Annotated in this window: 56 protein-coding genes and 1 pseudogene (2 of these 57 cut by a window edge); 30 read left to right on the top strand and 27 right to left on the bottom strand. The window is 67.9% G+C overall.

Annotated features, from left to right (window positions below; all coding sequences use genetic code 11):
- Positions 1–156 carry the 5' portion of a lysophospholipid acyltransferase family protein gene (locus MTY59_RS10350; RefSeq protein WP_221045558.1) on the bottom strand. 612 nt of this gene lie to the left of the window's left edge, so 156 of the gene's 768 nt are visible here — the first part of the coding sequence; its start codon is at positions 154–156; its stop codon lies beyond the left edge, outside the window.
- 198 nt (positions 157–354) lie between these two features.
- Between MTY59_RS10350 and MTY59_RS10345 the strand changes: the two genes are divergently transcribed.
- A complete protein-coding gene (locus MTY59_RS10345; RefSeq protein ID WP_221045557.1) occupies positions 355–1905 on the top strand; it encodes an MBL fold metallo-hydrolase in 1551 nt (516 codons plus the stop codon).
- The gene (locus tag MTY59_RS10340) at positions 1902–2234 is read left to right on the top strand and encodes a hypothetical protein (RefSeq protein ID WP_221045556.1); all 333 of its coding nucleotides are present in this window, start codon (positions 1902–1904) and stop codon (positions 2232–2234) included. The genes MTY59_RS10345 and MTY59_RS10340 overlap by 4 nt, the downstream gene beginning before the upstream one ends.
- Before the next feature lie 8 nt (positions 2235–2242).
- Here MTY59_RS10340 and MTY59_RS10335 read toward each other — a convergent pair whose 3' ends face one another.
- Both MTY59_RS10335 and MTY59_RS10330 read right to left on the bottom strand, forming a co-directional pair.
- Positions 2243–3805, bottom strand: a complete 1563-nt coding sequence (locus tag MTY59_RS10335) for a phytoene desaturase family protein (RefSeq protein ID WP_221045555.1) — start codon at positions 3803–3805, stop codon at positions 2243–2245.
- Between the two features lie 48 nt (positions 3806–3853).
- Complete coding sequence (locus MTY59_RS10330) at positions 3854–4501, bottom strand: TetR/AcrR family transcriptional regulator (protein WP_221045554.1); 648 nt, start codon at positions 4499–4501, stop codon at positions 3854–3856.
- A gap of 88 nt (positions 4502–4589) precedes the next feature.
- On the opposite strand from MTY59_RS10330, the gene MTY59_RS10325 reads away from it, so the two are divergent.
- Complete coding sequence (locus MTY59_RS10325; RefSeq protein ID WP_221045553.1) at positions 4590–5075, top strand: DUF2834 domain-containing protein; 486 nt, start codon at positions 4590–4592, stop codon at positions 5073–5075.
- Here the strand turns inward: MTY59_RS10325 and MTY59_RS10320 are convergent.
- Entirely contained in the window at positions 5072–5644 is a 573-nt protein-coding gene (locus MTY59_RS10320; protein WP_221045552.1) for a class I SAM-dependent methyltransferase, read from the bottom strand. The genes MTY59_RS10325 and MTY59_RS10320 overlap by 4 nt on opposite strands.
- Before the next feature lie 78 nt (positions 5645–5722).
- Between MTY59_RS10320 and MTY59_RS10315 the strand changes: the two genes are divergently transcribed.
- A complete protein-coding gene (locus tag MTY59_RS10315; RefSeq protein WP_221045551.1) occupies positions 5723–6472 on the top strand; it encodes an AraC family transcriptional regulator in 750 nt (249 codons plus the stop codon).
- Here MTY59_RS10315 and serS read toward each other — a convergent pair.
- Complete coding sequence (gene serS, locus MTY59_RS10310; RefSeq protein ID WP_221045550.1) at positions 6469–7728, bottom strand: serine--tRNA ligase; 1260 nt, start codon at positions 7726–7728, stop codon at positions 6469–6471. The two genes, MTY59_RS10315 and serS, sit on opposite strands and share 4 nt — an antisense overlap.
- 112 nt (positions 7729–7840) lie before the next feature.
- Between serS and MTY59_RS10305 the strand changes: the two genes are divergently transcribed.
- The 3 genes and pseudogenes from MTY59_RS10305 to MTY59_RS10295 all read left to right on the top strand — a co-directional run bounded on the left by MTY59_RS10305 (position 7841) and on the right by MTY59_RS10295 (position 9890).
- On the top strand, positions 7841–9274 hold the full coding sequence (locus tag MTY59_RS10305) for a septum formation family protein (protein WP_221045549.1): 1434 nt from the start codon (positions 7841–7843) through the stop codon (positions 9272–9274).
- Between the two features lie 4 nt (positions 9275–9278).
- Positions 9279–9698, top strand: a pseudogene (locus tag MTY59_RS10300) (metallopeptidase family protein); the annotation flags it as partial.
- On the top strand, positions 9699–9890 hold the full coding sequence (locus MTY59_RS10295; RefSeq protein ID WP_221045547.1) for a hypothetical protein: 192 nt from the start codon (positions 9699–9701) through the stop codon (positions 9888–9890).
- An 8-nt stretch (positions 9891–9898) separates the two neighbouring features.
- On the opposite strand, the gene MTY59_RS10290 is transcribed toward MTY59_RS10295, so the two are convergent.
- Both MTY59_RS10290 and pheA read right to left on the bottom strand, forming a co-directional pair.
- Positions 9899–10585 (bottom strand): histidine phosphatase family protein, encoded by a 687-nt coding sequence (locus MTY59_RS10290; protein WP_221045546.1) that lies wholly within the window; start codon positions 10583–10585, stop codon positions 9899–9901.
- Positions 10582–11523 carry a prephenate dehydratase gene (pheA, locus tag MTY59_RS10285; protein ID WP_221045545.1) on the bottom strand — a complete coding sequence of 314 codons (942 nt, stop codon included), beginning with the start codon at positions 11521–11523 and terminating at the stop codon, positions 10582–10584. The genes MTY59_RS10290 and pheA overlap by 4 nt, the downstream gene beginning before the upstream one ends.
- 89 nt (positions 11524–11612) lie before the next feature.
- On the opposite strand from pheA, the gene MTY59_RS10280 reads away from it, so the two are divergent.
- Both MTY59_RS10280 and MTY59_RS10275 read left to right on the top strand, forming a co-directional pair.
- Positions 11613–12407, top strand: a complete 795-nt coding sequence (locus MTY59_RS10280) for a DUF2470 domain-containing protein (protein WP_221045544.1) — start codon at positions 11613–11615, stop codon at positions 12405–12407.
- Positions 12408–12460: 53 nt separating this feature from the next.
- On the top strand, positions 12461–13669 hold the full coding sequence (locus tag MTY59_RS10275) for an LCP family protein (protein ID WP_250160796.1): 1209 nt from the start codon (positions 12461–12463) through the stop codon (positions 13667–13669).
- Positions 13670–13677: 8 nt separating this feature from the next.
- Here MTY59_RS10275 and MTY59_RS10270 read toward each other — a convergent pair whose 3' ends face one another.
- Positions 13678–14502, bottom strand: a complete 825-nt coding sequence (locus tag MTY59_RS10270) for a glycerophosphodiester phosphodiesterase (RefSeq protein ID WP_221045542.1) — start codon at positions 14500–14502, stop codon at positions 13678–13680.
- Positions 14503–14506: 4 nt separating this feature from the next.
- Positions 14507–15553 carry a DUF4328 domain-containing protein gene (locus MTY59_RS10265; protein WP_221045541.1) on the bottom strand — a complete coding sequence of 349 codons (1047 nt, stop codon included), beginning with the start codon at positions 15551–15553 and terminating at the stop codon, positions 14507–14509.
- A gap of 478 nt (positions 15554–16031) precedes the next feature.
- Between MTY59_RS10265 and MTY59_RS10260 the strand changes: the two genes are divergently transcribed.
- The 10 genes from MTY59_RS10260 (at position 16032) to rraA (ending at position 22509) form a co-directional block, all read left to right on the top strand.
- Positions 16032–16187 carry a hypothetical protein gene (locus MTY59_RS10260; RefSeq protein WP_165762711.1) on the top strand — a complete coding sequence of 52 codons (156 nt, stop codon included), beginning with the start codon at positions 16032–16034 and terminating at the stop codon, positions 16185–16187.
- Positions 16188–16335: 148 nt separating this feature from the next.
- Positions 16336–16959, top strand: a complete 624-nt coding sequence (locus MTY59_RS10255; RefSeq protein ID WP_221045540.1) for a superoxide dismutase — start codon at positions 16336–16338, stop codon at positions 16957–16959.
- 197 nt (positions 16960–17156) lie between these two features.
- A complete protein-coding gene (locus MTY59_RS10250; RefSeq protein ID WP_221045539.1) occupies positions 17157–17690 on the top strand; it encodes a peptidase in 534 nt (177 codons plus the stop codon).
- Between the two features lie 252 nt (positions 17691–17942).
- The gene (locus MTY59_RS10245; protein ID WP_221045538.1) at positions 17943–18644 is read left to right on the top strand and encodes a TMEM165/GDT1 family protein; all 702 of its coding nucleotides are present in this window, start codon (positions 17943–17945) and stop codon (positions 18642–18644) included.
- Positions 18645–19058: 414 nt separating this feature from the next.
- Positions 19059–19457, top strand: coding sequence for a transcriptional regulator (locus MTY59_RS10240; protein WP_221045537.1), 399 nt, complete (start codon positions 19059–19061; stop codon positions 19455–19457).
- Positions 19458–19589: 132 nt separating this feature from the next.
- Positions 19590–20246 (top strand): DUF6474 family protein, encoded by a 657-nt coding sequence (locus MTY59_RS10235; protein ID WP_221045536.1) that lies wholly within the window; start codon positions 19590–19592, stop codon positions 20244–20246.
- A 28-nt stretch (positions 20247–20274) separates the two neighbouring features.
- On the top strand, positions 20275–20937 hold the full coding sequence (locus tag MTY59_RS10230; protein ID WP_221045535.1) for a YcnI family copper-binding membrane protein: 663 nt from the start codon (positions 20275–20277) through the stop codon (positions 20935–20937).
- Positions 20934–21434 carry a copper resistance CopC family protein gene (locus MTY59_RS10225; RefSeq protein ID WP_221045534.1) on the top strand — a complete coding sequence of 167 codons (501 nt, stop codon included), beginning with the start codon at positions 20934–20936 and terminating at the stop codon, positions 21432–21434. Before MTY59_RS10230 ends, MTY59_RS10225 begins: the two co-directional genes overlap by 4 nt.
- A 112-nt stretch (positions 21435–21546) precedes the next feature.
- Positions 21547–21999, top strand: a complete 453-nt coding sequence (locus tag MTY59_RS10220; protein WP_221045533.1) for an Rv3852 family protein — start codon at positions 21547–21549, stop codon at positions 21997–21999.
- A 24-nt stretch (positions 22000–22023) separates the two neighbouring features.
- The gene (rraA, locus tag MTY59_RS10215) at positions 22024–22509 is read left to right on the top strand and encodes a ribonuclease E activity regulator RraA (protein WP_221045532.1); all 486 of its coding nucleotides are present in this window, start codon (positions 22024–22026) and stop codon (positions 22507–22509) included.
- Positions 22510–22513: 4 nt separating this feature from the next.
- Here the strand turns inward: rraA and MTY59_RS10210 are convergent, their stop codons facing one another.
- A complete protein-coding gene (locus MTY59_RS10210; RefSeq protein WP_221045531.1) occupies positions 22514–23983 on the bottom strand; it encodes a flavin-containing monooxygenase in 1470 nt (489 codons plus the stop codon).
- A gap of 71 nt (positions 23984–24054) precedes the next feature.
- Between MTY59_RS10210 and MTY59_RS10205 the strand changes: the two genes are divergently transcribed.
- The 3 genes from MTY59_RS10205 (at position 24055) to MTY59_RS10195 (ending at position 26640) form a co-directional block, all read left to right on the top strand.
- Complete coding sequence (locus MTY59_RS10205) at positions 24055–24699, top strand: TetR/AcrR family transcriptional regulator (protein ID WP_415822750.1); 645 nt, start codon at positions 24055–24057, stop codon at positions 24697–24699.
- Between the two features lie 30 nt (positions 24700–24729).
- Positions 24730–25944, top strand: a complete 1215-nt coding sequence (gene dinB, locus MTY59_RS10200; RefSeq protein WP_221045529.1) for a DNA polymerase IV — start codon at positions 24730–24732, stop codon at positions 25942–25944.
- 222 nt (positions 25945–26166) lie between these two features.
- Entirely contained in the window at positions 26167–26640 is a 474-nt protein-coding gene (locus MTY59_RS10195) for a SpoIIAA family protein (protein ID WP_250160795.1), read from the top strand.
- A 43-nt stretch (positions 26641–26683) separates the two neighbouring features.
- Here the strand turns inward: MTY59_RS10195 and MTY59_RS10190 are convergent, their stop codons facing one another.
- Positions 26684–27691 carry a PHP domain-containing protein gene (locus tag MTY59_RS10190; protein WP_221045528.1) on the bottom strand — a complete coding sequence of 336 codons (1008 nt, stop codon included), beginning with the start codon at positions 27689–27691 and terminating at the stop codon, positions 26684–26686.
- Between the two features lie 22 nt (positions 27692–27713).
- Positions 27714–28148 (bottom strand): hypothetical protein, encoded by a 435-nt coding sequence (locus MTY59_RS10185; protein ID WP_221045527.1) that lies wholly within the window; start codon positions 28146–28148, stop codon positions 27714–27716.
- Between the two features lie 50 nt (positions 28149–28198).
- Here MTY59_RS10185 and MTY59_RS10180 point away from each other — a divergent pair, with 50 nt between their 5' ends.
- Positions 28199–29050, top strand: coding sequence for an LLM class F420-dependent oxidoreductase (locus tag MTY59_RS10180; protein WP_221045526.1), 852 nt, complete (start codon positions 28199–28201; stop codon positions 29048–29050).
- Positions 29051–29444: 394 nt separating this feature from the next.
- Here the strand turns inward: MTY59_RS10180 and MTY59_RS10175 are convergent, their stop codons facing one another.
- Both MTY59_RS10175 and gltB read right to left on the bottom strand, forming a co-directional pair.
- Positions 29445–30911: a glutamate synthase subunit beta gene (locus tag MTY59_RS10175; RefSeq protein WP_221045525.1), complete on the bottom strand. Its 1467-nt coding sequence runs from the start codon at positions 30909–30911 to the stop codon at positions 29445–29447.
- Positions 30904–35487, bottom strand: a complete 4584-nt coding sequence (gltB, locus tag MTY59_RS10170) for a glutamate synthase large subunit (RefSeq protein WP_221046368.1) — start codon at positions 35485–35487, stop codon at positions 30904–30906. The genes MTY59_RS10175 and gltB overlap by 8 nt, the downstream gene beginning before the upstream one ends.
- A gap of 633 nt (positions 35488–36120) precedes the next feature.
- Between gltB and MTY59_RS10165 the strand changes: the two genes are divergently transcribed.
- On the top strand, positions 36121–37377 hold the full coding sequence (locus MTY59_RS10165; protein WP_221045524.1) for a MinD/ParA family ATP-binding protein: 1257 nt from the start codon (positions 36121–36123) through the stop codon (positions 37375–37377).
- 3 nt (positions 37378–37380) lie between these two features.
- Here MTY59_RS10165 and sigI read toward each other — a convergent pair whose 3' ends face one another.
- Positions 37381–38238 (bottom strand): RNA polymerase sigma factor SigI, encoded by an 858-nt coding sequence (gene sigI / locus MTY59_RS10160; RefSeq protein WP_221045523.1) that lies wholly within the window; start codon positions 38236–38238, stop codon positions 37381–37383.
- Positions 38239–38349: 111 nt separating this feature from the next.
- Between sigI and MTY59_RS10155 the strand changes: the two genes are divergently transcribed.
- On the top strand, positions 38350–39201 hold the full coding sequence (locus MTY59_RS10155; protein WP_221045522.1) for an NAD(P)H-binding protein: 852 nt from the start codon (positions 38350–38352) through the stop codon (positions 39199–39201).
- A 1-nt stretch (position 39202) separates the two neighbouring features.
- Entirely contained in the window at positions 39203–39643 is a 441-nt protein-coding gene (locus tag MTY59_RS10150; protein ID WP_221045521.1) for a nitroreductase family deazaflavin-dependent oxidoreductase, read from the top strand.
- A gap of 3 nt (positions 39644–39646) precedes the next feature.
- Here the strand turns inward: MTY59_RS10150 and eccA2 are convergent, their stop codons facing one another.
- The 12 genes from eccA2 to MTY59_RS10090 form a co-directional block, all read right to left on the bottom strand.
- The gene (eccA2, locus tag MTY59_RS10145; RefSeq protein ID WP_415823380.1) at positions 39647–41497 is read right to left on the bottom strand and encodes a type VII secretion system ESX-2 AAA family ATPase EccA2; all 1851 of its coding nucleotides are present in this window, start codon (positions 41495–41497) and stop codon (positions 39647–39649) included.
- A 121-nt stretch (positions 41498–41618) separates the two neighbouring features.
- Positions 41619–43229, bottom strand: coding sequence for a type VII secretion protein EccE (gene eccE / locus MTY59_RS10140; protein WP_221045519.1), 1611 nt, complete (start codon positions 43227–43229; stop codon positions 41619–41621).
- Positions 43226–44890, bottom strand: a complete 1665-nt coding sequence (gene mycP, locus MTY59_RS10135; protein ID WP_221045518.1) for a type VII secretion-associated serine protease mycosin — start codon at positions 44888–44890, stop codon at positions 43226–43228. The genes eccE and mycP overlap by 4 nt, the downstream gene beginning before the upstream one ends.
- The gene (eccD, locus tag MTY59_RS10130) at positions 44875–46404 is read right to left on the bottom strand and encodes a type VII secretion integral membrane protein EccD (RefSeq protein ID WP_221045517.1); all 1530 of its coding nucleotides are present in this window, start codon (positions 46402–46404) and stop codon (positions 44875–44877) included. Before eccD ends, mycP begins: the two co-directional genes overlap by 16 nt.
- Entirely contained in the window at positions 46401–47426 is a 1026-nt protein-coding gene (locus MTY59_RS10125; protein ID WP_221045516.1) for a MinD/ParA family ATP-binding protein, read from the bottom strand. The genes eccD and MTY59_RS10125 overlap by 4 nt, the downstream gene beginning before the upstream one ends.
- Positions 47427–47588: 162 nt before the next feature.
- Positions 47589–48419 carry an ESX secretion-associated protein EspG gene (locus MTY59_RS10120; RefSeq protein WP_221045515.1) on the bottom strand — a complete coding sequence of 277 codons (831 nt, stop codon included), beginning with the start codon at positions 48417–48419 and terminating at the stop codon, positions 47589–47591.
- A gap of 115 nt (positions 48420–48534) precedes the next feature.
- Positions 48535–48822, bottom strand: a complete 288-nt coding sequence (locus MTY59_RS10115; RefSeq protein ID WP_007771836.1) for a WXG100 family type VII secretion target — start codon at positions 48820–48822, stop codon at positions 48535–48537.
- A 51-nt stretch (positions 48823–48873) separates the two neighbouring features.
- Positions 48874–49188 (bottom strand): WXG100 family type VII secretion target, encoded by a 315-nt coding sequence (locus MTY59_RS10110; protein WP_064878596.1) that lies wholly within the window; start codon positions 49186–49188, stop codon positions 48874–48876.
- Between the two features lie 97 nt (positions 49189–49285).
- Positions 49286–50467, bottom strand: coding sequence for a PPE family protein (locus tag MTY59_RS10105; RefSeq protein WP_221045514.1), 1182 nt, complete (start codon positions 50465–50467; stop codon positions 49286–49288).
- A 31-nt stretch (positions 50468–50498) separates the two neighbouring features.
- A complete protein-coding gene (locus MTY59_RS10100; protein WP_085289344.1) occupies positions 50499–50810 on the bottom strand; it encodes a PE domain-containing protein in 312 nt (103 codons plus the stop codon).
- A gap of 249 nt (positions 50811–51059) precedes the next feature.
- Positions 51060–51458, bottom strand: a complete 399-nt coding sequence (locus MTY59_RS10095) for a VOC family protein (protein WP_221045513.1) — start codon at positions 51456–51458, stop codon at positions 51060–51062.
- Positions 51459–51517: 59 nt separating this feature from the next.
- The gene (locus MTY59_RS10090) at positions 51518–52846 is read right to left on the bottom strand and encodes a sensor histidine kinase (RefSeq protein ID WP_221045512.1); all 1329 of its coding nucleotides are present in this window, start codon (positions 52844–52846) and stop codon (positions 51518–51520) included.
- A gap of 226 nt (positions 52847–53072) precedes the next feature.
- Between MTY59_RS10090 and MTY59_RS10085 the strand changes: the two genes are divergently transcribed.
- The 4 genes from MTY59_RS10085 to MTY59_RS10070 all read left to right on the top strand — a co-directional run.
- A complete protein-coding gene (locus tag MTY59_RS10085; protein ID WP_064953593.1) occupies positions 53073–53675 on the top strand; it encodes a TetR/AcrR family transcriptional regulator in 603 nt (200 codons plus the stop codon).
- 27 nt (positions 53676–53702) lie between these two features.
- Positions 53703–54914, top strand: a complete 1212-nt coding sequence (locus tag MTY59_RS10080) for an acyl-CoA dehydrogenase family protein (protein WP_221045511.1) — start codon at positions 53703–53705, stop codon at positions 54912–54914.
- 61 nt (positions 54915–54975) lie between these two features.
- Positions 54976–55389: a DUF6636 domain-containing protein gene (locus tag MTY59_RS10075; RefSeq protein WP_221045509.1), complete on the top strand. Its 414-nt coding sequence runs from the start codon at positions 54976–54978 to the stop codon at positions 55387–55389.
- 30 nt (positions 55390–55419) lie between these two features.
- Positions 55420–56598 carry the 5' portion of a GNAT family N-acetyltransferase gene (locus MTY59_RS10070; RefSeq protein WP_221045508.1) on the top strand. Its footprint extends 39 nt past the window's final position, so 1179 of the gene's 1218 nt are visible here — the first part of the coding sequence; the start codon lies at positions 55420–55422; the stop codon falls past the right edge of the window.

Raw genomic sequence — 56598 nt, 5'->3', positions numbered from 1 at the left:
CGCGAAGGTGAAGTCCAGGTAGCCGGTGTGGTTGATCGCGATCACCGCGCCGCCGCTTTTCGGCAGGTTCTCTTCACCCGCGATGGTGATTTTCAGACCCTGGACACGCCACACCAGGCGGGCGAGCTGAATGACAGTCCCGTAAACCGGTTCCACAGCACTTCAGCCTAGTGCTCCCGTCCCTGCGCCGCCCTAACAGCCCGAAATCCCAGGTGGACGGCCCAGGCCCCGCACACCGTCACCGGACGGCGGTGCCGGGCCGATGGTGCCGGCTCGCGCTAAGCTCGGGGGCTGAAAAGCCGTCACCCCCGGCCGAGGCAGCAGCAGCGTTTAACCGGCCCCAGGAAGGTATCAGTGCAGGTCACCAGCGTCGGCCACGCCGGATTTCTGATCCAGACCCAAGCGGGCAGCATCCTTTGCGACCCGTGGGTCAATCCCGCCTACTTCGCGTCGTGGTTCCCGTTCCCGGACAACAGCACGCTGGACTGGGACGACCTGGGTGACTGCGACTACCTGTATGTCTCGCACCTGCACAAGGACCACTTCGACGCGAAGAACCTGGCCGAGCACGTCAACAAGGATGCGGTGGTGTTGCTGCCGGACTTCCCGGTGCCCGACCTGCGAGATGAGTTGCAGAAGCTGGGTTTTCACCGGTTCTTCGAGACCAGCAACTCGATCAAGCACCGGATCGGCGGTCCGAAGGGCGACCTCGACGTCATGATCATCGCCCTGCGGGCGCCGGCCGACGGCCCGATCGGTGATTCCGCGCTGCTGGTTTCCGACGGCGCGACAACGGTTTTCAACATGAATGACGCGCGGCCCGTGGACCTGGACGTGCTGGCGTCCGAGTTCGGGCATATCGACGTGCACATGCTGCAGTACTCGGGGGCCATCTGGTACCCGATGGTCTATGACATGCCGGCCCGCGCGAAGGAGTCCTTCGGTGTCCAGAAGCGGCAACGCCAGATGGACCGCGCCCGCCAGTACCTCGCCCAGGTGGGGGCGACGTGGGTGGTCCCCTCCGCGGGCCCGCCCTGCTTCCTGGACCCGGAGCTGCGCGACCTCAACGACGACCACGCGGATCCGGCCAACATCTTCCCCGACCAGATGGTCTTCCTGGACCAGATGCGCAGGCACGGCAACGACGGCGGGCTGCTGATGATCCCCGGGTCGACCGCCGACTTCACCGGCTCCACGCTGAATTCGCTGACCCATCCGCTGCCCACGGACGAGGTCGAGGCCATCTTCACCACGGGCAAGGCCGACTACATCGCCGAGTACGCCGAACGGATGGCACCGGTCGTCGCCGCGCAGCGGGCCGGCTGGGCCCCGGCCACCGGGGAGCCGCTGCTGGAACCGCTGCGCGCGCTGTTCGAGCCGATCATGTCGCAAAGCGACGAGATCTGTGACGGGATCGGTTATCCCGTCGAACTGGTGCTCGGACCGGAGACCGTGATCCTGGACTTCCCGAAACGCGCTGTGCGGGAACGGATTCCGGATGAGAAGGTTCGCTACGGGTTCGCGATAGCACCGGAGTTGGTCCGCACCGTGCTGCGCGACGGCGAGCCGGACTGGGTCAACACCATCTTCCTGTCGACCCGGTTCAGGGCCTGGCGAGTCGGTGGCTACAACGAGTACCTCTACACGTTCTTCAAGTGCCTGACCGATGAACGGATCGCCTACGCCGACGGCTGGTTCGCCGAGACTCACGACGACTCGGCCTCGGTCACACTGGACGGCTGGGAAGTTCAGCGCCGCTGCCCGCACCTCAAGGCCGACCTGTCGAAATTCGGTGTGGTCGAGGGAAACACGTTGACCTGCAACCTGCATGGCTGGCAATGGCGACTGGACGACGGGCACTGCCTGACCGCGAAGGGTCACCAGCTGCGGAGTTCGCGGGCGTGAGCGACTCCTACGACGACGGCCTGGTCCAGCTGGACCGTGCGGCGATCACGTTGCGCCGCTACCACTTTCCTTCGGGCACGGCGAAGGTGATCGCACTCGATGCGATCCGCGGGTACAAAGCCGAAGACCTGGGGCTGTTCACCCAGCGGTTCCGGATATGGGGCAGCTCGGATTTTCGCCGCTGGCTGCCGCTGGACATCAGCAGGCCCTTCAAGTCGAAGCTGATCACGCTGGACGTGCCGGGCACGCGGCCCGCCCCCGCATTCACCCCGGCGCGCCCCGACGAGTTCACCGCCCTGTTGGACGAACTGCTCCGCCGGGGCGGCTAGGACGCCTCTCAGCGGCTCCGATCGGTGAGCGCTTGGCGCGCCGCGTTGTAGCCGGGGATGAAGGTGATCCCCGGGCCGCCGTGACAGCCCGCGCTGCCCAGATACAGCCCCTCGATCGGGATCGGCTGGCCGAGGAATCCCCGCGGGCCGGGCCGGTTGGGCCCGACCTGGTTGGCGTTCAGCAGGCCGTGGCAGTAGTCCCCGCCGGGGGCGCCGAACATCACGCCCATGTGCCTGGGCGTGAAGGTGGTGTGCCGGATGATGCTGCGTTCGAAATTCGGGGCGAGCCTGGTGATCTTGTCGATCACCCGCTGACCCATTTCGACCTTGGCCTGCCCGTAATCCACGTCGCCCTCGATCGGGAAGAACAGCGCGAACGCCGACGCGGCATGCTTTCCCTGCGGCGCCAGGTCCGGGTCGTTCTGCGACGGGATCTGCAACACGACGGTCGGGTCGGCCGGGACGATTCCGCGCCGCGCGTCCTCCCATTGCTGCTGGACTTCCTCCGGCGTACAGAACAGGCCGATCGAGGCCTGCATGGCCGGCTCGTTGAGGGCCTCGTAGGGCGCGGCGAAAGCTGGCGCCTCCTGCAGCGCGAAGTGCATCTGCAGGTAGCTGCCGCGGTGGTCGATGCGCGCGTAGCGTTCCCGGATGTCGGCGGGCAGCGCGGCGGGGTCGACCAGCTCGTTGAGCGTGATGTCCGGTGCGATGCCGGAGACCACGATCGGGGCGTTCAACGTCTCGCCCGCCTCGGTGCGCACCCCGGTCACCCGTCCGTCGGCGACCATGATCTCGGTCACCTTGGTGCGCAACCGGAGTTCGCCGCCATGGCTTTGCAGCACCTCGCACAGGTGCGAGGTGAGTGCGCCGATGCCACCGCGCAGCTTCTTCATCTGCATGGTGTCGCCGTCGGGCACGCCGAGGCCGAAGGCGAGCGCAGCGGCGCTACCGGGCGTGGACGGGCCCCGGTAGAGCGTGTTGACGGCCAGCACCGTCATCGAGCCGCGGATCGCGCCGAACTTCTCGCGGTCCGGCAGGTAGCGGTCCAACACGTCGGTGACCGACCCGAACAACATGTCGTCGATCGCCGAGCGCTCGAATTCGTTTGTCGCACAGGCATACATCTCGTCGATGCTCTTGGGTGGCGTTCCGGCTTCGAACCGGCCCAGCGCGCGGGTCGGCCCCTGACTCCAGGCCATCAGCCCGGCCATGCCGTTGACGGCGTCCGCGCCGTGCACCTCGTTGAGATGGGTGAACAGCTTGATCGGGTCGCTGTACTGCACCAGCGGATCGTCGCCGACACCGCGCACGGCCACCGACATCACGTCCAGGTCGATCGTCGGAATGGTGTCCAGGCCCAGCTCGTCCACCACCACCTGAGACGTCGGGAATTGCACCGAGCCGGCGATCTCGAACTGGTACCCGTCGAAAAGCTCGACGGTGGAGGCCATGCCGCCCGCGTAGAGCTTGGGGTCCAGGCACACGGTCCGCAGCCCGGCCTTCTGCAGCAGCACGGCCGCGGTCAGCCCATTGTGGCCCGCGCCGATGACTATCGCGTCGTAATCAGTCATGTCCTGCCCTCCGGAATGGAGGCTCGCACGACGCCAAAGTTTTGTCAATTATGACGAAACTTCAGGTGCGGTCGCCGTGACCCAGGTGTCGGTGATCCCCGCCCGCAGCGACTCCAGCGCCGCGTGGCACAGCCGCGCGAGCTCGCCCAGCGACCGCTCGTCGCTCTCCATCCAGACCTCCATCGCGCCGAACACCGCGGCCGCAATGCATCTCGCGGTGACCGCCGTGCGCACCCGTCGGTCCGCCGTCGCAGCCGCGGCGCCGTCGGCCCCGCGGCTGCGCCGTTGCAGCTGCGCGCCAATGGCGTCGGCGAAATCGGCCTGGACCTCCCGGATGTGGCGGACGATGCGGCCGGGGTCCAGCTCGTCTTGCCGCAGGGCGGCGATCTTGGTGACGGCATCGACGTCATACGGGAACGAGAAGATGGCCGCCTGCACCGAGTCGATGATGGGTTCGTCGACCGGCCTGGCATCCAGGGCGGAGCGAAACCAGTGCAGCCCGGTGTAGTCGGCGAACAGCAGATCGTGTTTGGAGCTGAAGTGGCGGTAGAACGTCCGCAGCGACACCCCGGCGTCGGCGGCGATCTGCTCGGCCGACGTGTCTTCCACGCCCTGGGCCAGGAATCGCACCAGGGCGGCCTGCCGCAACGCTTCGCGAGTGCGCTCGCTACGCGCCGTCTGCGCGGGCCTGACCATGGGAAGAAGGTATCAAGCCGGTGGGGTTGCCACTGCGCTTGTTGTGTCAATATTGACAAAACTTTGTGCCGGGGGTGAGACTGCGCCCATGGTCTCGCTACTCACCCACGCGGTACTCGGCCTGGCGGTCATCGGCTGGATCGTCATGGCCAACAGAGGAGTCTTCGCCCGGCCGGCCGACGGCCCGCTCTTCTCGCCCATGGAAGTCGTGTACTACGTCGTCGGCATCGCGTCGGTCGCCCTCGGCTGGTATTTCAACGTCACCTTCGTCCAGCAGTACGCCCACGGATCCAGCAACCCGCTCTGGGGCGAACACGGCAGCTGGGTCGAGTACATCAAGCTGATGTTCACCAACCCGGCCGCCAGCTCGGCCAGCCAGGACTACACGATCGCCAATGTTGTTCTGCTACCCCTCTTTACGATCGTGGACGGCTACCGCCGCGGTCTGCGCCACCCGTGGCTGTACTTCGTGTCCAGCCTTTTCACCAGCTTCGCGTTCGCGTTCGCGTTCTACTTCGCGACCATGGAACGCCAACGCCGGCACGAACGGGACCGCGCGACGGTCAACGCCTAGCCGAGCGGCTTAATGGCACGCCACTTCTGCCTGCCGCCCCTGACGTCGGTGTGGACGTCGTCGAATCCCGCGGCTCGAAGCCGCCCCGGGAGGTCGCCCGGCGCGATCGGGTTGTAGGTGTCGGCGATGTGAATCAGCCGGAATGCCCACGACGGGACGCCGTCGCTGCCGGCGAACACCCCTCCGGGTTGCAGCACCCGGAACGCCTCGGCGAACAGGCGGTCCTGCAACTCGGAGCGCGGAACGTGGTGCAGCATCGTGAAGCACACCACGGAGGTGAAATGGTCTGCGGGCAAACCGGTTTCGCCGCCGTCGCCATGGATGATGCGCGCCCGGTCGCCATACAGGCCCTGCAGGCGATCGGCCATCGCGGCGTCCACTTCGACCGCGGTCAGCGATGCGGTGCGCTCGAGCAGGGCGCGCAGTGTCGCCCCGTATCCGGCGCCGATTTCCAAGGTGCGCGTGCCTAATTCGACGCCTCGCAGCGCCCAGGGCACCAGCTGATCGGCCGCCGCCTTCTCCCAGCCCGCTGAGCTGCACCGGCGTCGGTGCAGGAGATTCATCGCCATGGTGATCCCGCCTTTCCGTGGGTCAACCAGAACGCTATCCGGCCCCGGCACTGCGGGCTTCCGCTATCCTGCCTAGATATGTCGGAATTCAGCCATCACGGGCCGGCGACGTCGTCGCGGACGTTGCCGCCGGGGGCGCAGATCGACCGGCACCGGCATCCCCTGCACCAGATCGTCTACCCGTCGTCGGGCGCGGTCTCGGTGACCACCCCGGCGGGCACGTGGATCACGCCGGCGAATCGTGCCATCTGGATACCGGCGGGTTGCTGGCACGAACACAAGTTCCACGGCACCACGCAGTTTCATGGCGTCGCGCTGGACCCCGGCCGCTATCGCCGCGGCCCCGCGGCGCCCGCCGTGCTGGCGGTCAATCCCTTGATGCGCGAACTGATCATCGCGTGTTCGCAAACCGATGGCACCGACACCGACGAGCATCACCGGATGCTGGCCGTGCTGCACGATCAGTTACAGGAGACCGGCGTCGGCGAGCCGTTGTGGATTCCCACCCCGGTCGACGGCAGGCTGCGTCAAGCCTGCGCGTTGATCGTCGATAACCTGCGAGAGTCGTTGACGCTGCGGCAGATTGGCAACCGGGTCGGCGTCGGCGAGCGCACGCTGAGTCGCCTGTTCAGCGACGAGCTGGCGATGACGTTCCCGCAGTGGCGCACCCAGGTCCGGCTGCAACACGCCCTGGTGCTGCTCGCCGAACGGCGCGATGTCACGTCGGTGGCGGCCGAATGTGGTTGGGCCACACCGAGTGCCTTCATCGACAGCTACCGGCGAGCGTTCGGGCACACACCCGGCCGGCTGGCCGACAAGGCGTTCTAGCCGCTGGGCTCCAGCACTTCGGCGCCGACGAACGGCACCAGCGCCTCGGGCACCCGCACGCTGCCGTCGGGCAGCTGGTGGTTCTCCAGGATCGCCACCAGCCACCGCGTGGTGCCCAGCGTGCCGTTGAGCGTGGCGGCGGTCTGCGGCTTGCCGGCCGCGTCGCGATACCGGGTAGCCAGCCGGCGGGCCTGGAATGTGGTGCAGTTCGACGTCGACGTCAGCTCGCGATAGGCGCCCTGCGTGGGAACCCAAGCCTCACAATCGAATTTGCGCGCGGCCGACGAGCCGAGATCGCCCGCGGCGACGTCGATCACCCGGTACGGCACCTCGATGCGGGCCAGCATCTCGCGCTGCCAGCCCAGCAGCCGCTGGTGTTCGGCCTCGGCGTCGGCGGGTGTGCAGTAGACGAAGCCCTCGACCTTGTCGAACTGATGCACCCGGATGATGCCGCGGGTGTCCTTGCCGTAGCTGCCGGCCTCGCGGCGGAAGCACGACGACCATCCCGCGTACCGCAGCGGTCCGCCGGACAGGTCCAGGATCTCGTCGGAGTGATAGCCCGCGAGCGGCACCTCCGAGGTGCCCACCAGGTACAGGTCGTCGGCCTCGACCCGGTAGATCTCCTCGGCGTGCGCACCCAGGAATCCGGTGCCGGCCATCACCTCCGGCCGCACCAGCACCGGCGGGATCATCGGGACGAAGCCGTTCTCGACGGCCAGCCGCAACGCCAGCTGCAACAGGCCCAGCTGGAGTAGTGCGCCCTTGCCGGTCAGGAAGTAGAACCGCGACCCGGACACCTTGGCCCCGCGCTGCATGTCGATGAGCCCGAGCGATTCGCCGAGCTCCAGGTGGTCCTTCGGGTTGGCGATCGCCGCGGGCTCGCCGACCACGTCGAGGACGGCGTAGTCGTCCTCTCCACCGGCGGGCACGCCGTCGATGACGACGTTGGAGATCGCCATGTGCGCCGCGGTGAACTTTGCCTCGGCTTCAACCTGGGCGGCCTCGGCGGCCTTCACCTGCTCGGCCAGTTCCTTGGCGCGCGCCAGCTTGGCCGGGCGCTCCTCGGGGGACGCCGCCCCCACGCTCTTGCTGGCGGCCTTCTGCTCGGCCCGCAGGGAGTCGGCCGACGAAATCGCGGCCCGGCGGGCTGCGTCGGCGGTCAGCAGGGCGTCCACCAGCGACGGGTCCTCGCCACGACTGAGTTGGGAGCGGCGCACGACGTCGGGGTCTTCCCGGAGCTGCTTCAGGTCGATCACGGCCCTGAGACTACTTTCACCGCTCCCCGCCGGCTGGCGGCGCATCCACCGCTGCTGACCGCAGGACTCACATCAGTAACTTTTGTCACGCGTCTCAGGTGCTGCTGTCAGAATGGAGCGGATGTCGCAAGCGCCCGAGAAGGAACTTTCGGAAGCCCGGGAAGGTCGGGTGGTCGAGTCGTCCGCCGCCTCGACCGAAGAGTCGTCCGGTCAACAGCCGTCCGCGTTCCTGTGGCCGCGCAGCCTGCAGGCCCGGGCGACCCGGCGCGCGCTGCTGCTGACCGCGCTCGGCGGCCTGTTGATCGCCGGGCTGGTCACCGCGATCCCGGTCGGTGGTACCGGGCCGGGGCGGTTCCTCGACAGCAGCCCGGTGCGCAGCACCGGTACCAAGAGCGACGCAGCCTTCAACCGAGCCTCCCCCGGCGAGTGCCTGATGTGGCCGGACACCACCCCCGAGTCGGCGCGGATCGTCAACTGCGGCGACGACCACAAGTTCGAGGTCGCCGAATCCATTGACATGCGGACGTTCCCGGGGTCTGAGTACGGGCCCAGCGCCGCGCCCCCGACGCCCGCGCGCATCCAGCAGATCACCCAGGAGCAGTGCGAGGCGGCCGTCCGCAATTACCTCGGCGCCAAGTTCGACCCGAACAGCCGGTTCACCGTCAGCCTGCTGTGGCCCGGTGACCGGGCCTGGCGCCAATCCGGCGATCGGCGCATGCTGTGCGGCCTGCAGCTACCCGGCATGAACAACCAGCAGCAGCCGTTCAAGGGCAAGGTCGCCGACGTCGACCAGTCCAAGGTATGGCCGGCCGGCACGTGCCTGGGCATCGATTCGGCGACCAACCAGCCGACCGACGCGCCGGTCGACTGCGCGGCGCCGCACGCGATGGAGGTCACCGGCACGGTGAACCTGGCCGAGAAGTTCCCCGGCGCCCTGCCCGCCGAGCCTGACCAGGACGGCTTCATCAAGGACTCGTGCACCAAGATGACCGACGCGTACCTGGCGCCGGTCAAGCTGCGCACCACCACCCTGACGCTGATCTACCCGACGGTGCCGCTGGCCAGTTGGACGGCGGGCAGCCGCGAGGTGGCGTGCAGCATCGGCGCGACACTGGGCAACGGTGGCTGGGCCACCCTGCTGAACAGCGCCAAGGGACAGCTGCTGATCAACGGTCAACCGCCGGTGGCGCCGCCCGACATTCCGGAAGAGCGGCTCACCATGCCGCCGATTCCGCTGCAAGCCCCGGCGCAGTCGCCGTCCAGCCAGTCCGGCTCGGGTGCCGCCACGGGTTCGGCCCCGGAGATCCCGCCGAACAACCAGCACCTGCCCGGGCAGCAGCCGGCTCCGCAGCCCCAGCAGGCACCGCAGCAGCAGGCGCCGCAGCAACAGGCGCCCGCCCAGCAGGCGCCACCGCCGGCGGATAACGGCGCCCCGCCGGCCAATCCGGCACCCGAGGCGCCGGCGCCTCCGCCCCCGCCGCCGCCTCCGCCACCGGCGAATCCTGCCCCGGAGGCACCGCCCGCCGAGGCACCGCCGGGAGGCTAGGCGGGTGTCCGTGCGGATGGATCCGCAGCGCTTCGACGAACTGGTCTCCGACGCCCTCGACCTGATCCCGCCCGAGCTCGCGGCCGCCATGGACAACGTCGTCGTGCTGGTCGAGGACCGCCATCCCGAGGACGCCGAATTGCTCGGGCTGTACGAGGGGGTGGCGCTGACCGAGCGCGACTCCGACTACTCCGGCTCGTTGCCGGATGCCATCACCATCTACCGCGAGGCGCTGCTGGACGTGTGCGAATCGGAGGACGAGGTCGTCCAGGAGGTGGCCATCACGGTGATCCACGAAATCGCCCACCACTTCGGCATCGACGACGACCGGCTGCACGAGCTGGGCTGGGCCTGAGGACCACGCCGCCGGATTTCCGGGCGCGGCATCCCGGATTTGTCCGCGCCGGGTGCTATGAACTCACCTATGAGCATTGACTGCCGCGACTGCCGGGCAGGCTTAGATCACTGTCACGGCACCATTATTCGCCACGCACTGCACCGGTCGGAATGCACGGAGCCGGACTGCTTCACCCCTGAGTTGTTGCCGCACGCCTTCGTCATCGACTGCGACGCCGTCGGCTGCATATGCACCGAGGTAATCGCGCTGGCCGTCTGACCGAGAGGTCAGCCCATCGGGTCGGTGCTTGACCGCACCGCGTCCGCCACCGGGGTCGCCTCTTCCTCCGGGTAGAACGGCGGCGTCAAGGTTCCCCAGCGCACGCAGCTCCACCGCCCGTCGGTGATCGGCGTCAACGCCACCGATTGGGCGTTGTCCAGGTGGTGGTCCAGCGCGAAGTCGGCCTCCACGCCGGCCAGCACGGCGGCGGCCAGCCGGATCGCCGCGCCGTGGCTGACGAGAACGATGTCGCCGTGGAAGTCGTGGTCGTCCAGATAGCGCAGGCGCAGGTCGGTGAGCACCGGGACGTAGCGGTCCAGCACGTCGTTGCCGGTTTCGCCGGCGGGCAGCGCGACGTCGAGTTCGCCGCGGTGCCAACGCTCGTAGGTCGCGTTGAACTCCGCGACCGCGTCGTCGTCGTTGCGGTTTTCCAGCCGCCCGACCTGGACCTCGTGGACGCCGGCCACCTCGATGGGCGGCATCTCGACCTGGCCCCCGATCACGGCGGCGGTCTGCCGGGCCCGGGTGGCCACCGAGTGCGCGAGCATCGCCGGCCGCCCCGACCCGCGAGCGAACGCGCGGGCCTGGTCGCGGCCCAACGGAGTCAGCTCCGCCCCGGGCGGGAGTGTGTCGAGCCGGCGCTCGACGTTTCCGAATGACTGGCCGTGTCGCACCAGGATCAACCGACCGCTCACCCCTGCGACCCCCGCTCGTCGGGCTGCCCGTCCCGCAGCTGCGCCAGCCAGCGCGCGCCCTCGTCGGCCGACGGCGGCAACGCCCCGGCGGGTGAGCCGGTGGGCCACGACCCCAGATATCGCACATCAGCACAACGACGGTGCAGCGCCTTGAGTGCCTCGGCGACGGCATCGTCGTCGATGTGGCCGACACAGTCGGCGAAAAACCGGTAGGTGCCGAGTCCCGTTCGGGTCGGCCGGGATTCGATGCGCGTCAGGTCGATGCCACGGACGGCGAATTCGGCGAGCGCGGCCAGCAGCGCGCCGGGCGCGTTGTCGATGCGCAGCACCACCGAGGTGCGGTCGGCTCCGGTGCGGGCCGGCGGTGGCCCCGGCCGACCGACCAGAAGGAAGCGGGTGCGGGCGTTGGATTCGTCGACGACACCTTCGGCCAGGGTGTCCAGCCCCCAGCGGGTGGCGGCCAGCGGCGAGGTCACCGCGGCGTCGGCGTGTCCCTCGGCCACCTGCTGGGCGGCGTCGGCGTTGGAGTACGCGGGCCGCAGCTTGGCGTCGGCCAGATTGGCGGCCACCCACCGTCGCACCTGGGCCGCCGCCACACCGATGGCCGCCAGCGTCCGCACGTCCGCCGCGCTGCGGCCCGGTTTGACGACGATGCTGAACATGACGTCCAGCGTGGTCTCGGCGAAAACCTGCAGGGGTGATCCGATGGCCAGGCTGTCCAAGGTGGGCGTCACCGAACCGTCGATCGAATTCTCGATCGGGACGCAGGCGTGGTCGGCGGCGCCGTCGCGCACGGCGTCCAGGGCCGCGGAGGTGCTGTCGACGGGCAAGGGTTCCACTGCGCCGCCTTGCCCGGGTACCAGGCCGGCGGCGGTGATCTGTCGCAGCGCCGCCTCCGTGAAAGTCCCCTCCGGACCGAGGTAAGCGATGCGGGTCACGTCCCAACCCTAGCGGCGTGCGGTCCAGAAGACGCTTGCGACGCCGGCGCCCGCGAGTTAACTTAGGCTTACCTAATCGAAGGATGAGAATGGTGTTACCGCTGAATTGCCCGGCCCCGACCACCGCCGAACGAATTCGTAGCGCCTGTGTCCGCGCCAGTGGCGCGCTGCTGGCCATCGAGCATGACGACCCGGTCGCCACCCCGGTGCATCATTTGATGGACGACGGATCCGTCGCGCTGGCGGTTCCTGTCGAACGGGCAGGTGAGCTCGCGCGGCCCATTTCGGGATCCCAGGCGCTGCTGGAGCTGACCGACTACGCGCCGCTTCCGCTGCGCGAACCGGTCCGGTCGCTGGTCTGGGTGCGCGGGCAGCTCGAGGAGGTGCACCGCAGCGAGATCCTTGACACGCTCGACCTGATCGCCGCCGAATGCCCGAATCCGGCGCTGCTTGGCGTCGACACCCCGCGCTGGGCGCCCGCCGACGGCGAAGAACCGCGCTACACGCTGCTGCGGCTCGAGATCGCCTCGGTGGTCGTCACCGACGCCACCGGCGCGGAGCCGGTTAGCGTGGGCGACCTACTGGATGCCCGGCCCGACCCGTTCTGCGCGCTCGAGTCGAGCCTGCTGTGGCACCTGGACAGCGCCCACAGCGATGTCCTGGCGCGGCTGGTGTCCAGGCTTCCGGCGCCGCTGCGACGCGGCCTCGTGCGACCGCTCGGCCTGGACCGCTACGGCGTCCGGTTCCGCGTCGAGGGCGACGACCGCGATCACGACGTCCGGCTGCCCTTCCACAAACCGGTCGACGACATGACCGGCCTCAGCCAGGCCATCCGGGTACTGATGGGTTGCCCGTTCATCAACGGACTTCGCGCGCGCGGCTAGCCCGGATCGCGCCGTACCGGCTCGGCGGAGCGCCGGGCACGTACGTTAGCCGGGTGAACGGCGATCGCTCATCGCAACGCCGGCGGCCTCCCGGTGGGAGCCCGCCCGCACCGCCGCGCCCCGGGCAACCGCGTCCCGAGCCGCCGCAGGTGATCCGCCGCCCGGGGGGCCCGCCGGTATCGCCGACCGCGGAGACCCGGCCGCTGCACCAACCAACGCCCGCAGCAGCCGTCGCCCCGGGGTCCCGGATTCCGCCGCCCCGGCCGCAGGCGCCACGCGCATCCCGCAGGCGGCGCGGGCTCCGCCGGGCCCGCACGGTGGTGTCGGTCCTGCTGGTGGGCCTCCTGCTGATCGGCGCGGGCATCGTCGCGGAGGCGGTCTGGTTCGACAACAAACTGCACCGCGAGCAGGTGCTTGCCGACTATCCCGACCGCCCCGCAGCCGGCCAGGGCACCAATTGGCTGATCGTCGGGTCGGACAGCCGCCAGGGGCTAAGCGTCGAGCAGCAGCAGGATCTGGCCACCGGAGGCGACGTCGGTAATGGCCGTACCGACACGATCCTGCTGGTTCACGTGTCAGGCGTCGGCGCCGGGGTGCCGACGACCATGGTGTCGATACCGCGCGATTCCTACGTGCCGATCCCGGGGCACGGCAAGGACAAAATTAACGCCGCGTTCGCGATCGGCGGCGCGCAATTGCTGGTCCAGACGGTGGAACAGGCCACCGGGCTGCGCCTCGACCACTACGCCGAGATCGGGTTCGGCGGGTTCGCCGCGCTGGTGGACGCGCTGGGCGGGGTGACGGTGTGCCCGAAGACGGCGTTCAACGACCCGTTGGCCGGCATCGAGCTGCCGGCGGGCTGCCAAACCCTCAACGGCCGCAACGCGCTCGGCTACGTCAGGTCCCGCGACACGCCGCGGGCGGACCTGGACCGGATGGTCAATCAACGGCAGTTCGTGGCGGCACTGCTGCATCGGGCCGCCAGTCCGGCGGTCTGGCTCAATCCGTGGCGCTGGTTTTCGGTGCCGCGGGCGGCCGCCGACGCCCTGACCGTCGACCGGGGTGACCACGTCTGGGATCTGGCCCGGCTCGGCTATGCCCTACACGGGTCGACAACCACCATGACCGTCCCGATCGGCCAGTTCACCAGCGGTGACGCCGGCTCGGTGGTGGTGTGGAATCACACCGAGGCCGCGCAGTTGTTCCAGTCGTTGGCGTCCGACGCTCCCATACCCCCGGCCACATCGGACGAGCAGCAATAGCGGTCGGCCTAACCGCCGCCGTCGCCCGCGCGGTTGTCCTGCAGCCAGGCCTTGGTGCGGCCGGGGTGGTGGGTGGCGAGCCAGGCCACCCCGACATCGCGGCAGAAATCGATGTCTTGGTAGTCGTCGACATTCCAGCAGTAGACCGCCCTGCCCTGGGCGATGGCCCGGTCGGCGAGTTGGGGATATTCCTTGAGCGTGGTGAGCGAGGGCCCGACGGCGGTGGCGCCGATGGCGGTGGGTGCACCACTGGTCAGATAGCGCGCGGTCTTGCCGAGCAGCACCGTCGGCAGCAGCGGCGCGGCTCGCCGGATCCGCCAGACCGCGGACGCCGAGAACGACATCACCACCGCGCGGGACCGGTCCGCCGAGGCCGGCGCGGCGATGCCGAACCGATGCAGCGACGCGAGCAGCTTGGTTTCCACCAGCGAGCCGTACCGGACCGGGTGCTTGGTTTCGATGAACAGCTTCACCGGCCGATGCCAATCCAGCACCAGCGACACCAGCGCGTCCAGCGTCAACAAACTGGTGTCGCCGTGCGCGCCGTCTTCTCGCCAGCTGTCGTGCCACGCCCCGTATTCGAGCTCGCGCAATTCGGCGAGGGTCATCGTGCTGACCAGGCCGGCGCCGGTCGAGGTGCGGTCCAGCCGGCGGTCGTGCACGCACACCAGATGGCCGTCACGGGTCAACCGCACATCGCATTCCACGCCGTCGGCGCCTTCTTTCAGCGCAAGGTCATAGGCGGCCAGCGTGTGTTCGGGCCGCGCGGCCGACGCGCCGCGATGGGCGACGACATACGGATGCCCGGCGAGCACCTCGTCGGCCCACGTCATACCCCTATGCTGCCGGGTCCTGCCCCTTCAACTCAACTGGGGCGGCCGACGCCGGGGCCAAGCGCCCGTCGTCGGGAAGCGCGACCCAGCGATGCGCGGGCCGGGCGACGGGTTTGCGCTGGAATCCCTCGAAGACGCGGGTGGCGGCGGCCAGCGTGGCGGCCGCGAACAGATACGCGAAGACCATCAAAACGGTGTTGTTGGCGATGCCCTGGGCGTCGGTGGCGAAGCTGGTCGCGATGGCCGCGATGGACACGGCGTAGCTGCACACCCACGCGCCCCACCACTGCAGGATGCTGCCCCGCTGCCGGGCATAGTGCTCTTCGAGCAGCGCCAGCTCGATCACATACACCGGGGTCCACAGCAGGTTGGCCAGCGGCACCACGCAGCCGGCCCACAGCGCGCGCGTGGAGCGTTGCTCGGGCAGGCCGTGATGGGCGAACACGGCGGCGCGGCGGGCGATCATCCAGCGGATCAGCGCCACGCCGGAGGCGATCACCGCGGCCCCCGCGCCCACGCTGGCGAGCACGCCGAGCCAGTCGGCTCCGAGGGCCACCCACGTGTTCAGCAGGCTGTTCCGGTTGACCACCAGCAGCACATACCGCACGACGTACACCAGGGCGGCGATGGCGAGCACCAGCACGCTGACGAAGGACGTGGTGCGGACGAGCTGCGCCGGCGGCCCCGGATGCGCGGCTGCTTCCGCGACCGCGGGCGGCTGCTCGACGCGGTCGGCCAAGCCCCACCGCGGTATGACGGAGTAGCGCGGCGTGGGCCCGAGGGGACGGCGTCCGCGCCGCGGCGGCGGCGCGGCGCCCGGCCGTACCGCAATCCAGCGGTAACCGGGCGGCAGTCGCGGCGGGGTGCGCTGCCACCCCGGCGTCGACGAGCGGCGAACCTGCGTCGGAGCACCGGGCGCACCCCATCGCGGGTCGGCCGGCGGGGCGTCCGGCGCGGGCGCCATCAGGGCCCCGCGGCAGCGGGGGCACCATTCTCGTTGTCGGTCACGCACGTTCCAGCGCGTGCCGCACTGGGAGCACACCTGGATCACCGGACCAGACTAACGCCGTCCCGACGCGGGCCGAGGCGCACGGGCCGCCGGCCGCGCGGACCCGCAAATCGCCGACCGTTCGAGCGGGCTCGGCAACCGGCGGGGGCGGCAAATACTATCCACAGTTTCCACAGGTTTATCCACATGCACCCAGTGGGTACAGAACGCATCAATACAGCCTCTGGCAGCTGACCGTGGTGTGACTGTGGATAACACCCCGGGATTGCGGGCATGCCATCGACAGCCCGTAACCGGCCATTGAGCGAAATGGATTGCCTCTCTAACCACCTCACCGGTCGCGCCTCCGGTCCAGGTCTCTACCCCGGCTGCATCGGCCGTCAAGCCCTGCCATAACGCCAACCCCCAGTTCAGCGCCTTATTTCTCAACCCTCGCCGCAAAGCGCTATGATCGCGTTCGCGAAAGCTGTTTGTGACACACCTCACTGACGCGAGGTGACCGGGGGGTGGAAGGCGATTGATGGCCACGCATTCATTCGGTCCGGGTTCACCGGGCCCGTCGAAGTCGTACTGCGGCTCGCCGGCGTGGAATCACAGCTACAGCATCGCCGCGTTGCGCGCAGGGCTAATCGCCCTGGCGTTGCTCGCGGTGCTCGCGGTCATCGTCTTGTCTTGAAACGCCGCTGAGCGGGTATCCGCGGTCCGGCTCGCAAGGGTCGTTCTTGCGGAGCGCGCAGTCATGGAGCAGGGTTGATAACGGCTGGCCGCCGTGAGGCGACCCCGCGCGACTGAGCGTCAAGACGATAATCGAAGAAAGGAATGCCGTGGCTGAATACACCCTGCCCGACTTGGACTGGGACTACGCAGCGTTGGAACCGCACATCTCGGGGCAGATCAACGAGATCCACCACACCAAGCACCACGCCACCTACGTCAAAGGCGTGAACGACGCTCTGTCCAAACTCGAAGAGGCCCGCGCCAACGAGGACCACGCTGCAATCTTCTTGAACGAAAAGAACCTCGCCTTCCACCTGGGCGGCCACGTCAACCACTCGATCTGGTGGAAGAACCTGTCGCCGGACGGCGGCGACAAGCCGACCGGCGAATTGGCCGCGGCGATCGACGACGCATTCGGATCCTTCGACCGATTCCGCGCGCAATTCAGCGCGGCCGCCAACGGGCTGCAGGGCTCGGGCTGGGCGGTGCTGGGCTATGACACCCTCGGCAACCGACTGCTGACCTTCCAGCTGTACGACCAGCAGGCCAACGTTCCACTCGGCATCATCCCCTTGCTGCAGGTGGATATGTGGGAGCACGCGTTCTACCTGCAGTACAAGAACGTCAAGGCTGATTACGTCAAGGCGTTCTGGAACGTCGTCAACTGGGCGGACGTGCAGAAGCGGTACGCGGCCGCGACCTCGAAAACCCAGGGTCTGATTTTCGGCTGACTTTCATTTCGATCGGCAGGGGCGTCGCGCGAGTTGCGCGGCGCCCCCGTCGTTTGTCTGAACCTTGATCGACCGTGCTACAACGTTTGCGCCACCGACCGTGTCGATGTTGCACGGCGCCTAAACCGCAGGCATGCTTAATTATTCGGACTTACCAGTGTGGTTATTCCAAGCGGAGGCGTCGCGCGGAGGTCGTAATGGAAACAGGGGCGGATCGGCCAATCGGGGTTTCCCCGTTCCATTCACGTGGTGTCTTGAAAGGATTCGTGATCTCCGGCCGGTGGCCCGATTCGACCAAAGAATGGGCCCAGCTGCTCATGGTCGCGGTCCGGATCGCGTCCTTGCCCGGATTGCTCTCCACCACAACGGTCTTCGGAGCCCGCGAGGAATTACCGGACGAGCCTGAGCCGGGCACGGTGGGACTGGTGCTCGCCGAGGGCACGGTTTTCGGTGAATCAGCCATTCAGCCGGGCTATTTCGCAGAGCACCAGCCGCCGGCATTACTCATGTTGCACCCGCCCTCGGAAACCACGCCGTCACTGCCGGAATGCAACGGGGCGGCATCGGGATGCGTGTTGCTGCCCGGATTGCCCTATCTCGGACTCGAGCATCGCGCGGCGTGGGTGGAAGCGGAAGCCGACGGCACCATTACCTCGATGGTGAGCCGGGTCGGTGTCGACCCGATCAGCCACCCCGATACGGCAATATTGGCAATGCTGCTCGCCGCATAACTGAAATGCCCTAACGCAGTTCGGGTCTCAAATCCCAGAAATGCGGCCGACCGAACTCCGTTGCCGCGCTGGCGGACGCCGAATGGGCCCATTAATCTGGGACCGTTAGCGAAGGGGAGTAGCCCCCAATCGTCGAGTCGACATACTGGCGCACAGCCCGGCCGGCGAACCGGTTCACCCGGTGGGCGAGACCTTCGGCCGGAGTTCGACGACTTCCGCGGTCGTCGACGACGCGTCGAAAGGTCACCCGACATGCTCGCCGCCACCCTGTTGACCCTGGGAGTGGTGTTCGTCGCCGAACTCGGTGACCGATCCCAGCTGATCACCATGACCTACGCCCTGCGCTACCGGTGGTGGGTGGTGCTGACCGGGGTGGCGCTCGCCGCGTTCACGGTGCATGGGGTTTCCGTGACGATCGGGCACTTCCTGGGCGCCGCCCTGCCGGCCCGGCCGCTGGCCTTCGCGTCCGCCCTCGCCTTCCTCGCGTTCGCGGTGTGGGCCTGGCGGGAGGGCGCGGCCACCGACGAGACGGTGTCGCAGCCGCGCGAACCGCGATTCGCCTTCCTCACCGTGGTGTCGTCTTTCGCGCTCGCCGAGATGAGCGACAAGACCGCCCTGGCGACGGTGACGTTGGCCAGCCACCACGACTGGGTGGGGGTGTGGATCGGCTCGACACTGGGCATGGTGCTGGCCGACGGTTTGGCGATCGCTGCGGGACGACTGCTGCATCGGCGCCTGCCCGAAAAACTGCTGCACGTCGCCGCCAGCCTGCTGTTCCTGACGTTCGGGTTGTGGATGCTGTTCGACAGCGCCTTGGGCTGGCGCTGGGTGGCCGTCGCCGCGACCGTCGCCGTGGCGATGACCGTTGCCGCAATCGCGGTCACCCAGACGCGGCGGGGCCGCAGAACCGTCACCGCCGATCGGCGCCGGACCACCGCGAACCGGCTAAGTTAATCGCGCCTCGACCGCTGGTGTCCGGGAGCCGTCCGCCGGGCAGCGCGGCGGCCAACTGCGCCACTTTCGCACTCGGCAGCAAAGGGGGTGCTAAATCGGCTGGGCTCGCCGACCCGTTGCGGTGCGCTTTCCCAGTTCGGCGCGGCATATTATCGTTCCCGTCAGCCGGCCATCCGCCCGCCACTTCGGAAACCACGTCCAATTCTGCGTATAACCTGTGAGTTTCATTGATTTAGTGGACACCCCAGCGAATCAGTTAGACGCTCGTCAAGTGGGGAGGTGGCGTGCGTCAGCTATGCCGGTCGGGAATCCCCTGGGGTTTGCACCTGGTTACGGTCACCGAGCCTCGCTACCATGATCAGCAAATACACCTAGGTAATAGTTCACTTCTACAGCCCAGTGGAGGTCATATCAATGAGCACGACGTTCGCTGCTCGCCTGAACCGCCTGTTCGACACGGTGTATCCGCCCGGACGCGGGCCGCACACCTCCGCGGAAGTGATCGCGGCGCTCAAGGCGGAGGGCATAACGATGTCGGCTCCCTACCTCTCCCAGCTGCGTTCCGGCAACCGCACCAACCCGTCGACGGCGACTATGGCCGCTCTGGCCAACTTCTTCCGGATCAAGTCGGCCTACTTCACCGACGACGAGTACTACGAGAAGCTCGACAAGGAATTGTCGTGGCTGGCCACGACGCGCGACGACAATGTGCGCCGCATCGCGGTGCGCGCGGCCGAGCTGTCCCCCGAGGCGCAGCGTGAGGTCATGGAGCGGGTCAACGAGTTGCGTCGGGCCGAGCACTTAGACGCCTGACGTCCGCGCCCGACACCAGCCGCCGGGTCTGCCCTGGAGGGCTGCCGCCCGCCCCTTCCGATTAGGGTTGGCTCAGCGGATCGCGCAACCGCGAGAGCGATAGTCCACGAGATAACCGGGAGGCGGCCGGGAATGGGCCTGTTCCGCAAGCGAAAGAGCCGCGCGACGCGTCGCGCTGAAGCCCGTGCGATCAAGGCCCGCGCGAAGCTCGAGGCCAAGCTGGCCGCGAAAAACGAGGTCCGCCGCGCCAAATCCGCCCAACGGGCGGAGAGCAAGGCGCTGCGCGCGCACATGAAGGCCCAACGCGACAGCGACCGCAACGCACTGAAAGTCGCTGAGGCCGAACTCAAAGCCGCGCGGGAGGGCAAGATCTTCTCACCGACACGAATCCGCCGGGTGTTGACGGTGTCTCGGCTGCTCGCGCCGATCCTCACCCCGCTCATCTACCGGGCGGCCGTCGCGGCCCGCGCGCTGATCGATCAGCGTCGTGCCGACCAGCTGGGCATTCCGCTGGCCCAGATCGGCCAGTTCTCCGGCCACGGGGCCCAGCTGTCGGCCCGCATCGCCGGGGCGGAGAAGTCGCTGCGGATGGTGCAGGACAAGAAGCCCAAGGACGCCGAGACCAAGCAATTCGTCTCCGCCATCGCCGAACGGCTCACCGATCTGTCGGCGGCGATCACCGCCGCGGAGAACATGCCGGCCGCGCGGCGGCGCGCGGCCCACGCCGCGATCTCGTCGCAGCTGGACGGGATCGAGGCGGATTTAATGGCCCGCCTCGGCCTGAGCTGATCACCCGTACGGAAGGCAGCGCCCCGGCATGGCAATCCACAGCAGGTGGTTCTCGCGCACCCTGATCGCACTCACCGCGGCCGTCGCTCTCTATCTCGGATCGGCGGCCCAGACCCCTGCCGCCTGGGCGCACGTGCACGCCAGCAGCGACAACGCGATACGCGGAGCCATGGCGATCGTCACATTCCAGGTGCCCAACGAATCGAACACCGGGGCGCTCACCACCGCGCTGACCGTCACGCTTCCCAACGTCGCATCGGCGCGCACCGAAAGCCTGCCGGGCTGGACGGCCAAACTCGACCGGGACGCCGCGGCCGGCACCGTGCGTTCGGTGACGTGGACCGCCAACCTCACCGGCGGGATCGGGCCAGATCAATTCGGGCTGTTCCGGCTGTCGGTGAAGCTGCCCGACGCCGACACCGTCAGCTTCCCCGCCGCGCAGACCTACGCCGACGGAACCGTCGTGAAATGGGACCAGCCGCCGCTGCCAGACGGGAGCGAGCCGGAGCACCCGGTGCCCATGCTCGCCCTCGCCACCGGCCCCTCGGGCCCCCACCAACACCACGGGTCGCCCGCGCCGGCCGCCGCACGGTCGAATGCGGCCGACAACGCCGCCCGGCTGCTGGGTGGCGCGGCCCTGGTGGTCGCCGCCGCCGGCGTCGCGATCGCACTGATCCGCCGACGGACATGAGGCGGCTGGCGCTCGGCGCGTGCGTGGGCGTCATGTTCGTGATCGCCACGCTGACCGCGCCGGTCGCGGGGGCGCACGCCACCCGCGTCGCCACCGATCCCGCGGCCGATGCGGTGCTCGCGGCCGGCCCGCAGCGGGTGAGCGCCACATTCAACGAGCAGTTGCAAACCACGTTCGCGGCCATGACGGTGGTCGGGCCCGACGGCAACGTGTGGTCCACCGGAGAGCCGACGGTGCAGGGCGCGGTGGTCGGCATCGCGCTGCGTGCGCTCGGGCCGGCCGGGACGTACACGGTGAACTACCGGGTCACCTCCGCGGACGGCCACGTGGTGTCCGGATCCTGGTCCTTTCGGCTCACGGTGCCCGGCACCGGCACGCCCGGTCCACCCGCGGCCGGCCCGGACGGCGGCGGCCCGCTCCCGATCTGGCCATTCGTGGTGGTCGCGGTGGCCGTCGTCGCCGGCGGCGCGTGGTGGGGGGCGCGGCGCAGGCGGTAAGAGCGGAGCCGGCGACCGGTGACGGAGGCGCCGCAACGCGCCCTGGCATGATGGGACCTTGAACCCACTGAGCTAGGGGAAAGACGACAGAGGAAGCTCGAGGAGCGGCCGCATGGCAGACCCGCAGGACCCAACGAACAGCGCACCCGACGGCACCGGCACCCCGCCGGAGAAGAAGCCGCCCGCCCACGCGGCGAAAAAGGCCGCGAAAGCGCCGGCCAAAAAGGCACCTGCGAAAAAGGCGCCCGCCAAAAAGGCGCCGGCCAAGAAGGCACCCGCCAAGAAGGTGCCGGTAAAGAACGCCGAGCCCACGCCCCCGAAACCACCCGGGCAACCGGCCGCGCAACCGCTCGACGTGCAGCAGCGGGCGGAAAGCAACGGCGACCTGACCGCCGCCGCCAAAGATGCTGCCGCACAGGCGAAGTCCACCGTGGAGGCCGCCAACAATCCGGTCTCTCCCGCGGTCCCGGGTCCGGCGGTGGGCCAATCTCCGGTGCCGCTGATCGTTGCCCTGGCCGTCAGCCTGCTGGCCATCCTGCTGATCCGCCAGCTGCGTCGCCGCTGAGCGGCAAGCGTTAACGTGTCAGAAGTGACGGTGTCTTTCCGGCCGACGGCCGACCTCGTAGACAGCATCGGTCCCGACGTACGCAGCTGCGACGTGCAATTCCGCCAGTTGGGCGGGCGGGCCGAATTCGCCGGTCCGATCAGCACCGTACGTTGCTTTCAGGACAACGCGCTGCTGAAATCGGTGCTCTCGGAACCGGGCAGCGGCGGGGTCCTGGTCATCGACGGCGACGGCTCCCTGCACACCGCGCTGGTCGGCGACGTCATCGCCGAGCTGGCCCGGTCCAACGGCTGGGCGGGGCTCATCGTCAACGGCGCCGTGCGCGACTCGGCCACGTTGCGCGGCATGGACATCGGCGTCAAGGCGTTGGGCACCAATCCCCGCAAGAGCAGCAAGACCGGTGCCGGCGAGCGCGACGTCGAGGTCACCCTGGGCGGGGTGACGTTCGCGCCGGGCGAGATCGCCTACAGCGACGACGACGGGATCGTCGTCGTCGCCGCGGCCGAGTGATCCGTTAAACCGCCACCGGGGCAGGTTTTTTCGCGAACTTCAAGCCTTCGTCGTCGACCCTGCCGCGCCGGATCGTGCGCATGTCGATGAAGTAGTTCTGCTTGAGCCGCCACGGTGCACGCGACCCCGACTTGGGCAGCAAGTGCATCGAACGCCGGAAGTAGCCGGGGGTGAAGTCCATGAAGGGCAGCTCGTCGACGTCCTTGCCCGGATGCTGCGGCTCCACGAAGTCAAAACCGTTGGCGTCCATGTAGTTCAGCAACCGGCAGACGAACTCGGAGACCAGGTCGGCCTTCAGCGTCCAGGACGCGTTGGTGTAGCCGAAGGTGATGGCGAAGTTCGGCATGCCGGAGAACATCATGCCCTTGTAGGTCATCAGTGAGGTCAGGTCGACGACCTCACCGTTGCGGGTCGGCTTCACGCCGCCCAGCAGCTGCATGTTCAATCCCGTTGCGGTGACGATGATGTCGGCGGTCAATTCCTCGCCCGAGGCCAGCTTGATGCCGGTCTTGGTGAACCGGTCGATGGTGTCGGTGACGACGTCGGCCTTGCCGTGCCGGATGGTCCGGAAGAAGTCGCCGTCGGGGGCCAGGCACAGCCGCTCGTCCCAGACGTTGTAGCGCGGGCCGAAGTGCTTTTCGACGTCGTAGCCTTCCGGCAGCCGCCGCTGCGCCATCGTCATCAACGTCTTGCGCATGTAGCCCGGGGCCTTGCGGGACAGCTGGTACTGGAAAGTGCTGAACGCGATGGCTTTCCAGCGGTTGGCCATGTGCGCCAGGCGCTCGGGCAGCAGCCGGTTGGCCTTCTCGGCGAACGGATCGACCCCGGGCAGCGATCCGATGTAGGTCGGTGAGCGCTGCAGCATCGTCACATGACCCGCGCCCGAATTCACCAGGGCCGGAATCAGGGTGATCGCGGTGGCACCGGATCCGATGACGACGATCCGCTTGCCCGCGTAGTCGAGGTCCTCGGGCCAGTGTTGCGGGTGGACGATGGTTCCGCCGAAGTCGTCCGAGCCCGGGAAGGTCGGCGAGAACCCCTCGTCGTAGTTGTAGTAGCCGGTGCAGGCGAACAGGAACGAACACGTGATCTCGCTCTGCTGGCCGTCGCTCTCGACGGTCACGGTCCAGCGGTTGTCGGTGTCGGACCAGTCGGCGGCCACCACCCGGTGCCGGTAGCGGATTTTCGGCTCGATCTGGCTCTCGACCGCGGTCTCCCTGATGTAGGCCTTGATCGAGGCCCCGTCGGCGATCGACTTCGCCGAGCGCCAGGGCTTGAACCGGAAGCCCAGGGTGAACATGTCCGAGTCCGACCGAATGCCCGGGTACTTGAACAGGTCCCAGGTGCCGCCCAGGTCGGCGCGGCGTTCGAGGATGGCGTAGCTCTTTGTCGGGCAGCGTTCCTGCAGGTGCCAGGCCGCGCTCACGCCAGAGATACCGGCGCCCACGATGAGGACGTCAAGATGCTCAGTCATGACCGCAACGCTATCAACACCGTGTTGAGCCAGTCAACACGGTGTCGGAACTTTCGACAACGTGTAAAGTAGTGGCCGTGACTAGCGTCGGTTCGGCCCGCACCCACCGGGGCAGGCGTTCGGCGCGCCCGTCCGGCGACGACCGCGAACTGGCCATCCTGTCCACCGCCGAACAGCTGCTGCGGGAACGCCCGCTCGCCGACATCTCCGTCGACGACCTGGCCAAGGGCGCCGGCCTTTCCCGGCCGACGTTCTACTTCTATTTCCCGTCCAAGGACGCGGTGCTGCTCACCCTCTTCGAGCGCGTGATCATGGAGGCCGACTCCGCGCTGGAGACCCTGGTCGCCAACCCACCCGCCGACCTCAAAGCGTTGTGGCGCATCGGGATCAACGTCTTCGTCGAGACCTTCGGGGCGCATCGCGCGGTGTCACTGGCCGCCGAGGCCGCGCGCAGCAACAAGGATGTCGACGACCTGTGGTCGCGATTCATGCAGAAATGGGTCGACCACATCACCACCGTGATCGAAGCCGAACGCGCCCGCGGCGCGGCGCCGGTGACGCTGCCGGCCCACCACCTGTCCGCTGCGCTGAACCTGCTCAACGAAAAGGTCATGCTCAGCGCGTTCGCTGACGGGCGACCGTCGGTGCCCAGCGAGCAGCTGCTCGACACGCTGGTGCACATCTGGGTCAGCAGCGTGTACGGCGAGGCATGCTGACAGCCGCTTGTCGGCGCCCTATGCGAACATATGTTCGTGCGGTGCGATGCGTCCATCCTGCACGCGGACCTCGACTCGTTCTATGCGTCCGTCGAACAGCGCGACGACCCGACGTTGCGTGGCCGGCCGGTGATCGTGGGCGGCGGTGTAGTGCTGGCCGCGAGCTACGAGGCCAAGGCCTACGGCGTACGCACCGCCATGGGCGGATCCCAAGCCCGGCGGTTGTGCCCGCAGGCCGTCGTGGTGCCCCCGCGGATGAGCGCCTACTCGCACGCCAGTGACGCCGTCTTCGACGTGTTCCGGGATTGCTCCCCGATCGTCGAGGCGCTGTCGGTGGACGAGGCCTTCCTCGATGTCGGCGGGTTGCGCCGGGTCAGCGGCACGCCGGTCGCGATCGCCGAGCGGCTGCGGGTGGACGTGCGCGACCGCGTCGGGCTGCCGATCACCGTCGGCGTGGCCCGCACCAAATTCCTCGCCAAGGTCGCCAGCCAGGAGGCCAAGCCGGACGGGCTGCTGCTGGTGCCGCCCGATAGGGAGTTGACCTTCCTGCGGCCGCTGCCGGTGCGCCGGCTCTGGGGTGTGGGCGCGGTGACCGCCGAGAAGCTGCGCGCGCACGGCATCGTGACCGTCGCCGACGTCGCCGAGCTCAGCGAGTCCGCGCTGGGCTCCATGGTGGGCGGTGCGATGGGACGCCAGCTGTACGCGCTGTCGCGCAATATCGACCGCCGGCGGGTGACCAGCGGGGTCCGTCGCCGATCCGTCGGCGCGCAGCGGGCGCTCGGCCGCGCCGGAAACACCATGTCGCCCAACGAGATCGACGCCGTAGTGGTCAACCTGATCGACCGCATCACCGGCCGCATGCGCGCCGCCGGGCGCACCGGTCGCACGGTGGTGCTGCGGCTGCGCTTCGCCGACTTCGGCCGCGTGACCCGGTCGCACACGTTGCCGTGGGCCACGTCGTCCACCGCACCCCTGCTGGCCGCCGCGCGCCGGCTGGTCGCGGACGCGGCACCGCTCATCGCGCAGCGCGGCCTGACGTTGGTCGGGTTCGCGGTGTCGGGCATCGACCGCAGCGGCTCCCAGCAGCTGATGCTGCCCTTCGGCGAGCCGAAGCATCGCGTGCCGGGCGACGACATCGACGCGGCCATCGACCGAGTGCGCCGCCGCTACGGCAAGTCGGCGCTCACACCTGCGGTGCTGCTGGGCCGCGACGGGGGCTTCGAAGTGCCGCACCTGCCCGACTAATTGGCACCAGCCGCCATGCCGCTGCTCCCCGCCGCCGGGTCAGGCCCGCGGCGTAGCGCGCACCTATCCAGCCCGAAGCGCGTACGCTACCGTAGCACTAGGCAATAGTTGCACTAGGAGATTGATCCGTGCCGGTCGCTTGTGCCTGGGCGCCCTCGCCATCACCGGTACGGCATCTCGCGATCGACAGTGAAGGCCGTAGTGCTGATAGAACTTACGAGTTTGCCTGATGGCATCCAGGGACTGGAGGCCGTCGGCACGGTGACGGCGGCAGATTACGATCGGGTCTTTGCGCCGCTGGTAGATCGCGCGCGGCGCACAGGAGCCCGGATGCGGCTGTTGTATCAATTCGGCCCAGGCTTCGAGCGGATCACGCCGGGTGCATTGTGGGCGGACACGCGACTTGGACTGGACTACGTGCGGCGGCTCGATGGTTGCGCCGTCGTGAGCGACATCGGTTGGATTCGGGCGCCGGCACGCGGCATCGGGGCATGGATGCCGTGCCCGGTGCGGGTGTATGGCAACAACGAACGCGACGACGCCGCAGTCTGGCTGACCTCGCTTCCGGGGGCCGCTGAAGCGTCGATGCGGGACATGGCCAAGGCCTTTGTCGGCGGAACCTTCGCAGCGGTCGGGGGCCTTGCGGGGCTTGCCATTTCTGCGGGTCTCAACAACGGCCGCCACGGGACTCGTTGATCGCGGCCGTCAAGCGTGCATTCCAGCCGGCTCGCGAGCGTGGTCAGTTCGTCCCCGTCCACTCCAGCAACTTGTCCGCCGGCCAGGTGTTCACGATCCGGTCGACGGGGACGCCCGCGTCCAACGCGCGCTGGGCGCCGTAACCCAGGAAATCCAGCTGGCCGGGCGCGTGGGCGTCGGTATCGATGGTGAACACGCACCCGATCTCGAGCGCCAGGTTCAACAGCCGGGTCGGCGGATCGCGGCGCTCGGGCCGGGAGTTGATCTCCACCGCGGTGCCGTGCTCGCGGCACGCGGTGAACACCGCCTCGGCGTCGAACTTGGATTCCGGCCGGATGCCGCGATTTCCCGAGACCAGCCGGCCGGTGCAGTGACCCAGCACGTCGGCGTGCGGATTCGCCACCGCGCGCAGCATGCGCCGGGTCATCGCCGGGGCGTCCATCGACAGCTTGGAATGCACGCTGGCCACCACCACGTCGAGGCGCTCCAGCAGCTCGGGTTCCTGATCGAGGCTGCCGTCGTCGAGGATGTCGACCTCGATCCCGGTCAGGATGCGCATCGGCGCGAACTTCTCCCGCAGGCCGTCGATCACGTCAAGCTGTTTGCGTAACCGCTCCGGCGAGAGGCCGTTGGCGATGGTCAGCCGCGGCGAATGGTCGGTCAGCGCGCAGTACTCGTGCCCCAGCGCCGCGGCGGACGCCATCATCTCGTCGATCGGCGCCGAGCCGTCGGACCAGTTGGAGTGCAGATGCAGGTCGCCGCGCAGCGCGGAGCGGATGTCGCCGCCACCGAGATCCTCGGCGCTGGACCGGAGTTCGACCAGCAGATCGGGCTCGCGGCCGGACCACGCCTGGTCGATGACCTTGGCCGTCTTGGGACCGATGCCCGGCAACGACTGCCAGCTGTTGGCCTGGCCGTGCCGCTCCCGGCTCGCCTCGTCAAGTCCCTCGATGATGTCGGCCGCGTTGCGATACGCCATCACGCGCCTGGGGTCGTGGCGGCTCCGGTCCTTGAAGTAGGCGATCTGCCGTAACGCCGCTACCGGATCCATGACTCCAGTGTGCCCGCCCGGCTCACAACAGCTGCCCGGCGACGAACCCGGCGAGCAGCACACCGAACCCGCCGATCTCCCCGGCGATCAGCAACGCCATCGCCACCGCGATGCTCCGGTCGGCGTTTTCGAACTGGTTGACGGTGTCGCGTCGCGCCCCGTGGTAGATGTAGGCCAGGATGGCCGCCACGAAAAAGAAGACGACCACGCCGGCGGCCGTCAGGTTCACCCACACCGGCCAGGCGCTCAGTTGCACGAAGACTGCGAGCAGCAGCGTCGCGAACGAATACAGCAGCGCCGCCCGGTGGGCGATGTCCACGTAGGGATGCGCAAGGTGGTTCTCGGCCGTCATCATCTCGCGGTATTTCCACACGCCCAGGATCAGCGCGAGCAGGAAGATCAGGCCGGCCGCCAGCACGGTGATCTTGGTGTCTATTCCGAGGGAGCCAGAAGTCATCGCCGCCCGAGTTTAGTTGCCCTTCATAAACATCGACTAACGTCGGTGGCATGCGATTCGCGTTCAAGACTTCTCCGCAGAACACCACCTGGGCACAGATGCTGGCCGTCTGGCAAGCGGCCGATGACATCGAGGTCTACGAGTCCGGGTGGACCTTCGACCACTTCTATCCGATCTTCTCCGACAGCAGCGGGCCCTGCCTGGAGGGCTGGACGACGTTGACCGCGCTCGCGCAGGCCACCAAGCGGCTGCGGGTGGGCACCCTGGTGACCGGGATCCACTACCGCCATCCCGCGGTGCTGGCCAACATGGCGGCCGCCCTCGACATCATTTCGAACGGGCGGCTCGAGCTGGGGATCGGCGCCGGCTGGAACGAGGAGGAGTCCGGGGCCTACGGCATCGAGCTGGGCAGCATCAGGGAACGCTTCGACCGCTTCGAGGAGGCGTGCGAGGTGCTGACCAGCCTGCTCAGCCAGGAGACCACTGATTTCGACGGAAAGTTCTACCAGCTCAAGGGTGCCCGCAACGAGCCCAAGGGGCCGCAGCGGCCGCATCCGCCGATCTGCATCGGCGGTAGTGGGGAGAAGCGCACCCTGCGGATCACCGCCCGCTACGCCCAGCACTGGAATTTCGTGGGTGGCCCCCCCGACGTGTTCGCCCACAAGCGTGACGTGCTGGCCTCGCACTGCGCGGACATCGGCCGCGACCCCAAGGAGATCACACTCTCGGCCCACCTGCGGCTGGAGCCGGATCTCGATTACGGGAAGGTCATCGCGGACGCCGCCGGGCTGGCCGCCGAAGGCTTGGATCTGGGCATCGTCTACCTGCCGCCGCCGCACGACCCGGCCGTGCTGGAGCCGCTCGCCGAGGTGATCCGCGACTCGGGTCTATGGGAGCGGTGAGGCCGCTTTCGGGGCGCATCCCCGGTCGTCCGGGCGCAAAACCCACCGGACGCACTCTGAGCAAACCCGCCTCACGCCGGTAAAGGCGTCGGCCGGGCGATCAAGCGCCGAAGAGCAGCAAGTCCTGAGCGGTCACCAGACGCTCGTGCTTGGCGGGAAATTCGCGGCTTTTCATCGGGTGGCGCAACCATGACCAGGCGATTCGCCCCATCCGTGTACGAGGTAATGGGTGAGTATGCACAAGAATCTCTCCTGCGATTGGCCGTTCAACCGAGAAACCGGTGTGACCCCCATGTGAGCGGGCTCACAACGGAGTATTAGACACCAACCGTCTGGCAAACAGTGGGAGACTCGCCGGGCGAAGCCGGGCGTGTTCCTGGTGTGACTGGTGTTACTACTGAAGCGGCACCGCCGTGGGTTTGACCGGCGCCGGCAGCGCGGTCGACCCCATCAGGAATCGGTCCGCCGCGGCGGCGGCGGCCCTGCCTTCAGCTATGGCCCAGACGATCAGCGACTGGCCACGCCCCATGTCACCGGCGACGAAGACGCCCGGCACCGACGTGTCGAAATCGGCGCCGCGAGCGACATTGCCACGCTCGGTGAGCTTCACCTCGAGGTCGCTGAGCAGCCCCTCCTTCTCGGGCCCGACGAATCCCATCGCCAGCAACACCAGGTCGACCTCGAGTTCGAACTCGGAGCCCTCCACCTTGACGAACTTGCCGTCTTGCATGGTCACCTCGTGGGCCTTGAGCCCCGTCACGTGACCGTCTTCGCCGACGAATTCCTCGGTATTGACCGAGAACACCCGCTCGCCGCCCTCTTCGTGCGCCGAGGACACCCGGTACATCAGCGGGTAGGTCGGCCACGGGGTGGACGGTGCGCGCGTCTCCGGCGGGCGCGGCATGATCTCGAACTGGTGAATGATCGTCGCACCCTGGCGGTGCGCGGTGCCCAGGCAGTCGGCCCCGGTGTCGCCGCCACCGATGATGACGACGTTCTTGTCCTTGGCGGTGATCGGCGGCTCCCCGTCGGGCCCGAGCACGTCGTCGCCCTCCTGCACGCGGTTACCCCACGGCAGGTATTCCATCGCCTGGTGGATCCCGTCCAGCTCACGGCCGGGGATCGGCAGATCACGCGCGTCGGTGGCGCCGCCGGCCAGCACCACGGCCTCGAAGTCGGCGCGCAGTTGCTCGGCGGTGATGTCGACTCCGACGTTGACCCCGGTCCGGAATTCGGTTCCCTCGGCCCGCATTTGGTCCAGCCGGCGGTCGAGGACGCGCTTTTCCATCTTGAATTCCGGGATGCCGTAGCGCAGCAGTCCACCGATGCGATCGGCCCGCTCGAACACGGTGACGGTGTGGCCGGCGCGAGTCAGCTGCTGGGCGGCGGCCAGACCCGCCGGACCGGAACCGACCACGGCGACCTTTTTTCCGGTCTTCGTATCCGGCGGCAACGGCCGCACCCAGCCCTCGTCGAAGGCCTTGTCGATGATCTCCAGCTCGATCTGCTTGATCGTCACCGGATCCTGGTTGATACCCAGCACACAGGCCGGCTCGCAGGGAGCGGGGCACAGGCGCCCGGTGAAGTCCGGGAAGTTGTTGGTGGCGTGCAGTCGCTCGATGGCGTCGCGCCACCGGTCCCTGCGCACCAGGTCGTTCCACTCCGGAATCAGGTTTCCCAGCGGGCAACCGTTGTGGCAGAAGGGAATACCGCAGTCCATGCAGCGGGTCGCCTGCTCGCGCAAGGTCTCGTTGTCGAACTCTTCGTAGACTTCATGCCAGTCGCGCAACCTAATCGGGACAGGCCGACGCTTCGGCAGTTCCCGATGCGTGTATTTCAGGAAGCCGCTCGGATCAGCCATGCGCCGCCGCCATGATCGCCTTGTCGACATCCACGCCGTCGCGTTCCGCTTCGGCGATGGCCTGCAACACCCGCTTGTAGTCCCGCGGCATCACCTTGGCGAAGTGCCGCTGGTGTTGCGGCCAGTCACCCAGAATGCGCTGGCCGACAGCGGAATCGGTGGCATCAACGTGTGCCTGAATCATGCCGTGCAACCACTCGTAGTCATCTTCATCCAAGCTCTCGAGCTCGACCATCTCCGCGTTGAGATTGCCGGGGAATTCGCCTTGCGGGTCGTAGATGTAGGCCACGCCGCCGGACATGCCCGCCGCGAAGTTACGGCCGGTGCGACCGAGGACGACAACCTTGCCGCCGGTCATGTACTCGCAACCGTGGTCGCCGACGCCCTCGACGACGGCGTGCGCCCCGGAGTTACGGACCGCGAACCGCTCGCCGACGACGCCGCGCAGGTACGCCTCGCCGCTGGTCGCGCCGAACAGGATCACGTTGCCGCCGATGATGTTGTCCTCGGCAACGTAGTCCTGGGGCGCGTCGTCCGACGGCCGGACCACGATCCGGCCACCCGACAGGCCCTTACCGACGTAGTCGTTGGCGTCGCCGTAGACGCGCAGCGTGATGCCCCGCGGCACGAACGCGCCGAAGCTGTTGCCCGCCGACCCGTCGAAGGTGATGTCGATGGTTCCGTCCGGCAAACCTTGTCCGCCATAGGCTTTGGTGACCTCGTGGCCGAGCATGGTGCCCACCGTGCGGTTGACGTTGCTGATGGTCGTGGAGAACCGCACCGGCTTTCCGGAGTCCAGCGCCTCACGGCTCATCACGATCAACTGCTGGTCCAGCGCCTTGTCCAGGCCGTGGTCCTGACGCGAGCTGCAGTACAGGTCCTGGTTCATGAACGCCGACTCCGGCTCGTGCAGCACCGGGCCCAGATCCAGCCGGTGCGCCTTCCAATGGGCCCGCGCCAGCGTCATGTCCAACGACTTCACCTGGCCGACGGCCTCGTTGAGCGTCCGGAATCCCAGCTGCGCCATGTATTCGCGGACCTCTTCGGCGATGAACATGAAGAAGTTCTCCACGAACTCGGGCTTGCCGGTGAAGCGTTCGCGCAGCACCGGGTTCTGGGTGGCCACCCCGACGGGGCAGGTGTCCAGGTGGCAGACCCGCATCATGATGCAGCCGGAGACCACCAGAGGCGCGGTGGCGAAACCGAATTCCTCGGCGCCCAGCAACGCCGCGATCATCACGTCGCGCCCCGTCTTGAGCTGACCATCGACCTGGACCACGATCCGGTCGCGTAATCCGTTCAGCAGCAACGTCTGCTGAGTCTCGGCCAGCCCCAGCTCCCACGGAGCCCCGGCGTGCTTCATCGAAGTCAGCGGCGTCGCACCGGTGCCGCCGTCGTGCCCGGAGATCAGCACCACGTCGGCGTGGGCCTTGGATACCCCCGCGGCCACCGTGCCGACGCCGTTCTCGGATACCAGCTTCACGTGCACGCGCGCAGCCGGGTTGGCGTTCTTCAGGTCGTGGATCAGCTGCGCCAGATCCTCGATGGAATAGATGTCGTGGTGCGGCGGCGGCGAGATCAGGCCGACGCCCGGGGTGGAGTGGCGAACCTCGGCGACCCACGGGTACACCTTGTGCCCCGGAAGCTGGCCGCCCTCACCGGGTTTCGCACCTTGGGCCATCTTGATCTGGATGTCGGTGCAGTTCGCCAGGTAGTGCGACGTGACGCCGAACCGCCCGGAGGCGACCTGCTTGATCGAGCTGCGCCGCCAATCCCCGTTGGGATCGCGGTCGAATCGCTTGACGTCTTCGCCACCCTCACCGCTGTTGGACCGGCCGCCCAGCCGGTTCATCGCGATCGCCAGCGTCTCGTGCGCCTCGGCGGAGATCGAGCCGTAGCTCATCGCGCCGGTCGAGAAGCGCTTGACGATCTCGCTGGCGGGCTCGACTTCGTCCAGCGGGATCGGGGGGTTGATCCCGGCCCGGAACTTGAGCAGGCCACGCAGGGATGCCATCCGCTCGCTCTGGTCGTCGACCAGGCGGGTGTAATCCTTGAACACCTTGTATTGGCCGGTGCGCGTGGCGTGCTGCAGCTTGAAGACGGTCTCGGGGTTGAACAGGTGGTACTCGCCCTCGCGACGCCACTGGTATTCCCCGCCGACCTCTAGCTCGCGGTGGGCCCGCTCGTCCGGCCGATCCAGGTAGGCCAGCGCGTGCCGCGCGGCGACGTCGGCGGCGATATCGTCCAGGGTGATGCCGCCGATGGGGCAGCTCAAGCCGGTGAAGTACTCGCTGAGCACGTCCTCGGAAATGCCAACCGCCTGGAACAACTGGGCACCGGTGTAGGACGCCACCGTCGAAATGCCCATCTTGGACATGACTTTCAGCACGCCCTTGCCGGCCGCCTTGATGTAGTTGCTCAGCGCCGTCTTGCGGTCGATGCCTTCGATGACGCCGCGGTCAAGCATGTCCTCGATGGACTCGAACGCCATGTACGGGTTGATGGCCGCCGCACCGAAGCCGACCAGCGCGGCCATGTGGTGCACCTCGCGGGCGTCACCGGTTTCCACCACCAGCCCGACATGGGTCCGGGTCCGGTCGCGCACCAGGTGGTGGTGCACCCCCGCGACCGCGAGCAGCGACGGGATGGGTGCCATCTTCTCGTCGGATTCGCGGTCGGACAGGATGATCACGCGCGCGCCGTCAGCGATCGCCGCCGACGCCTGCGCGCGCACCTCCTCGAGCGCGGCGGCCAGCCCGGCGCCGCCCTCGGCGACCGGGTACAGGCAGCGAATCACCTTGGAGCGCATGCCATGCGGGCGACCGTTGACCTCGTCCTCCGGGTCGAGGTTGACCAGCTTCGCCAGCTCCCGGTTACGCAGAATCGGCTGCGACAGCGCAATCTGGTGACACGAGCGCTCGGTCGGCGTGAGCAGGTCGCGCTCGCCGCCGGTGGTGCCCTGCAGGCTGGTCACCACCTCCTCGCGGATGGCGTCCAGCGGCGGGTTGGTCACCTGCGCGAAGAGCTGCTGGAAGTAGTCGTAGAGCATCCGGGGCCGCTGCGAGAGCACCGCGACCGGAGTGTCGGTGCCCATCGACCCGATCGGCTCGGCGCCGCTGCGCACCATCGGCGCGACCAAGAGGTTGAGTTCCTCGTAGGTGTAGCCGAATGTCTGCTGACGCTTGACCAGTCGGTCGTGAGGCATCCGCTTGTAGTTGCCCTGCGGCAGGTCGTCGAGCGGCACCAGGTTCCTGTCCAGCCACTCCTGGTAGGGGTGCTCGGCGGCCAGCTCCGCCTTGATCTCCTCGTCGGCGACGATGCGGCCCTGCGCGGTGTCCACCAGGAACATCCGGCCGGGCTGCAACCGCATCCGGCGAACCACCTTGGCCGGGTCCAGGTCCAGCACACCGGCCTCGGACGCCATGACCACCAGGCCGTCTTCGGTGACCCAAATCCGCGAGGGGCGCAAGCCATTTCGGTCGAGCACGGCGCCGATGATGGTGCCGTCGGAGAATGTGATCGACGCGGGGCCGTCCCACGGCTCGATCAACGAGGCGTGGTACTGGTAGAACGCCCGCCGCGCGGGGTCCATCGACTCGTTGCGTTCCCAGGCCTCGGGGATCATCATCAACACCGCGTGGGCCAGGCTGCGCCCGCCCAGGTGGAGCAGCTCGAGCGCCTCATCGAAGCGGGCAGTGTCGGATGCCCCAGGTGTACAGATCGGGAACAACTTCTCGACGTCGGCTTCCGTTCCGAAAACGTCGGTCTTGATCAGCGCCTCGCGGGCCCGCATCCAGTTCTCGTTGCCTGTGACGGTGTTGATCTCGCCGTTGTGTGCGACGCGGCGGAACGGATGCGCCAGCGGCCACGACGGGAAGGTGTTGGTGGAGAACCGCGAGTGCACGATGCCCAGCGCGCTGGTCAACCGATCGTCTTGCAGGTCAAGGTAAAACGCCTTGAGCTGCGGGGTGGTCAGCATGCCCTTGTAGACGAACGTCTGACCGGAAAGGCTTGGGAAATACACGGTTTCGCGGCCGGGGCCGTCCTGGCCCGGGCCCTTGGTGCCCAGTTCGTGCTCGGCGCGCTTACGCACCACGTAGGCGCGGCGCTCCAGCGTCATACCGGATGCGCCCGCCATGAATACCTGGCGGAAGGTCGGCATCGCGTCACGGGACAACGCGCCCAGTGACGAGTCGTCGATCGGCACGTTGCGCCAGCCCAGCACGGTCAGGCCCTCGGCTTCGGCGATCTTCTCCACCGCGGCACACGCCGTCGCCGCGTCCTTGGACGACTGCGGCAGGAAGGCGATGCCGGTGGCGTAGCTGCCCTCCGGGGGCAGCTCGAAGTCCACGACCTCGCGCAGGAACGCGTCCGGGACCTGAAGCATGATGCCGGCGCCATCGCCACTGCGCGGCTCGGCGCCCTGGGCACCCCGGTGTTCGAGGTTCAGCAGCGCAGTGATTGCCTTGTCCACGATGTCGCGGCTACGACGGCCGTGCATATCGACGACCATGGCAACCCCGCACGAGTCGTGCTCGAACGCGGGGTTGTATAACCCGACGCGCTTGGGCGTCATATGCACCTGACCCTTCACCTGAACGTTCTGCGCGGCCGTTAGCAGCGGCCCCACCGAGGTCGCACCCGAAGGTTGCGGGCTAGAACCCCGTCGGTCTTGTCTCGATGGGCTGTGCCCCAGGCGGAGATGATCCTGTTACGGATGTCCGTGCAGCTCTGAACGGTGGCCTGGAACCGGTCTCGACAAGTCGTAAAACGATATGACAATACCCGCCTGACATGCCAACTTCGACAAGTCTAGCCGCCAGTAGCCAGCGCCGTAAATTTCGCTGCGCCCGTTGACCCTCCATTGTGCCAGCCCGTTGTCCGGGGCCAGGAATTCTTTCCATAGCTGCGCGTATTCCAGGGATTCCGGTTCCGGCGCGGCCCCGCGCCAAGAGTTTGCTGACGTGCGCCCTTGATGGCTTCCCGAGGTTACTGGGTGCGGGCATGAACGTGCTCAGCGCCCAGCCAGGGGCATCGCCGCTACGCGCCGCCGAGTTTGCAGGTTCGCGCACGAGGCGCCTCGGGAGATACTGGACGGGGAGTGATCACACCCGGCGCCGCAGGTTGGACCGTGGCGCTTATCACGTAATACGTTCGTCGCGGCCGGCCCATCGGCGCGACGAACGACCGCCCGGCACGCGAGGAGCCCATGAACGAGCGCGACGAATTCCTGCGGGACCGTCTGCAGCCCGGGCGGCCCAGCACCCCGGCGCCCCGCCCGTCGGGCCCCGCCCCCCAACAGCCCCAGCCCGCCCCCCACGAGCCCCGCCCCGCCGCCGCGCCTCCCGCGGCCCAGCGGCCCGCTCCCCCGCGTCCGCCGTCGGCTCCGCCTGTCCCACCCGCCGGTCCGTCTGCGCCGCCGCCGAACTGGTCACCGCCCACTCGGTCGGTGCCGGCCGCCCCGCCTTCGTTCCGCCCGTCACCCCGGCAGCCCAGCCACCCCGCACCGCCTGCGGCGCCGCCACAGGCGCCCCCCACCGGCCTTCCCAAGGGGGATGAGTTACCCGACCGCGGCTGGCGACGCGTCGTGCGGCTGCTCACCTTCGGCCTGATCAAGCTGGGCCCGTCGCCCGCCCAGCAGCAGGAGGCCCAGTTCGAGGCGGCCATCCGGACCCGCCTGTACGGGAACCGCAAGGTCGGCGTGCTGGGCAAGGGTGGCGTGGGAAAGACGTCGGTGGCCGCGAGCGTGGGCTCGTTGTTCGCCGGACTGCGCAAGCAGGACCACGTCGTGGCGATCGACGCCGATACCGCCTTCGGCCGGCTCAGCAGCCGCATCGATCCGGCCTCGACGGGCTCGTTCTGGGAGCTCACCGCCGACAAGAACCTGCGGTCGTTCGACGACGTGGTGGCGCGGCTCGGGCGTAATGCCGCGGGTCTGCACGTGCTCGCCGGCGAACCGGCGTCGGGCCCGCGCCGGGTGCTCGATCCGGCGATCTACCGGGAGGCCGCGCTGCGGCTGGACCGCCATTTCACGATCTCGGTCATCGACTGTGGCTCGTCGATGGATGCGCCGCTCACCAAGGAAGTCCTGCGCGACCTGGACGCGCTGATCGTGGTGTCCTCGCCCTGGGCCGACGGCGCGTCCGCCGCCGCCCGCACCATGGAGTGGCTGGCCGACCAGGGCTTGGACACGCTGCTGCGGCACACCATCGTGGTGCTCAATGATTCAGACGGGCATGCCGACAAACGGACCCGGGCGCTGCTGGCTCGCGAGTTCACCGATCACGGCCGGCCGGTGATCGAAGTGCCCTACGACCCGCACCTGCGGCCCGGCGGCGTCATCGACGTGAGCCAGGAGATGGCTGCGGCCACGCGCCGCAAATTCCTCGAAGTCACCGCGACCATCGCCGGCTACTTCGCGGCGCAGCCCGACGACGCGAAAGACCAGCGGCCGACGGACAAGTGAGATCTAGGCGCGCGCCGAGGGGTCGGCGATCGCCTCGATCTTCATCACCCGGGATTCGCGGATCGTCAGCACGATGACGGCGAACAGGCGACGCTCGCTGAAGGCCAGCAGCACCGGTCCCCCGGCCGGACCGCTGACCAGGGTCACGTCCGGCCACAGGTAGCGCAACAGGTTGGTGGCCACCGCATCGGGCCCGTGGTTGATCTGCGGTGGCGGGGCCGGATCCGCGAGGATCGTGCCCACGCCCCACACCGTCGGATCCAGGACTGCGGCCAGCTCCTGCAGGTCACCGTTGGCGCATGCGGCGATGAACTTTTCAGTCACCAACTGGTGCTCGGCGGTGGTGACGTCGGCCAACTTCGGTTGCGCCGCTTCGAATTTGGATCGCGCCCGCCGCGCCAGCTGACGGCAGGTGCCGACCGGGCGGCCCACGGTCTGCGAGATCGACTCGAAAGGGACGCCGAATACGTCGTGCAGCACGAAGGCGACCCGTTCACCGGGACTGAGCCTGCGCAAGACTTCGAGCAGCGCGGTGCGGATCTCGTCGTCGAGGGTGACCCGGTCGGCCGGGTCGATGCGGCGCGGCGCGGGTTGGTCTTCGACGTCGCCCGGGCGCTCGTATCGGGCGCGGGCCGAGCGCACCTGGTCGAGGCAGAGGCGGCTCGCCACCACCGTCAGCCAGCCGCGGGTGTCCTCGATCTCGCTGACGTCGGCGCGTGAGAGTCGCAGAAAGGCCTCTTGCGCAATGTCTTCCGCCTCGCCGATGTCACCCAGCATCTGGTAGGCGAGGTTGACCAGGTATGGACGATGCCGACGCCAGGCCTCATTGACCTGATCGCTGGCTGACGGCGACTGGTTCATGACTCTTCGACGATCCGCTGGGCAAAAAGTTACACGTTCTTGCGATGTAACTTTCCCACCTTTTGCCCCGTCGTTTCAGCAGTGCAGGAAGTTCACGGAAGGAACCCCATCATGACCATCGTCGTCACGGGCGCGACCGGCAACGTCGGGCGCCCACTCGTCTCCGAACTGCTGGCCGCGGGAGCCCACGTTCGGGCGGTCACCCGGCAACCGGCACCGGCCGGCTTTCCTCCGGAGGTCGAGGTGTTCGGCTCGGCCACCGACGCGCTGCCCGGCGCCGCCGCGGTGTTCCTGAACTCGCGAGCGCTGGGTGGGCAACTGGAAGACGTGGTGGCGCAATGCGCGCGGGGCGGAGTGACCAAACTGGTCGCGCTGTCGGCGATCAATGCCGACGATGACGTCGCGCGGCAACCGTCCCGGTTTCGCGGGGATCGCAACCGGGAGGTCGAACGCCTCGCCATCGCCTCCGGTCTGGCCTGGGTGAGCCTGCGCCCCACGGTGTTTGCGACGAATTTCGCCGGCATGTGGTCCGCGCAGATCCGCGCCGGCGACGTGGTCGCCGGGCCGTACGCCGCAGCATCGACGGCGCCCATCGTCGAGGCGGACATCTCGGGCGTCGCGGCCCACGCATTGCTCACCGATGACCTTGTCGGACAGCGGGTCCCGCTGACCGGCCCCCGGTCGTTCACCAACTCGGAGCTGGTCGAGGTCATCGGCGGCGTCCTGGGCCGGGCGCTGCAGTATCGCGAGATTCCAGCCGAAGCCGTGCGACAACGCTTCATCGGTTTGGGTTTCGGCAGTGGCTTCGCCGACGCCTACATCGCCATGCTGGCCGAGACGCTCGACGCCCCCGCCCTGGTGACCCACGACGTGGAGAAGATCCTCGGCCGCCCGCCGGTTCCGTTCGCGCACTGGGTTTCCGAACACCGCAGCATGTTCGACAACGAGAAAGTAGGAATCTGAGATGACCGATCCGCGTCCCCCGCGCTACCTCAAGCCGATGAACAAGTTCATGATGGCGGTCCAACGACTCGGCATTCCGACCGGTCCCGCCATGGTGCTCACCGTGCCCGGCCGCAAGTCGGGTCAACCACGCAGCACCCCGATGACGCCATTCAGCTTCCGCGACGGCCTCTATGTGGTGGCGGGCTATCCCGGTGCCGACTGGGCGGCCAATGCCCGGGCCGCGGGCACCGGCACCCTCAGCCGGGGCCGACGGTCACGCCGGGTGAGGATCGTCGAACTCGCCGCCAATGAGGCCAGGCCGGTGCTGCGGGCGTTCTCCACCGAAGTTCCGGTCGGGGTGGCGTTCGCGAAGCGGTCGGGGATGGTGCGCGACGGAACGGCTGATGAATTCGAGGCACTGGCGGGGCGGCTCGCCGTCTTCCGCTTCGATCCTGCGTAGCGACTACCAGACGATGGCCGCCATGTCGCGGTTGTCCGAACACACGCTGCGCACGGCGGCCTCGAGGTCGGCCGCGGTGATGATCTGCAGATCCTCGACGGTCACCGGCTGGCCCGCGCGTTTCTGTGCGACCACCCGGGTGTCACGAAAGCCCTCGGCGCGCTCGACGACGTTGCGGGCGAACCTGCCGTTCTGCATGGCGTCGATGCCGTGGCGCCCGCCGGGAGTGGTGTAGTTGCGGATGGTCGTCGCCGCATCCAGAAACGTTGCGCGGGCGCCATCGTCGAGCAGGCTGGCGCGCGGCGTCGCGTAGCGGTGCGCGATCTCGACGATCTCGGCCGGCGAATAGGACTCGAAGCGCAGCTTGCGGTTGAATCGGCCGGCCAAACCCGGGTTCACCGTCAGGAATGCATCCACTTGGTCTTCGTAGCCCGCCCCGATGAAACAGAAGTCGAATCGGTGGGCTTCCAACGCAACCAGGAGCTGGTTGACGGCCTCCATGCCGATCATGTCGGGTGTGCCATCCTGATGGCGCTCGATCAGGGAATAGAACTCATCCATGAAAATGATTCGCCCCAGCGACTTTTCGATCAGCTCGTTGGTCTTGGGTCCCGATTCGCCGATGAAGTGGCCGCAGAAATCCGAACGGCGCACCTCCCGGATCTCGGGGTGCCGGACGATTCCCATGCCGGCATAGATCTTGCCCAGCGCTTCGGCGGTGGTCGTCTTACCGGTACCGGGCGGGCCGACCAGCAGCATGTGGTTGGTCTGGCCCTCCACCGGCAGGCCATGCTCGAGCCGCATCGTTCGCACTTCGAGCTGGTCTTCCAGCGCCGCGACCGCTTCTTTGACGGCGGCCAGTCCCACCTGCTTGGCCAACAGCTTGCGCCCCTCGGCCAGCAGCTCGGCGCGCCGATCGGCGGCGGCGTCGTCATCGAGTTCGTCGCGGCTCTTGGCCGAGGAGGCATCCCACCGGTCGGTGCGGCTCTCGATGGTTTCCTCGTCCGTCACGACCAGGTGCAGGTTCGGGTCGGCCAAGGCCTCCTTGGCCGCCTCGGTCAGGACCCCGTTGATGGTGGCCTTGGAGAGCCAGACCTGGGCCTTGTCCTCCTCGCGCAGCTGCCGGTGCACCATCCCCCGCACATACGCCAGATCGGCGACCAGGAGCGGAATGTCGGCGGGACCGATCGATGCCGTCAACACGTCTGCATCGAAGCGCGACGACGACTGGGTGTGCCCGATCACGTCGACGCGGTCCAGCCAGTCCAGGGCGACCCGGCCCTGGCCGAGGTGGGCGGCGGCGTGCGCGGCCAGCGCGCAAATCGACGCTGTCACAGCCGACATGACGATGGCGTGCGCGGGCAGCTCCTCGGCCGCGGCCAACAGCACGTCGGGCCAGCGCTGCGTGCGGTACATCAAGAACGTCCGGGCCAACTGGTGCCACTGATAGTTGGTCCACGAGTCCAGCAGGTCACGGTTGGCCAGCAGCTTGTCGGCCTCGGCGTACTCCCCGGCGATCGTCAGCGCGGAGGCCGACGCCAGTCCGACCTGCGAGGCGTCGGTGACGGTGATGCCGATGTAGGGACCCAGTTGGATCTCGGCGGCCAGCGTCTGGCCGATGCGCGTGGTCTCGCGGTGCAGCCATTCGCTGGTGGCGTAGAGCTGTCGCAGCGAGGCCAGGTCGTTGTCACCGCACGCGATGCGCCCCAGCCACGCGTCGGCCATCGACTGGTCGGCGTCGGTGGCTGCGGCGAACTCGGGCAATGCCGCCGCCCGGCCCTGCCTGCTCTTGATCGCCATGGCACGGTCGAAATACCTTCGGGCAGTTTGTAAATCACCCATCACGTCCCCCATTCCGAGCACCGTGGATATGGTCGCCGGAGTTGCGGGCGGCCGCCTTCGGCCGATTCGAGCTGTCGCCGCAACCGCTACGTGCGTCCATCACACTGTGCCTCAAACTCGCTTTACCGACCCGCTACGTGCCGACCGACATGCTTACCGGCTCAAGACTGACGTAGCGGTTCTCGGCACGGAACATGTCCATCTCGACAAGCCAATTCTCTCCTGCTGCAGTGACATTCACCACCGACGGGCCGATCTGCTCGATGATCACCTCGAAGCCGTGTCGTTGTCCCTCGGAGAGCCTGGCCTCCGCGGGCGCGACGGTGATCACCGTGGCCGGGCGCGGAGTGGGCGAGATCGCGGCCTCGATAACCCCGCTTTCGGCGGCGCCAAAGCTGTTGCCCCGTCGCGCAACATACTCGACCACGCTCACGGTGGTCCGTGGTGCGGGACGCGAGCTGCTCACGACGCTGATCTCCGGCATCCGTACGCTGACCCAGCGTGACATGTCGCGGGTGTGCACGCACACCCGCTCCCCGGCACCGGCGGTGCGGATCACGATCCGCTTGGCGATCGGGTCATCCGCCGCGACGAATACCCGCGACAACTCGCCGGCGTCGGTGACCGGCATCAGCAGCCGGTCGCCGTTGCTGAGTTTGCCGATCAGCACACCCGACGGCCCGATCTCGGTGACCAGGTGTGGCGGCAGCGGGCTGCGCCGAATGCCCCGCAGGTGCGGAAGCGGGCCGCACATGTTCGCGGCCGCCGCGGCCGCCTGCTCGCCGTTGAGCCGGCGCAGGATCACGCTGGGTGGGGTCGGTGCCGGCGTGGGCGTGCGCACGGTGATGGTCGCGGTGCATCCGCCGTCCGGGTAGACCGTCACGTTCTGGATGACCTCGTCGGCGCGCAGCGTCCACGCCTGCGAGAGGTTGCGCGACGTGATCGCCTCGGCCGGATAGGCGTAGGTGGTCATCCAACCCGCTTCGCCGCGTATGGCTTTCCATCTCTGCGCGTTGCCCGACACCGCGTCCCACCCGAGCCGGCGATCGAGCTCGACAAGATCGGTGGCGGTGGCCACCTTCGCCCGCAGTCCTTGGCAGCGCAACAACCCCGCGATGCGCTGGGCGACCGAAATGGCCGCCGCGCCGACCGTCGTGCGCCAGAACAGGGCTTGGGCGTTGTCGATCACCGCCAGCCGCATGATCAGCCACGTCTCACGCCGGCCCGCGTAGGGCGGCGTTCCGATCTCCGAGTCGTACACCCGCGGAAAGTCCCCGATGGTGCCGTGCCGTGCTCCGATGGTGACGACGCTGATCGAATGGAGCTGCAGGCCCAGGGCCTGATGCAGCACCGGCACCAATTCCACGATGTCGAGCACGTTTTCGGTCTCGACGGTCACCGAGCCGGTCACCATGGTCGCCCGGTGGCCCCGGCCGAGCAGTTGCACCGCGACCACGGCGACGCCGTCTTGCACGCGGACACCGCCCCCCGATCGGTTGTTGGCCACGGTGATCGGTGCGGTCCAGTCGATCGGGCGCCGGCCGCGCCGCCACAAGACGGCCCACGACCACGCCGGCTGACCCCACCAGCGCACGAAGACCAGCGCTATCCCCACCACCACGGCGACAGCCGCGCCGATGTACCCACCCACGAGCCAGCTGACGAGCGCGAGGAGGAACACGACCCAGACGCCGACCACCCGGCGGTTGCTGCCGGGGGTGAACCCGGTCAGGTCGGGCCTCATCGAGCCCTCCGTAATCGCGCTGCGATCGCGGACACGAGCACACCGGCGGCCACGATCCCCAGGAATCCGATGGCGATGTTGCGTGCCCGGTGGTCGGGCGGCGGGGGCGGCGGGGCCGGGGTGATGACCCGGCTCTGCGCGCCCGGGGGCATCCGGTCGCCCGGCGGGATGTTGAACGTCAGCGCGGCGACCGGGTCTACCAACCCGTACCCGACTTTATTGTCAACTCCCGCAGGCGGATTGTGGGCCGACTGCACGATCCGGTTGATCACCTGATGGGCGCTGAGCTCCGGGAATTTCGCCCGTACCAGCGCCGCGACGCCGCTGACGTAGGCCGCCGAGAAACTGGTTCCCCAGAACGGCATGTTCTTCTCGCCCGGCCGCGACGGCGGGTAGGCATTGACCGGGCCGCCGCCCTGGGGTGACAGGCCCATGATGTGGGTTCCCGGTGCGGCCACACCGACCCAGGGACCCGACATGCTCTTGTCGAGCGGGGCGCCGCTGGCGTCGACGGCGCCCACCGACAGGACGTAATCGGAAAACCAGGAGGGCGCCGAGACGATCTTGACCTGATGCCAGTCCCGGGGATCCGACGGGTCCAGCGGGTCATACGTCGGGTTGTTGTTACAACCGGCCTCGCCATCGTTGCCCGCGGCCGCGACGATCACCGCGTCCTTCGCGGTGGACGCGTACCACAGGGCCGCCCCCAGCGCTCGCTGATCGGCCGGCGACGAAGCCGGCAGGCACGAGGTGACCGAGATGTTGATCACCTTCGCCCCCATGTTCGCAGCGTGAACCACCGCTCGCGCAACCGAATTCAGCGTCCCGGCCTTGACCTTCTCATCGGAGTAGGGATCCCCCGGCGGCGGGTTGACCGGCTCGAAGGCTCGTGACGACTGCCGGATCGAGATGATGGTCGCGTGCGGGGCGACCCCCACCACCCCGTCGGGCGCTCCGGGGGGAAGCGGCGGCACGGCGGGTTCGTCCTCGGTCTGCGGATCGGCCGGCCCGTTCGACGCGGCCGTGGCGCCCCCGCCCTCCGGCGGCGGAGGAGGGGGCGGTGGTGGCGGTGGCGGTAGGACCTGGGTGATCGTCACCGGCGGCGGCGGCGGCGGGGGTGCCACCGGGGGTGGAACTTCGACCGGCGGGGGCGGCGCCCCGGCCGACGGCGGCGGGCCCGCCGGCGGAGGGAACGCCGGGGTGGCGGGCATCGGTCGCGGCATCGGCAGAATCCCTTGCGGCGCAGCGCCGATGATCGAACTGACGATGGTGCCGTGGGCGTCGCAATCCGACAGGCCGTCCTCGCCCATGATGTAGTCGCCACCGGGCACCACCGGTAGCCGCGGGTTCGGCGACACCCCGGTGTCGATGACCGCCACGGGCACGCCGTTGCCGGTGCTGTATTGCCACGCCTTCGTGATGTTCAACAGGTTGAAGCCCGGCGCCATCTGCGCGACATCCGGGTTTCGCACCGTGATCGGTGTCGAGCAGCTGTTGGCGCGGCGCATCGGCTGGTCGGGTCGTGGCGGCCCGTCCGGCGGCACCATGCCCGGATCCACCATGGGGGGTGTAATGGCAAGTGCGGCAGGGATGTTGGCTGATAACGCGACCAGGGCGACGGCGGCGGTCACCGCCGCGGCCCTTTTCAGTGGCGAATCCACGTGAAGAGCCCTCCCAAGGCCGCTGCCGCCGGCAACAAGACGATGAACGCGAGCACTTCCACCCATTCCACGGTCAACCGGATGAATGGCCGAAACCTCATGGCGGGCACCAAAAGCGCTGCGGCCAAACCCAACGCGGCGAAGGTCGCCACCGCCACCACGGGCCACATCAGCCCGGTCATGGCGTCATTCGGCGCGGCGACGGCGTATTTGACCACTCCCGCGCACACCGCGGCGGACGCCCCGCAGACCAGCGCGATGGCCTGATATTTGGCGGCGAATCCCCGTCCCTGCGTGAGGAAGATGCCCACCACGAGCCCGGCGACCACCAGCGCCAACCACGCCCACTGGCGTCCCGGCGTCAACACGCCCCACACCGCGGCGGGCAGCACTACCGACACCCCGACGCACAGGCCTACCTGGACCGCGTTGACCAAGCGCGCCGAAGCGGCGATCGCGGCGCCGCGGGCGGTGATGTCGGTCAATTCATTGTCCTCGTCCTCGGATTCGTCCTCACTGACCGGAGACACCGTGTCGACGGGCATTCCCTCGCGCCGCGCGAACAGATCACGACCGGTGATCGACCCGAAATGCGGCGGTCTGACCCGCGCCACCCACAACGCGATCAGGGGCGCCATCCGGACCAGGACAAGCAATCCGACCAACACGCAGACCGCCAGCACCTGGGCCGAGGCCGGCCGGAACATGCGGACGGCGGCGACGGCGGCCAGGATCCCGCAAACGGTCACCACCGCGGTGACCACCGCCGTCTGCCAACGGTTTCGCGCGGTCACCCCGATGGCGATGGCGCCCAGGATCACCACGACGGCGCCGATGAGCCCATGGGCCGCACCGAGCACACCGGGGGGCGCGCAGGCACCGGCGGCGGCCAGCGACAACACCGCCAGCCAGGCGAATCCGCTGAACAGGTCGCGGCGCTCCCGCCACCCGCTGCGCACCACCACCGTCGCGACCAGCAGCAGGGCGCCGACGGCGCCCGACACCGCGGCCGGGATGGGACCGTCGGTGAAGGTCCGCGCCCGCAGGGTCAGGGCCACCACGACCCCGACGGCCATCGCGATCACCGCGACCGCGGTGTGCGCGGCCGTCAAAGGTGTCACCGGCGCAAACATTCGATCGCCACCGTCGCGGCCCAGCCACTTGCCCATGGCGGCCAACCCGGTGGACAGCGACTCGTATTGCGGTTCGAACGACTCGCCGTCGACCCGGGGCACCAGCACCAGGGTGTCGCCGTCCTGGACGCCCAACTCGTCGAGGCTTTTATTGATATCGAGCCGAACGCCGTTGATCTTGTGGAGTTCGTAGCTGCCGGCGGGTAATGCGATGCCGTCAAAGCCTTTGCGCTTCAGGTCGGCATCGTACAGCTCGACCATTCCCTCGAAGAATCCCTCCATCGGAATTCCGGCGGGGAATACCTGCGAACACAGGTGCTTCTCGTAAGAAATATTGACCGCACAACGCGCCGGGAAGGCGACCTTATGCGGCGCTGTCACGGCACCGACCGCTCGGCGTCAGGAATGTATTTGTCCGCCAGCCCGGCGGTGATTTCGAAGAGGCGCAATCGCGATTTCTTATTCAGCTCGTGAACCGTATCGATGATGCCGCCTTTGGCGAGGTGGGGATCAAACGGCAGCACTTCGACCGTCGCCCCGACCTTGGTGAACCGCTCGGTCAGGTAAGCCAACGCGTCCTTGTCGGTGATCTGGTCGGTGTGGTTGACGATTACGGTGCTGCGCGAGACCAATTCGTGGTAACCCTGCGAGCGCAGGTAATCCACCGCCCGCAGCACCGGACGCGACCGGTCCGCGGTGATGCCGGAGACAAACACGAGGGTGTCGGTGTTCTCCAGCACCGGCTTCATCACTTCGTGTTCGAGGTCCGGAGAGGTGTCGACGATCATCACCGTGTGGGTGCGCCGCAGCCGCGACAGCACCCCGGAAAACATCGCGGGCACCAACGGCCTGGGCTGGTCAGAGGTCCGGTTTCCGGCCAGGACGTCAAGACCAATGACGTTCTGGCCCAGATGTTCTCGGATGTCCGCGTATCCCTGGACATCGGTGTCGTTGATGATGGCGGTGTAGTCACCGGGCGGGGATTCGTCGATACGATCGGCCAGAGTCCCGAAGCCGGGGACGGCGTCGATCGCAATCACGTTCTGCGGGCGGCATTCCCGGAACACACCGCCGAGGCAGGCGACGAGCGTCGTGACGCCCACGCCGCCCTTGCCAGAGACGACCGTGATGACGTATTGCCGCCGAATATGCCGGCGGATCCGATTCTGCAAATCCCGGTAGTGCCGCTCACGGGGCGACTCACCGGGATTTATTTTGTGAAACGAGATGGAGTAAATGAATTTCCGCCAGCCCGATCCCGGTGGAATTTTCCGCGGCGCCGCCAGATCGGTAATACGCATCGTGTCGGATACCGAATCCGGGAAGTTGCTGCCCCCTGACGGATCCCCCCGTCTGAGCGCTCCTTCGTCCGACATATTCGGGTCATTCCGAGGGCTCGTCACGACGAGATGCTAACACGCTTGGCGATACCGCGTTTACCCGTTCAGAAACCTTTCAAGTACGACAGCCGTTGCTATTCCAAGACTTTGGTTATCTAACTTAGTTTCTCGGTTCGCTTTCCGGCGCACCATGTGCGTTTGGCGTTCGATAGCCGAGCGCACACCTCATACCACTCGCCGATACGAGTGCCACTCGTCGCCCGCGGGCAGCCGGCGGATGAGCCGTTGAATCGCTCCGCCGATGTCCGTGCGGGAGCCGGGCGAGAGGATCTGATACTGGCGCTGCCCCGAGGTGACGCTCTCGATGCAGATCCGGCCCGCGGGGGTGTCGACGATGGACACCGTCGAATCGCCGACGGCGATCCGCGCCAATTCGTCCGGCCCGACACCAGCCTGCAGCCCCACGATGTTCGCGTGTGCGGACCGCGCGGGATCGGCGGCCGTCAGGACCATCTGCAGCTGGTCGGCGTCGAGGCGCTGGTCGAGCAGGAACGAGCGCAGGCTGGCGGTGTCGCGCACCGAACTCAGCAACTGCTCGGTATCAAGGGTGACCGGCCGCAGCGGCGCCGCCTCGGCCACGCCACACAGCCGCTCGATCTGACCGACCAGGAGGTCACTGGCCGATGCTTCGTTGCCGGCCGTGCCCGCGGGATACAACCGCACCATGTCGCCATGGCGTTCCAACACCACCCACCACGTCGCGAAACGGCAGATCGATGCGCGCGTCGGCTCGCGGCCCGGCACCCCGATCATCACCAACAGCCCGAGGTCTCGCCGCAACAGGACCGTCAGCCACTCACGGATCATCGGGTCGACGTTGCCGGCCTCATCGAGCGCACCGGCGGCCACCAACTCGACGGCCGCGGGGTGACTCCTCGCGCGCTCCGGGGTATCCAGTCGCGGCAGCATCGGCCGCAACCCCAGCTCGGGGCAAGTTTGCTCCACCCCGGTGATCGCCTGCAACACCCATAAACCATCGACCGTCGTTGTCAGCATGTCGCCTCGACCTCGTTCGGTGAGCCCTCGATCGGTGGATGGGAGACCAAAGGTGGGGCACACACGCTCGGCGCATCTGCCCCACCCTCGCTTGTCTTGGTGTGGTTGAGCGGACTCAGAACAGACCGGCGATGTGCTGGTCCGTGCTGAGCGCGTTGTCCAGCACGTGGGAGGTGGTCACCCCGTGCTGACGGATGGTGTCGATGAGACCCTGCAGCCCGGACAGCATCTGCGCCTGCGCCTCGAAGAAGCCCGATGCGCCGTGGCCGGCGAAGAATTCCTGCAGGGCGTGCGTGCGATTGGAGGTGTCGTCGAAAATCGACTGCAACTGGCCGGCGCGGGAGGCGACGTCGGTGGCGAAGTCGGCTACGGCCCCGGGGTTATAAGTGATCGGGTCGGACATGTGAAATTCCTTTCAAAAGACCATTAATGGATTTGCGAAGTGAGTGGGTGGTTAGGAGCCGTGGCCGCCGAATAGCGCGGTGAACGCGTGCGAAGAATCCGCCTCGTGGCCTTCCATCAGTGCCGCCGCCTTCGTAAGGCCTTCGGCAAGCCGGGTGCCGCCGGTCAACACTTTGTTCAAGTCGTTTTGAACCTCGATCGCCGTCGCGTGCGACGCGGTCACGGCCGAGCCAGACCAGGTGGACGGATTCATCACGTTTTCCTGATTCGCGACGTATCCCTGGCCAATCCCGATCGCGTGCTCCATGTTTGCCTGGATAGCGTTGGAAGCGTCGCGAAGCATTTGCGGTGTTACTTTGATTGTCACGGAATTCTCCTTCTCCGGTGGGCCGCCCCCCGTGAGGGCATGAAGCGAAGTGTATGGCGGCTATTTGGACCTGTCGATTCACCTTTCACCAGTGGCTTCACACTCGAGCGTCGACGACCCGCACCGTCGCGGGCTGGTCGGCTTTGTCACGGGAGCCACGGTCGCCTCCCGCCCCGTGCCCCACCGGCATTCCGCCCATCGGAGCACCACCCATCGTCGTGGTCTGCGGTCGCATGGCCTCGGCGCCTAATGCCCCGGCCGGCCGCAGCCCCACCGGCCGGCCACTGCTGGCGGGCTCGAAGGCGCTGACCGGACGGGTGAAACTGGTTGCGGGCATGCCCGCACCGCCCAGCGATGCGCCCCCGCCCGCCCCGGCCTCCGCTGCGGAGAGCCCGGTGGTTGCCGAGACCGCCGAGACGGCCGGCGTTGCCCCGCCCATGCCCATGGCGCCGGGATTGGCGAACATGCCCATCAGCGGCTGCATCATCTGCATCGGAGCCTGCATCATCTGCATGGGGGCCTGCATCACCTGCGGGACCGCCCCCATCAGTTGCTGTGCGGGCTGCATCAACGAGCCGGCCTGACTCATGAAGTCCTGGCCGCCCGAGGCCGCCTGGCCGGCTCCCTGGGTCCCCGTCTGCGCGCCCTGCATGGCGGCGCGCATGCCATCGCCGGCCCCTTCGTCCGCCGCCGACTCACCGATCGCCGCTGCCGCCTGCGCGGGCGCGGCCGGCGACGCACCCATGGAAGCGATAGGCGGGGGAATGGTGAGGCTTTGCGACAGGGCCGTCAGGATCGTTCCATAGCTGGCCCCGACCGCCGAGTTGTTCGGCCACATCGACCCGAAGTACTCGAGCTCCAGCGACGTGATGCGCGGCGTCAGTGCGCCGAGGACCAGTGGGTTGATGCCGTAATCGGCGGCGGTCTCGGTGCGGTTCCCGATGCACTCGGGCGCGGGACGCATTGAGCCATAAGCCATCTGATACGCAGAGACCGCGGTTGACACCACCGCCGGCTTGACGTCGACCCAGCCGGCCAGCCCGTGCAGGGACGCGTTCAGTGCGGTCGCGTTTGCCGCCGAGGCCAACGACCCCGAGCCCACCCAGCTCGCCGACGTCGCGACGGTGTTGATCGTTGACGCGATGCTGGAGCCGTGATGGGTGGCCGCCAAGGCGGTCCAGGCGGCCTGGTTGGCCAAGTGCGTGATGACACCGGCCCCCGCCTTGAGCAGCAGGTCGTTTTCCTCAGGCGTACGCGCAGCCCACCCCGGATCCGCCATGCGTACGTCCCCCTCTTTACGTCGCTAGGTTCTAAGCCCCGATTGCCATCGTCAAGCTGCGCATCAACTCCGTGACGACGTATGTGCTCGACGCGATGCTCTGCGCGCCGGCGAACAGGCCGCGCTGGGCGGCGTGTTCGGACACTACGCCCAGGTAGCTTCCGCCGCAGGCGTTGAGTGCCGCCGCGAACATGGCCGAATCGGGGTCGCCGCCCATCGGCAGGACTCCCAGCAGGACGGGCGCGGCCGCCGATGCCGCCGCCTCGGTCTCCGCGCTGATCGCCGACTCCGCGCCCGACGATGCCAGAACCGCCTCTGACTGCACCGACGTAACAAAACCCATGATTGCCCTCCGAACGCTCAACCCAAATCCACGTGGTTGAGGCCATAGTGTAATGCGGTTTCGTTGATCTTGTATTCACTGCAGTTTTGGCCCGGCTCAGGGTCCGGAATTCAGTTAAGTAACGCTGGCGTCAGCGCGAAAACACTGGATTCCCAGAAGGAGTCGTTCAGAAACTCTATCGCCACTCAAGACTCAGCAGTCACAAATGCACCGCAGTTACCTTGCGTCCGTCACTTCCATGGCCTTTATCTAGTCGCGGTCGTGATGACATACGGCTTCGAGTTTGATGCCGAATGGGTCGTACCAAAAGGTGGCGTAATAATGGCCGGGATATTGCGGAAAATGGCGCGGCGGGTCGATGACGGTGCCACCGATCCGGACGACGTGATCATGCACCGCGCGCACCGACGAACGCCGCCGCACAATGAATGCAAGGTGCTGCAGTCCGGATTGCCGCGACGAGTACTCGTGCGGCTCAACCGCCGGATAAAAGAATAAGTAGGTGCCCGGCCTGTTTTCGCTGGGCCGATAGGAAAATTCGTCGTCGGCATGAAAGAACGGCTCAAAGTCGACAAGGGGCATCAGCGCGTCGTAATACCGCTTTGCGGCTGACAGGTCGGGCACGTTGATGCCGAGGTGGCCGAGCATGGCTCATTGTCCGATATCGAGGGCGTGGAGCGCACGGCGCCGGCGCCGGCGAACCACAGCTACGCCGGACCACGCCCATCGCCAGCCAGCCGCAACAGCAGCCGGGTGCCGCCGAGCGGGCTGGTCTGCAACGCCGCTGTGCCGCCGTGCAGTTCGGCCTGCTGGGCGACCAGCGCCAGGCCCAGTCCTGATCCCGACCGCGACGCCGTCGAACCGCGGGCGAAGCGTTCGAAGACCGTGGCGCGTTCGGATTCCGGGACCCCGGAGCCGTCGTCGTCGATCGCGATCTCCACACCCTCACCGGAGCTGCCGACGGTCAGCAGGATCTTGCCGGCGTTGCCGTGCTTGACGGCGTTGGCGATGGCGTTGTCGATCACCAGCCGCAGACCCGTGGGCAGCCCGACCATCAGCACCGTGGGCGAAGGCACCAGCGACACCTCCACGTCGGGGTAGATGCGCAGCGCGTCGTGAGCGGCACGATCCAACAACTCGGTGATATCGAACGGGACGAAATCGTCGACGGTGGTCAGTTCGCCCTGGGCCAGCCGCTCCAGCGCGGTCAGGGTGGCCTCGATGCGGCTCTGGGTGCGGATGACGTCACCGATGACCTCGTGGCGCTGCTCGGGCGGCAGGTCCAGGGTGGACAACACCTCCAGGTTGGTGCGCATCGCGGTCAACGGCGTGCGCAACTCGTGGGAGGCGACCGCGGCGAAGTCGCGCGCCGACTCGAGCGCGGCCTTGGTGCGCTGCTGCTCCTTACCGATGCGAGCCAGCATTCCTTCGACCGCTTCGGCGATCTCCACGGCCTCACGCACGCCGCGCACCTGGACCTCGTCGGGACTGGACTGCGCATTGATCGCCCGGGCCTGCTGCGCCAACAAGAGGAATGGATTGACCATGATCAGCGAGATCACCCAGCCCACCACGACGGTGCCACCGATCACGCTGGCGCAGATCAATAACACCCGCAGGTGCAGTTCATTGATCCGATGCTGGGCTTCGGCCAATGGCGCGGCCAGCGCTATCGAGGCGGGGCCCGCGGTGAAGGTACGGACGCGGTACTGCACCCCGTTGATGGTGGTGTTCGCATAGCCGTCGGGAAGCTGGGGCAACACGATGCTGCTCGGCACCGACACGGTCACCCCACCGATGCGCGCGGTGCGCACCAGGTTGCCGTCGGGCGCGGGCCGGTCCGGACTGGTGTGCTCCGCGTTGTTGAGCAGGCTGCTGATGTCCCCGAGGCTGCTGACCGAATCCAGCCGCCGATCGAGCTGGCTGTACTGATCGTTGGTAACGCCCACCCATACCCAGGTGCCCAGCAGGACGACCAGTGTCATCACCGAGATCGCGGCGACGATGACGATGGTGCGCAGCGACAGCACCCGCATCGGCAGCTGTACACGCGGTAGGACGCGAATGTCAGGCTCCTTCAGACGATCGCCGGGTCCTTATCAACCAACCTGAGTACCACCCTCACAGCAGTACCGGTCCGGCGCGATCAAGCGCAGTGGCGTTTCGCAAGAATTTAACGCCAGCCACCGCGCCCTCTCCTCCTCCACGTGCCCAAACGGGGTCGATTTTGGCTTGACCAGGGTGAGTGAGTACTCTCTCACCATGCTCGCCTCGGGACGCGACCGGCTGCTCTCCGCAGCCCTGCGGCTCTTCGCCGCCAAGGGCTACGCGGCGACGTCAGTGGCCGACATCCAGCGGGAGTCCGGGCTGGCGCCCGGCTCGGGCGCGCTCTACAAGCACTTCGGCTCCAAGCGCGAGCTGCTCGAGGCGGCGGTCGCACACCGGATCGACAGCATCGTGGCCGCGCGAGAGCAATACGACGCAGGGCAGCCGGGCAGCGTCGAGCGGGCGGTGCGCATCGCCGGCCAGTTGATCTGGAGCAACCTCAAACAGAGCGAGGATCTGCTCAAGGTGATGCTGCGGGAGCCCGACGAGCTCGGCGATCTCGACGAGAAGACGTGGCAGGTGATCACCGACAACGCCTACCAACGCTTCGCCGACGAACTGGCCGCGTCGAATCGGTCCGGCCGCACCAGCATTCCCGATCCCGAAGCGGCCGCGGCCGTCGCGATCGGGTCGCTGTCCTACGCGGCGACGCTGCAAGCACTGACCGGTCGCCTGCCCGGCAACACCGATGAAGAACGGTACTTCGAGGCGTGGGTCAACCAGACGGTCAGCGTCCTCGACCAGTACAGAAACCGTTAATTAGCAACCTATTTCAGGAGCACAGCTGTGACATTCTCCATGCAACTGTCTGACGACGTGATCGAGGTGCGCGATTGGGTGCACAAGTTCGCGGCCGACGTCATCCGACCGGCCGCGGCCGAATGGGACGAACGGGAGGAAACCCCGTGGCCGGTGATTCAGGAGGCGGCAAAGGTCGGCCTGTACTCCCCCGACTTCTTCGCACAGCAGGCCGCCGAGGAGACCGGGCTGGGGATACTGACCGCGTTCGAGGAGATGTTCTGGGGTGACGCCGGCATCGCGCTGTCCATCATGGGCACCGGCCTGGCCGCAGCGGCGTTGGCGGGCAACGGGACTCCCGAACAACTGGGACGCTGGCTTCCCGAGATGTTCGGTACCTCCGACGAACCCAAGCTGGGTGCCTTCTGCTCATCGGAGCCCGACGCGGGTTCTGACGTCGGCGGCATCCGCACCCGGGCGCGCTACGACGAGGCGGCCGGTGAGTGGGTGCTCAACGGCACCAAGACCTGGGCCACCAACGGCGGCATCGCCAACGTGCACATCGTGGTGGCCTCGGTCTATCCCGAGCTTGGTACCCGCGGCCAGGCCAGCTTTGTCATCGGACCGGACACCAAAGGTCTGGCGCAGGGCCAGAAGTTCAAGAAGCACGGCATCCGCGCGTCGCACACCGCCGAGGTGGTGCTCGACAACGTCCGCCTGCCCGAGGACGCCATCCTCGGCGGTCGGGAGAAATTCGAGGCCCGGATCGCCCGCGTGAAGTCCGGTGCCTCCACGGGTGGCCAGGCGGCGATGAAGACCTTCGAGCGCACCCGGCCCACGGTCGGAGCGATGGCCGTCGGCGTCGCGCGGGCCGCCTACGAGTACGCGCTCGAATACGCCTGCCAGCGTGAGCAATTCGGCCGCAAGATCGGTGAATTCCAGGCGGTGGCGTTCAAGCTCGCGGATATGAAGAGCCGTATCGACGCGGCCCGCCTGCTGGTGTGGCGGGCCGGCTGGATGGCCCGCAACAACCAGAACTTCGACTCGGCCGAGGGGTCGATGGCCAAGCTGGTCGCGAGCGAGGCCGCGGTCTACGTCACCGACGAGGCTATCCAGATCCTGGGCGGCAACGGCTACACCCGCGACTACCCGGTGGAGCGCATGCACCGTGACGCAAAGATCTTCACGATCTTCGAGGGCACGAGCGAGATCCAGCGGTTGGTGATATCGCGGGCGGTGACCGGCCTGCCCATCCGTTAGCAGGCGTAGAAGTGCCTGGCGTCTGATAGCTTCTGCGGCACACCAACCGTAAGGGGCTGACATGAAGCGTGCGGTCATCGCGGCACTCGGGGTCGTCGTCTGCTGGGTGGGGGCGCCCCGGGCGGTCGCGGACAACCCGGTGTGCACCGCGTCGGTGTGTGCCTTTTTGTCGCCGTCGCGCAACATCAGTTGCGAGGTCGACTACCAGCGGGATGCGGGCATCCCCGACGAGGCCTATTGCCAGAGCAACGAGCCTCCCGCATCAGTGCGCCTGTCCACGACCGGCGTGGTCACGAACTGCACGGGTGTTTCATGCCTCGGCAACCCGGGAATCGGCACGCCGGTCCTGGCCTACGGCCAGACCGCCGCGGTCGGTCCGTTCAGCTGTGCGTCCAAGGCCGACGGCGTCACCTGCACCGTGCCCTCGGGCCATGGGTTCACGATTTCGAACGCGGGCATCACACCCATCGGGTGAGGCCGTGCGCGGGCGCGACATGATGACCGGATGACCACCGAGATCCGGGTTCTCGACACCGAGGACGACCTCGTCGCCGCGGCGAGATTGTTTCGCACCGCGATGGTGGGCCTGCCGCCCATCTCGAACCTGCCGCCCGACCAGATCACCAAGCTGCTCGACCCCGGCCGCACCATCGGCGCATTCGTCGACGGAGAACTCGCCGGCACCGCGGACGCCGTGACGAGCACCCTGACCCTTCCCGGCGGAGCCGCCGTCAGCCACGCCGCCGTGACTCATATCGGGGTGCTGCCGTCGCACACCCGAAGGGGCGTCGCCACCACGCTGATCCGGCACCAGCTGCACGACATCGCCGAGCGCGGTGAGGTGGTCGCGTCATTGCGGGCGTCGGAGGCCACCATCTATGAGCGATACGGCTACGGGGTGGCGAGTTCCTTTCAGAGCGTGGAGATTACGAGCGCGCGGGCAGCGTTGCGGCCCGAGGTCGGGTTGGGTGGTCCGGTGCGGTTGCTCGGCGCCGACGAGGTCTGGGACACCTTGCCCCGCGTCTATGACACCAATCGTCCGTCCCGTCCCGGGACCATCGACCGCCCGCGGACGTGGTGGCGGAGCGCACGGCGTCGCACCGAATCCTCGCCGGGAGCTTGGTATGTCGCCGTTCATGGCGAACCCGGCGCCGAGTCGGGGTTCGCCCGGTACCGGCCCGTCGGCACCGAGAATTGGTTCGTCAGCGACCAGCGCACCGTCGTGGTCGAGGATTTCTTCGCGCCCACCGCCGAGGCCTATCTCGGGTTGCTGCGATTCCTGCTCGGCCTGGATCTCGTTCACCGAGTGATGTTTTGGATGCTACCCATCGACGACGCGCTGCCCTGGCTGTTCGTTGATCGCCGGGCGGCGAAGGTCACCGCGGTGCACGACGAAACGTGGCTGCGGGTCATCGATGCCCAGCGTGCACTGGCGGCGCGCTCCTACGTCGGCGGCGGGACCGTCACGATCGCGGTGAATGACCCAGTGCTGCCCAGCAATTCAGCGAGCTTCACCATCACCGGCGACGGCGCCGAACCGACGACCCGCCGCGCCGACGTCCACGTCGGGATCGAGGGGCTGGGCGCCGCCCTGCTCGGCGGCACGCGCTGGCGCAGTCTCGCCGCCGCCGGGCTGGCCCGGGCTGACGATACGGCCACGCTGGACGTGGCCGATCAACTGTTC

The sequence above is a fragment of the Mycobacterium senriense genome (genome assembly GCF_019668465.1).
GTDB lineage: Bacteria > Actinomycetota > Actinomycetes > Mycobacteriales > Mycobacteriaceae > Mycobacterium > Mycobacterium senriense.
The sequence above is the reverse complement of the archived record's forward strand: the minus strand, read 5'-3'. Positions and strand labels throughout refer to the sequence as shown.

Excerpts from the sequence above, each read along its gene's own strand:
- MTY59_RS10225 (WP_221045534.1), top strand. The coding sequence starts at position 20,934 with ATGAGGCGGCTGGCGCTCGGCGCGTGCGTGGGCGTCATGTTCGTGATC.
- MTY59_RS10260 (WP_165762711.1), top strand. The coding sequence starts at position 16,032 with ATGGCCACGCATTCATTCGGTCCGGGTTCACCGGGCCCGTCGAAGTCG.
- dinB (WP_221045529.1), top strand. The coding sequence starts at position 24,730 with ATGTTCGTGCGGTGCGATGCGTCCATCCTGCACGCGGACCTCGACTCG.
- MTY59_RS10100 (WP_085289344.1), bottom strand. The coding sequence starts at position 50,810 with ATGGGTTTTGTTACGTCGGTGCAGTCAGAGGCGGTTCTGGCATCGTCG.
- MTY59_RS10245 (WP_221045538.1), top strand. The coding sequence starts at position 17,943 with ATGCTCGCCGCCACCCTGTTGACCCTGGGAGTGGTGTTCGTCGCCGAA.
- gltB (WP_221046368.1), bottom strand. The coding sequence starts at position 35,487 with ATGACGCCCAAGCGCGTCGGGTTATACAACCCCGCGTTCGAGCACGAC.
- MTY59_RS10120 (WP_221045515.1), bottom strand. The coding sequence starts at position 48,419 with ATGCTGACAACGACGGTCGATGGTTTATGGGTGTTGCAGGCGATCACC.
- MTY59_RS10155 (WP_221045522.1), top strand. The coding sequence starts at position 38,350 with ATGACCATCGTCGTCACGGGCGCGACCGGCAACGTCGGGCGCCCACTC.
- MTY59_RS10105 (WP_221045514.1), bottom strand. The coding sequence starts at position 50,467 with ATGGCGGATCCGGGGTGGGCTGCGCGTACGCCTGAGGAAAACGACCTG.
- MTY59_RS10230 (WP_221045535.1), top strand. The coding sequence starts at position 20,275 with ATGGCAATCCACAGCAGGTGGTTCTCGCGCACCCTGATCGCACTCACC.
- MTY59_RS10220 (WP_221045533.1), top strand. The coding sequence starts at position 21,547 with ATGGCAGACCCGCAGGACCCAACGAACAGCGCACCCGACGGCACCGGC.
- MTY59_RS10280 (WP_221045544.1), top strand. The coding sequence starts at position 11,613 with ATGGTGTTACCGCTGAATTGCCCGGCCCCGACCACCGCCGAACGAATT.
- MTY59_RS10115 (WP_007771836.1), bottom strand. The coding sequence starts at position 48,822 with ATGTCCGACCCGATCACTTATAACCCCGGGGCCGTAGCCGACTTCGCC.
- MTY59_RS10150 (WP_221045521.1), top strand. The coding sequence starts at position 39,203 with ATGACCGATCCGCGTCCCCCGCGCTACCTCAAGCCGATGAACAAGTTC.
- MTY59_RS10295 (WP_221045547.1), top strand. The coding sequence starts at position 9,699 with ATGAGCATTGACTGCCGCGACTGCCGGGCAGGCTTAGATCACTGTCAC.
- MTY59_RS10210 (WP_221045531.1), bottom strand. The coding sequence starts at position 23,983 with ATGACTGAGCATCTTGACGTCCTCATCGTGGGCGCCGGTATCTCTGGC.
- MTY59_RS10180 (WP_221045526.1), top strand. The coding sequence starts at position 28,199 with ATGCGATTCGCGTTCAAGACTTCTCCGCAGAACACCACCTGGGCACAG.
- MTY59_RS10250 (WP_221045539.1), top strand. The coding sequence starts at position 17,157 with ATGGAAACAGGGGCGGATCGGCCAATCGGGGTTTCCCCGTTCCATTCA.
- MTY59_RS10165 (WP_221045524.1), top strand. The coding sequence starts at position 36,121 with ATGAACGAGCGCGACGAATTCCTGCGGGACCGTCTGCAGCCCGGGCGG.
- MTY59_RS10175 (WP_221045525.1), bottom strand. The coding sequence starts at position 30,911 with ATGGCTGATCCGAGCGGCTTCCTGAAATACACGCATCGGGAACTGCCG.
- MTY59_RS10270 (WP_221045542.1), bottom strand. The coding sequence starts at position 14,502 with ATGACGTGGGCCGACGAGGTGCTCGCCGGGCATCCGTATGTCGTCGCC.
- MTY59_RS10235 (WP_221045536.1), top strand. The coding sequence starts at position 19,590 with ATGGGCCTGTTCCGCAAGCGAAAGAGCCGCGCGACGCGTCGCGCTGAA.
- eccA2 (WP_415823380.1), bottom strand. The coding sequence starts at position 41,497 with ATGGGGGACGTGATGGGTGATTTACAAACTGCCCGAAGGTATTTCGAC.
- MTY59_RS10185 (WP_221045527.1), bottom strand. The coding sequence starts at position 28,148 with ATGACTTCTGGCTCCCTCGGAATAGACACCAAGATCACCGTGCTGGCG.
- eccE (WP_221045519.1), bottom strand. The coding sequence starts at position 43,229 with ATGAGGCCCGACCTGACCGGGTTCACCCCCGGCAGCAACCGCCGGGTG.
- sigI (WP_221045523.1), bottom strand. The coding sequence starts at position 38,238 with ATGAACCAGTCGCCGTCAGCCAGCGATCAGGTCAATGAGGCCTGGCGT.
- MTY59_RS10320 (WP_221045552.1), bottom strand. The coding sequence starts at position 5,644 with ATGGCGATGAATCTCCTGCACCGACGCCGGTGCAGCTCAGCGGGCTGG.
- MTY59_RS10075 (WP_221045509.1), top strand. The coding sequence starts at position 54,976 with ATGAAGCGTGCGGTCATCGCGGCACTCGGGGTCGTCGTCTGCTGGGTG.
- MTY59_RS10315 (WP_221045551.1), top strand. The coding sequence starts at position 5,723 with ATGTCGGAATTCAGCCATCACGGGCCGGCGACGTCGTCGCGGACGTTG.
- MTY59_RS10325 (WP_221045553.1), top strand. The coding sequence starts at position 4,590 with ATGGTCTCGCTACTCACCCACGCGGTACTCGGCCTGGCGGTCATCGGC.
- MTY59_RS10240 (WP_221045537.1), top strand. The coding sequence starts at position 19,059 with ATGAGCACGACGTTCGCTGCTCGCCTGAACCGCCTGTTCGACACGGTG.
- MTY59_RS10085 (WP_064953593.1), top strand. The coding sequence starts at position 53,073 with ATGCTCGCCTCGGGACGCGACCGGCTGCTCTCCGCAGCCCTGCGGCTC.
- MTY59_RS10090 (WP_221045512.1), bottom strand. The coding sequence starts at position 52,846 with ATGCGGGTGCTGTCGCTGCGCACCATCGTCATCGTCGCCGCGATCTCG.
- MTY59_RS10330 (WP_221045554.1), bottom strand. The coding sequence starts at position 4,501 with ATGGTCAGGCCCGCGCAGACGGCGCGTAGCGAGCGCACTCGCGAAGCG.
- MTY59_RS10305 (WP_221045549.1), top strand. The coding sequence starts at position 7,841 with ATGGAGCGGATGTCGCAAGCGCCCGAGAAGGAACTTTCGGAAGCCCGG.
- MTY59_RS10335 (WP_221045555.1), bottom strand. The coding sequence starts at position 3,805 with ATGACTGATTACGACGCGATAGTCATCGGCGCGGGCCACAATGGGCTG.
- MTY59_RS10190 (WP_221045528.1), bottom strand. The coding sequence starts at position 27,691 with ATGGATCCGGTAGCGGCGTTACGGCAGATCGCCTACTTCAAGGACCGG.
- MTY59_RS10095 (WP_221045513.1), bottom strand. The coding sequence starts at position 51,458 with ATGCTCGGCCACCTCGGCATCAACGTGCCCGACCTGTCAGCCGCAAAG.